Below are 50,862 nucleotides of genomic sequence, written 5' to 3'. Positions count from 1 at the left end.
AAAGATCAGGAAGTACAAAATGAAGGCGAAAAATTTAAATGTAATATTCCGGGATGGTGCTCTTCAGCAGCAGGATGGGCTTATGCACCTGGTACTGGAGCTCATTGGCAGGATGCCTGGTCAAAGACAGGCGATTGCGGAGGAGGAACAGGAGGCTCTCCTGTAGTAAATATCACATCACCTTCAAATGGAGCAACATATACCGCTGGTAGTTCTGTTGTTGTTAATGCTACAGCAACTGATGATGGAACTGTTACTAAAGTAGAATTCTTTGATGGAACTGCAAAACTAGGAGAAGATACTACTAACCCGTATTCTTTTACAATTTCCAACGCACAATCCGCAAGTTACTCTCTAACTGCTGTAGCAACTGATAATGAGAATAACCAAACCACATCAGAAGTTGTTACTGTAAGAAAAAGAGTAGATGGAGGAAATAATAACTTACCAGGAAAAATATTGGTAGGGTACTGGCATAATTTTGATAATGGATCGACCACTCCAAGATTGAGTGAAGTATCCAGAGACTGGGATGTGATTTGTATTGCATTTGCAGAGCCTAAAGGAGGAAGTAGTTCTGATATGCAATTTAGTCCATATAGTATTTATAATGGAAATACTCAAGCTTTTATAGATGATGTTGCTACTGTAAAGAGTAGAGGACAAAAAGTGCTAATTTCTATCGGAGGCGCTAATGCCAGAGTAGAATTAAATAATGATACTGAAAAGAATTTATTCATAAGTTCTATGACCAATATTATTAATACTTATGGTTTTAATGGATTGGATATAGATTTAGAAGGAAGTTCTCTTTCATTAGGTAGCGGGGATTCAGATTTCAGGAATCCAACTACAACAAAGATTAAGAATCTTATTGCTGCAACAAAAGCAATTAGAACCAATATTGGTGCAAATAGATTTATATTAAGTATGGCTCCCGAAACAGCATATGTACAAGGTGCCTATGGAAATTATTCTGGAATTTTTGGAGCATATTTACCTGTAATTCATGCATTACGTAATGAAATGGATTATATTCATGTACAGCACTATAATACAGGTTCTATGTTTGGGGGAGATGGAAAAATATACCAACCAGCTACTGCAGATTTTCATGTGGCAATGGCAGAAATGTTAATTACTGGTTTCCCAGTTGCTCAAACAGGGCTTACATTCCCTGGCCTTAGAGCAGATCAGGTTGCTATTGGGTTACCTGCTACGACACAAGCAGCAGGAAGCGGATATACTTCTGAAGCTGTTGTACAACAAGCACTGGATTATTTGATTAAGGGAACCTCTTATCCTGGAAGAACCTATACAACCAGTTCTACATATCCTAGTTTTAGAGGTTTAATGACCTGGTCTATAAATTGGGATTTGGTAAATAATTCTACCTTCTCTTCAAGTCATAGAGCATACTTGGATGGATTAGGAGCCAGAACTGCTGTAGCTAATACGCAAAGTAGTGTAGGAAAAGTATTTCCTAATCCTATTTCTGGAAATATAATTAATGTTGCCTTAGATGGTTCTATTTCTAAATCAGGTTCTGATTATTTCAGATTCCAGATATTTAATACTAATGGAGTTGAAGTTTATAATTTTCAAAATAACAAGCTTCAAAGAGGAGAAAGTGTTAAGAGTTTTGATATCGGTGAACTAGAATCGGGAATGTATTTTTATACGATTTCAGTTTCCAAAAACAAAACAACAGGCAAAATAATTAGAGAGTAATTTATTTTAATTTTCTAAGTGTACTACTTAAAATGGAGTCCAGATATCTGGACTCCATTATTTTTGATTTAATTTTCTTGAAAAGGATTTACTCAACTCTACTATAATTTTCGGCAAGTGTATATTGCCCGTTTTTATCGATATTAATTTGTTGATAAGAGTTAGAATCCATCATTAGTTCAAATCTAAAAACTTGAATAGTGTCTACGATTTTCATCATTGGCCCTGAAGCATATTCTAAGCGCTCTTCAAGGATACCATCCTTAATTGTATAGGTACCATAGCCAAACCATTCGTTTTTGTCTTTTGGATCAAACCGGGTCCACATCACTTTTTCTTTGCTGTACATCTTTACCTGGCGATATCCATTTTGATTTAAGATAGTATCGCTTATTTGATTCTCTTCATAAAGAAATTGATGTTTAAGTTCCCAAACACCTTCAAGGTTATAAGGCTCAGTAACGGTAGCTTTATTCTGATGCGTAACGGCAGAATAAAAGCACACCCCTAATAGAATCAGTACTAAGGTTTTCATGATTGAGAGGTTTTAAATCAGTATCTTATTAAGTTACAAAAAAATGGTGAGATAAAAAGAGCTGGATTAACTTTTGTGATGGTGTTAAGATATTGATTTTAAATAAATTATATGTGATGAGGTAGTTGGTTTTATTTCTGTCAATATTTTTGAGATGTATTGGTTTTCCAAAGAAATTGGCACTTCTATTTATAGAATAATGGTTCTGTAATTATTGTTTTTCTTACCTGTATGATATATTCGGTGTATTCAAATCTTTAATTTTTGAATAAGAATACGGATTCAAATTATTATTTTTAAAATCTGAATTGAATATTCTAAAGAAATATCAGGCTATGATTCGGCGTGGAGGAGCTGAGGTAAAACAAGTAAACAAATCCATTATGAAAGGATTTTAGATTCAACTCCAGCCAACGCCGAGATTATAGCCATATTTTAGTCTAATATCAATTCCATTTGGATATTACATCGCTCATATGGAGTTGAATGTCCCACCACTTTGTTAAACCCCAGTTTATGATACAGATTAATAGCAGGTTTTAGTACGGTATTACTTTCTAAATATATTTTTTGAGCATTTAATGTTTGCGCTTTTTTGATTATAGCTTTCCCTAATAACCAACCTATACCTTTACCTTTTGCCTGTGGAGAAACAGCCATTTTGGCAAGTTCAAAATCGTAGTGAGGATCTTCCATTTTTATTAAGGCACATACACCAACAGGTTCCTTCTCGTATAATGCAACTAATATCTCACCCCCTTTATCCAAAATGTATTCTTTTGGTTGATCCAGAGATTTACGATCCGTTTCTTCCATCTTAAAAAAGGTAGTAATCCATTCTTCATTAAGGTTCTTGAATGGGATTCTATATTTGTCCTCATAAGGAACAATTTCAACTTTTTTTATTTCTCTAAGTTTCTTTTCTTCTTTTACACGTTGAAACATTGATTTTTGATCCAAAAGAAATTCAAACTCTTCAATAGCGTGCCACATATTGTGCCTGCTTTGATTTAAGGTAATCTCTACAGCTTTTTGTACATCGGTATATTGATCTTTAATATGATTTGCTATCTGTAGGCCTTTGGGAGCCAGTTCGATATTATTTTTTCTCCCGTCATTTTTATCTTTCTTTTCGCATAAAATTTGTTCTTTAACCATCTCACGAACAATTTTGCTTACAGAGGGGTGAGAGTGACCAATTTCATTGGCTATCGCAGTAATAGATTTCTCGCTATTCTGAGATAGAACATAAAACACAGGAAACCATTTTGGCTTTAAATCCACATCATACATTTCATAAATTTTCGTAGCATCTTCTGTCATCTTTTCACTTAACATTCTAAGCCTGGTGCCAATTGCTATAATACCAATATTGTCAAAAAAATTCATTTGGATAATTAATTACGTAATCAGTTACGTAAATATAATGATTTACTTTCTTTTTTCAAAATGAATTCATTTTTCCGAAGATATTGTGATAGAGGTAAAGTACTACAAAGCAGTTTTAAAGCTTATATTTTATTTTACTAAAAAACCCGGTCGAATGGACCGGGTTTCTTTTATAAAAAATAGGAATATTTTTACTTTTTGGATCCGTTTTTCATGTTTTCTTTAACAAGTCCATAGAACTCATCAAATTTTGGATCAATTATAATTCTGGTAGCAGTTTCTATACTTTGCGAACCATATTCGCTTTTTCCCAGAACATCCATTCTTTTTGGATCCACTTTAAAATCATTTTGTAGAGTCCTTACTACCGATGCAGCTTGCTTTGTACTAAGATCCCAATTATCGCTAATACTTTTATCTTTAAAATTAATTGCATTGCTATTTCCTTCGACAATGATTTTTAAATCAGGTTTCGCATTTAAAGCATTTGCTATCTTTTCCAAGACACCTTTTGCTTTATCTTCGATAACACAATTATTATCATCTTCACCAAACAGTAATGTATTGGCCAAAGTAATTAACACAGCTCCATTTTGTACGGCAATATTAGCATCACTACCAAGTGCATTTTTTAAAACTGTTAACGTAGCCAGTTTGGTAGAATCTGTTTTACCAATGGCATCGTTTATCGTCTTAATCTGTTTATCTTTTTCCTGAAGACTTTCAAGAGAAGTTTCTAAGTTTTTAGCTTTCTGATTAGATAATTGGGTAAAACTACTCATATTGGTCAAAAGAGAAGCATTGGTCTCTTTTAGATCTTTTACTTGTATCTCCATTGTTTCAACCTGAGTTAATGTTGCTTTTTCTTTTTTACGAGAATCATTTAACTCAGCTTCGGTAGTTTTTAATTCCTTTCTTAGCTTATTTATTTCTTCAAGAAGGTCCTTTTTTTTCTGTGCATGAATAGACAAAGTCGAAATAAACAATACACAAACAAATAAAATAATTTTTTTCATCGATCTTTAATATGATTTGTTGCAATTGCTAAAGTAAAACATTTTTATAAATAACATGGCAACTGGTCGTTATGACTTTTCTAATAGTTGCTTTGCATTTTTAATACTAGAATTGATTTGATCCTTTAATGAATTCACTTTAATTTCTTCTTCCTTAAGTAGTTTTATTTGCGAAGATACTTTTTCAGGATCTGTTTTGCTGCCTTCTTCTTCATGAGGAAATTTATCACTAAAATCACTCATCCAGGTCATCATAAAATCATAGGCATCTTTTACTTCTTGTTGTGCTTTTGCATATGATTTTCCTTGGGCAGTGGTATCAATTTTAGTTTCTAGATCTTTTATAAGACTACTCATTTCACCCATTTTTGGCATAACTTCATCATGTACATCAATTACTTTTTGCATGAGAACGTCAAATTCTTGTTCTTCTTTAGAAAGTTGATTACAGGATGTGAATACTAATAGTAGTAGTGAAGTTGCGTATAAAAATGATAATTTCATAATTGTAATTTTTTAAGTTTTTGTTTTGTTGCTACTCTAAACGTTTCAAAGATATTGTTTTTCCTTTTTCTTATGAAGTTTAGCCGCTTTGTATTGCTGTCCGATTTTATTCATTTTATGCATTTGTATAATAATACAAAGCAGGCAAAATGAAATTGCTGTGATTAGAATAAAAGTTAACATATACATTAGATTAAGATTTCTTGATTTTTTTTGTTAGATATTCTGTACCAATGATCAAAAGAACACTTATTCCGAATAGTGGAAATACGATAGCTAAGATTCCTATTAGTGCGATGACTCCATATCCGATTTTGAAAGTCACAGGCACTTTTGGAACCCCCCAATCCTCTTTACGTTTTCGCATTATGTAAGAAACCAAAGCAGAGATGCTCATTATAGTTAATGCTATTGCAGTTAGTAACATCAACCACCAGCTCCAGGCTCCAAACTCTCCTTGATGAAATGCCATGACCCACATTCGACCACGCATTAAGACCCCTACATCGTTCCAATTATTAGATAATATTTGCCTACCAGAATATTGATCAAAGTGAATCTTTTTTTGAGTATCTAGGTTTGATGGGTTTAAATTAGATACGCTAAAAATACTTTTTGGTCCTTTTGGAAAGTGAACTAGTACTGTTCCAGGAAGGTGAAGTGTTTCTGCTTTGGCTACCATTTGATCTAATGTTAAGGCATCCCCTTTATCCTTTGATTGCAATTGATGTCCTTTCCATGTAGCAGGATAGCCTGTATTGGTTATTTTTTGGAGGTCTTTAAAATTTTTGCCAACCACATCTGTCCAGGGAAAACCACCGGCTAAAATGAGAAGTAATAATCCAGAAACCCAAAACCCTGTAATAGCATGTATATCTCTATAAAATGTTCTCTTTCCCTGATTTGTTCTGGGTATAAAAACACCTTTTATTTTCCGGCCACGTTCGGGCCACCAAACGTATAACCCGGTGAGTATGAGAACTACCATCCAACTAGCGATAAGCTCAACGATTTTGGTGCCAAACGTACCCATTAGTAATTCGCCGTGTAATTTTCGGATTTTAAACATATTTGTATCCTTAGTAATGATTTCTCCAGAAATATCACCTGAATATGGATTTACGTATACACTACTTTTTCCACCAAAACGCCCTGATATAAATTCGGTTGCCTGATTGGCAGAAGAAGTTAAAATCATTGTATTGGGTTTTTTAATAGCATTTTTGTTTGCGATTCCCCATTGTTCCTGGAGAGAAATAGGAGCTCCTTGTACAATAACCTCTTTAATATGCTTTTGCTTCGAGGCCTCGTAATCTGCTTTGAATAAATATATCCCGCCCGTTATAGAAAGTACAATTATAAACGGAAGCGATATTAATCCAGCAATAAAATGCCATTTCCAAAGCCATTGATTTAATTTTTTATTCTTTTTCATTTCTTATGTGAAATTAGCCCTCACAGGTTTTAAAAACCTGTGAGGGCTGGTTATTAGAAGTTATACTTCACTCCAAGATGGAAAGCCCTTGGATTACCAATTGTGAAACTATTTTCTCCTCTAAATCTATTAAATGAAGCTCTCGCTGCATACAACTCATCAAAAATGTTAAGTGCATGACCCCATACTTCAAAACCTTTATATTGAATGGTAGCTCTAAGATTAAAAACAGAGTGTCCATTATAGGTTGCAGTATCAAAAGTGCCATTTTCATTATCTATCTGATCTTCGAAACTTGTATTGTATTTACCTACCAATTCGTGTTCTGCGGTTAAGCTGAATCCAAAACTGTTTTCATATTTCTTACGATATGTAATTAAAGAAGTTCCCAATAGATTAGGAGCTGTTTCTCTGTCGGTATCAGAATAGTCAATTCCTCTATCAAAAAACTCTACATAGCGATGCTGCGCATAACTACCATTGTGAGTTATCGATAACCCTGCTATAGGGATCCAGGTTATACCATATTCGATACCATATGATCTTGTTTTACCAGCATTGGTACTAAAAAAGTTATCATCTGCATCTCGTAAGGTGATTAAGGTGTTTTGCCCTTCGAGAAGATAAATAGCAGCATCTAATTTTAATTTTGAAGGAATAGTAAAATAACCTCCAACTTCGTAATTATGATAACGACTTGGTTTTATGCCTAATAATTCATTTCGATTGCGATATAATGTAGAAACCTGTGGTGGTGCAAACCCTTGCGAATAGTTTGCATACATTCCGGTTTTTGTATTAAAATTATAATTGAGACCTAACTTAGGAGTTAGATTATTAAAATTATCGACAGCGTCATTTACGCCTGTAGTTTCAACTTGATTGTCATAATCATATTCAAAACCATCATAACGTAATGCTGCAGTAATTTTTAAGGCATCGATAGGCGATATCTCATATTGAAAAAAGCCAGCATAATTAAATATATTAGCTTTATAATTAAGGATAAAATCTCTGGAGTTAACAGTGTATCCCAGATTTCTTCCCGTTTCGGGATTAACAACAACTTGTATGGTCTCTGCTACATAATCTTGTGGGGAATAATCTGCTGTAGTGCCAATAATTAAAGAAGAATTAGCAAAGTTGAAATCTAACTTATGTTGGATTAATCCCACAAAGCTTTTAAACTGGTTCGAGTTTACTTCCCCCGAACCTAATCCTGTTAACTGCCCTTGATTTCTAAATTGCCGTATTCTATAAGAAGGAATTTGATCCATTCGATTGTTTCTAACCATAAAATTGAATGAAGTTTTATTGGTGTCGTCCCAAAATTTGTCTAGTGTAGTTCTGACTCTAAATGTAATTGCTTCTCTTTCGGTAAACGTTTGATCACTTTCATAATTTCCTTCAGTATAGTTGGATTCACTAAGAGAACCAGACATGTCAGATCGATAATCTATAAGATCGAAAACAGTTGTCCATCTTGCGGTTTCGGTAATATCATATACTGTTTTAAAAGTAACAGCTAACTTTTCATAATCACTATGTTCTATAGGACCATCTTCTCGCTGTACATGATGGCTTCCGAGATAAAAACCGAATTTTTCACTGGTTTGATCAGAAATTTCGAATTCATATCGAGTGAGTCCTAAGTCATTGATTTGAAATCCAACACTACCACCAAGTTTTTCTGTTGGGTTTTTGGTAATAAAATTAAAACTACCTCCGATAGCTTCGCTACCATAAATACTAGAAGCCGGACCTTTTAATACCTCAACACGACCAAAAGAGGTGTTGTTCATCTCTAATAATGCATTGTGATTAAATACTGATGTAGGTCGAATTTGAATACCGTCTTCCAGGTATAAGAATAACGCTTTTGTAGAAATAGGAGTACGAACAGCCATAAAATGTTGTTCATTACTTGCTGATCGGGAGGTAGACATAAATACTCCTGACACCTGATTTACCAATTGATCAATACCAAAAGCTTTGGTTTCTGCAATAGCTTGTGTATGTATTGAAGCAATAGATCCAGGTACCTCAGAACGTTTTTGAACCTCTCTACTGGCAGAGGTTACCAAAACTTCTTCTAAGGCTACATTATCTTCTGTTAATTTAATGGTATTAAAAGCATCTGTTAAACTTACTTTTTTGGAGATATATCCCAGAAAACTGATAGTGACTTCTGTAGAATTTTCTAATGTGATTTTAAAAACCCCTTCCGAGTCACTCATTACTCCATTAGTGGTACTATTAGATTCGATAATAGTTGCTCCCGATAATGGATGATTGGCACTGTCTACTATTTTTCCTTTATATGATTGTTGTGTATAACCGTATACTCCTAAACATAGAGTAACAGCATAAACTAATATGTTTTTCATTGTATATAATGAGTTGCAATGATGATTTCTTCCTATTATGTGGGATCACTTAGAACACTATAATTTAAAGTGCGGTAAGTCGAAAACAAATAATTTGAACTCAAAAACCTTTTCATACAAGACTTGACAAAGAGTTTGATTTTTTCTTTGCCCAAGTATTTGGGCTGATGATTTTTGAATCCTATTATGAGTATATTCAACTAAAAATCTAAGCGTCGATACCAGGAGATATCATCTTTTTGATATTAAAAAATGTTGAATTTTTTGTAATAGTAATTTTTGAATAAGAACCGATGATCTATTCAAAAATTAAATTCAAAATATGTTATGTAATTAAGAAAAGAGGTACTCAGGAGGGTGATCAATATCTTTAGAGATAGTTTTTAAACGGCAGTTTTTTAATTTCCAATTCTGAGTGCTTTCTGAAACGAACGGATTTGTATTTTTTATTTGTATTGTATTTTCTTGAAAAAATAAAGGAATAAAAGCTTCTGTAATGATGGTGGTATCAGAATTTTCTTTCGATGGTTGTGTCTTAGCCTTCATTTGACTCATTAAATAACACTTACCATTACAATTAAGACGAGGGCGTTCTTTATTTACACAATATTTTTCTACAATAGTATCAATATTAAGTTGGTAGTAGAGTACAGTACTGATTTCCATAGCAGGACGTATGGCAAAAGAAGCAAATAGTAGTATGGAGAATAGAATTCTCATCAGTATGCATAAATTTTGTGCAAAAATACAAATTTGGATTATTCTTTTATTCTAAAAAGCCAATAAGCTATTGTTAAAAAGGTTATTGTCTGATTTTTAAAGTTTTATAGTAATAGAATAACATCTGTATGAGCCACTTTAACGACATTTTATTATTGTTTAGAAGCTGTTTTGAGCTTTTGGGAGAGATATTTTTCGTTGATCGTATTTCTCCTGATTTTAAACTTATTTGGTTTATGAAATACTATTTATACCATTAAAAAAGATAAACGATCAAATTAAGGTTAATATTGAATCAGTTTTGGGTAATATACTATTGATATTCATTTTTTAAATCAACTAATTTTATGCTAACTAAGAAACACAAACTTTAAAACAATGAAAAACAATCAACTACGTTCAATTTTTTTTGAACTTAAGAACGAAATTATTTCTGCACTTCGAGGTATTTATGAAGATACTGGCCCAGCATAATTGTTGGCGTGATTTATTTTTTAAAAGAAACACACACTTTGGTTTTTACATACAATTAAGAAACAAAGAAACATCTGATAAACGCAAATAACATATTCGTTTATATAGATGTTAAATGACTATTTGATTTATAGTGTTGTATTATTTATGGACAACATTATAAAGGGCTTAGAATTTATTTTTTAGTATAAAGGATATCCTTTATGATCTCGAAATATACTTATTTATTTAAAACCTTAACTTATATATCTTGATCGTTAAACCTATAATAGATCGAGGGATATTTTATTTACACAAATCTTATGAAACCTTTACAGTATTCTCTATATGAGAAAAAAACAAAATGGCTATTTTTTGGCCTAATAATGATAATTCAATTATCATTTGCTCAAAATCAGAATCTCATACCAATGTCATCAGATCATTCATCAGATCATTGTTCAAGGGTTTCCCATCAAAATGATGGGATTATTCCTAGTGCTAAAGCCAAAGACAATACTTTTGGAATAGTTAAAAAAGCTGCATGTCAATATAGTACCAATGCACAATGGGGTAGTTTATCTACTTATGCATTAATTAGTGCTATGAGACAGACTGGGGATTATGATTGTTACAGGGATTTATTTAACTATAGTGCCTATTCACCAGGTATTTTTTCTAATGATAAAGTAAAAGCGGTAGCCAATGAAATAAGGGGTCTTGCATCTACATATAATGGCACCAACAGTACAGGGATGTATGGATTAACAATTTATTTGCACATCGCCATTTATCTGGATTTTAATCAAGCTTCAATTGATTTAACACCAGATACTTATAATACAATACAATTGGCGATCTCTAGTTTGGGGAATAACTCGTCACTTCTTAAGCATAACATATATGCTATGGGGGTATTAGAGGAATTACTTATAGTTGGAGGAGATATAAAATCACGTCATAACCCTGCTATTATCAACCTTTTTGAAAGAGTGATACGGGATTTTGCGGTCTACGAAACCTGGAAACCTATTACTGATCCTGTTATACAAAAAGCGTATGCAAAAGGGATGAATGCAGTTTATAATGCTTTTTATAATACTGTAAATACTGATTTTGTAAATGCACTGGTTAATGATAAACAATCTCTTGATTTGTTGGCAAAAGCAGCAACGAATAGTGCATTGATTAATAAAGGAGGAGATTTCCAGTATTTGTGGCAAAATGCAGCAGGAGCATTGGCTATATTAGCAGCATCAGATAAGCTTATTGGCAACATACAAGGGCATTTGGCTGCCATAACGAATTATTTTCCCAAGCTGTCTCCAAGTTGGGCAAAAGCAAAAATGGCTTTAAATAAATATGGAGATTGTAGTGCATATAATCTTTGCCAGCATCCATTGTCGATACGACAAGAAATAGAAGAGTATTTGTTTCCAAAGACAGTATCGTATGATGATGATAAAATGATCATTCGCACTCCTCTTAGTGATGAAAAAATACAAAACCTGTATCATGCTGCTAAACAAGTCCAAAGTCAGTTTTTTAGATTATTGCAGACAGATCAACCGGTTGCAGGAGATACTAATACTACTATTAATATGATAGTTTTTGGTTCTAAGCAGCAATATGATGATTATGCACCATTGTTATTTGGTATTCGTACTGATAATGGAGGAATGTATCTCGAAGGGATTGCGACTTTTTATACCTGGGACCGAACTGTTGGAGTAGAAAGCTCTTTATCTCTGGAATCGTTATTTAGACATGAATATTGTCATTATTTACAAGGAAGATATTTGGTGCCAGGTAATTGGGGATCATCAGAAATATATAACAATAGTAGATTAGTTTGGTATGAAGAAGGTATGGCTGATTTTTTTGCTGGATCTACAGATACTAATGGAGTACAAATGTTAGCGCAAAATACCAGAGCAATAATAAACCAAGGGTCAGGTTGGCCAACTCTTAATACGGTTTTTAATTCGAGCTATACAAGTGGAAATTTTTACCATTATACTTATGGAAACGCTGCCTGGTACAATTGGTATCTTAACAATTTTGACTATTTAAAACGCTTTTTTGATTATACCAGAAATAATGATATTACCGGATTTGATAATTTTGTAAGTGAACTTAGAAATAATGGGGAAACTTCGTATAATAATTTTTTACTTAAGGTCAAAAATGAACAAGTAATTGGATGGCAACCTACAACAAGTTGGTCTGATGATAACCAAATTAGTATAGGAAGCTCTTCTGCAATTCAAAATGAAATAGGAAACCTACCCAATACCAGTAATATTTTGGTTGCGATAGATGCCGTAAAATCCTATAGACGTTTTAAAATAGAAGGTAAAATAACGGGGTCTGGTGTAGGAACAGCTCCCAAAGATATTGCAAAACAGCTAGACAATGTTATATTGAAGCTTAGAGAAAATAAACTCGTAAATAATTTTAAATATACTGTAGGGTATTTTAAAAATTTAAATTCATCAGGTAGTCGTTCTGCCGATTTTATAATCACAGGGCCACTTAAGGATGCCGATATCAGTGATAATCCGGTAGCAGATTTTTTTGCTCCAAATAAAACAACTATTGCCGGAGGAAAAATAAAATTTGTAAATGAATCTACTGGTTATCTTACAGGTCTTGACTGGTCTTTTCCTTCTGGGTCTCCTTCTAGTGCAACCAATCAACAAACGCCGCAGATAACATATAACTCTCCAGGAGCGTATAATGTTACTTTAACAGCAAAAGGAATTGCAGGAAGCAGTGATATAAAAACGATTCAGAATTATATTACAGTATACCCTTCTAATGCAAATGTATATTGTAGTGCCACCAATAAAGAAGGAGCAGATGATGTACACATCACTAAAATTCAATTAGGAAATTTTGAGAATACTTCTGGATATACAACATCCTACGTAGATTATACTTCGCTGGCTGGAATAGTACGAATAAACGAAAGTACTCTATTGGATATTACAGTACAAAATGAACATTGGTCCTATAATGCATTAGGGGTATGGGTCGATTGGAATCAAGATGGGGATTTTATAGATCCTGGAGAAAAAGTTTTTCATAAATATGCTGCAGGACCATACAATCAACAAATCACCCCTCCGTCTGGTGCAAAACTAGGTACAACCCGAATGAGAGTACGATTGAGTTATGGTGCAGAAAGTAATATAACACCATGTGGAACGCAAAACAGTATTGGAGAAATTGAAGATTATTCAATAATAGTTACCAATGATCCAGTTCCGGTTAATACTCCTCCTACAATAACATTACTGAAACCTTCTAATGGACAGAATTTTGTTCAAAAAGAAAATATTGCTGTAGAAACAGTTATAAGGGATAATGAGAAAGTTGAAAAAGCAGAATTAAAAGTGGATGGACAGTTAATTTCTACTGATTATGCAGCACCTTACCAATGGACTCATATAAATAAGCTAAATTTTTTAAGTCCGGGGCAACATGAATTAACGATCACGGCTTATGATAATAATGGTGTGACAAGTTCTAAATCGGTAACGATACAGGTAGAAAAAGCTCCAATAACTTTTTGTGAAGGTTCTGGTGCTCTGAATGATGTACATATCACTCAGGTAGTTTTTGGAGATATTAACAATAGCAGTGGTCATATTCCTTATAAAAATTATACTAATTTGTCTACAATTGTTCAAAAAGGACAGCCAACAATATTGTCTATAAAGGCTCAAAATGAGTTATGGACATATAATGCACTTGGAGTTTGGATTGATTGGAACCAAGATGGAGATTTTATAGATACAAATGAAGAAGTGTTTTCTCTTTTTGGTCCAGGTCCCTACAGTACTTCGGTAACAGCACCTTCTTTTGCACCTACAGGAACCCCGCTGCGTATGAGAGTACGAATGGCATATGGAGATGTAAATTCAATAGTTCCTTGTGGTAAAGATATCTATATAGGAGAAGTGGAAGATTATACTATCTATGTTGGAAATAGCACAATACCAACCTGTAATGATGGTATCCAAAATGGTGATGAAACCGGAGTAGATTGTGGCGGCTCATGTACTCCTTGTCAGGTTACACCAACCTGTAGTGATGGTATCCAAAATGGAGATGAAACAGGAGTGGATTGTGGCGGTTCATGTGCTCCCTGTGCTACTTTGACATACTGTGCTGCAAATGGAAATAGTGTATCTGATGAGTATATTGGCAGAGTTCAATTAGGAACAATTGATAATACATCTGCAGCAGGAAGTGGAGGATATAATGACTTTACTTCTGTATCTACAGCTTTGTCTAAAGGAATTGCACATACGATTACTATAACCCCGACTTGGACAGGTACTAGTTATACAGAAGCCTATAGTGTATGGATAGATTATAATCAGGATGGAGATTTTGAAGATCCTAATGAACAAGTGTTGAGCAAAGCGGCATCAAAAGATACTTCTGTAAATGGAAACTTCACAATTCCTGATGGTGCAAAAAATGGAAATACCAGAATGAGAGTGTCTATGAGGTATAATACAATCCCATCACCATGTGGTTCTTTTGATTATGGTGAAGTAGAAGATTATACGATTACTGTAGGAGCAAATTCTACACCTACTTGTAGCGATGGTATCCAGAATGGAAATGAAACCGGAGTAGATTGTGGCGGTTCATGTACTCCTTGTAATACGGATACTGGAGTAGTTTATGTGGATATAAATGATATCACAGTAAATTCGTCTAATAGCTGGAAATTCTTTAGAATAGAAGTTGGAGACGATAAAGATTATGGTGCCTGGTATTCTAGTAATGCGGTAAGGTTAGTTACCTATAATAAAGATCTTGTTTGTGTAGACACTAGTAAAAATGTGACATTGATAGGAGAGGGGATAGGAATTGATAGTGCTAGTAATTTTAGAGCAGAATCTAATAGCTATATTGTAAGTTCTTCTGATTATACTGATTGGAAAGGGAAATCAGGCTTTGTAGGATTTACTTTTAAAATTAGCGGTAATACACATTACGGTTGGTTTCATATATCAGTAGCCAATGATGGCTTATCCTATACTATTTTGGATTATGCATATAATACGAATCCAAATCAAACCATTACGACAAAAGTACTGAAGTTAAAAAATCGTGATGATAATAGCTTAGACGATACAATTACTATTTTTCCTAATCCATTTACCGAGAACTTCGTAATCAATACATCAACATTGGATAAAAGGGACTTGGTAGTAAAAGTTTATGACATACAAGGAAAATTATTGATCCATAAAAAATATGGAAAAAACCCTGGGCAAATAACTTTAGGACAGCAGATTAAAATGTCTGGAAGCTATTTTGTGAAAATAATGACAGATACAAAAACAGAAACATTAAGAGTTTTTAAATATTAATAAAAGGTTATTAATAGGTAGTGTTATTGATAAAAAGGTTGCTTGAAAAAGCAACCTTTTTTTTATAAATTAAAAGACTCAATCTCAAAAATGAAGTTTCATACCTTCATGTGAGGCTATAAATCCTAATTTCTCATAAAATCGTATGGACTCGGGACGCTTTTTATCTGTAGTAAGTTGTAGTACATGTGCTTTTTTTTGTTTTGCCCGTTCTATGGCCCATTCAAACATTTTTTGCCCAATTCCTTTACCTCTTTGGTCCTCTTTAATTCTCACAGCCTCAATTTGTGCTCGTATTCCTCCCTGATATGTTAAGTATTGTATGAAAGATAGTTGTAAAGTGCCAATAATTTCAAAATCATTATTTTCTACTACAATTAATTCTTGGTTTGGATCAGTATTAATAGCTGTAAAGGCTTCAAAATATTCTCTGGGGAGAGGAATTTGATAGTTTTCCCTGGTTTTTCCTAAATTATCGTTAGCAATCATTTGTACGATTAAAGGAACATCTTGTTGAGTTGCTTTTCTAAAATTCATAGTATGTGTATATACAGAACACTCTGGCTCATATAATTATCCTTTTATAAAAGTAATACTATCTTATATTTTGGAAGTAAAACCTGTATTGTTTTTGAATATATGCTCTTGAAGATTTATAGTTTGCCCTTCGCCAAATTCTATAATTCTATCATCATTCCATTTATATAGTTCTTCAATTGGTTCCTTAAATAATGAGAATGATGTATGATGTACAGGTAAGATAACAGTTGGTCTGGTGATTGTTACGGTGTCTTTTAAAAGATCGGCTGTATATGAAAAAGGACCACCAAATTTGTCTAAACCACCTCCTCCCATATTGGGGATCAAAATATCTGCTTTACGTCCTTTAATGTGTTTTTTCATTTTAGAATGATTGATAGTATCTCCTGTTACATAAATCTCTAGTGATTGACCATCTTTCCTGATTTTTATCCAATAACCGTTAACTCCACCACATAATATAGCTGATATATAGTTAGACCCATGAACACAAGTTATTGCTTCAATTTCTATTTCATATCCATTACTATTTGTATGGATTTTATCTGTCCAGTTCATGAACGAAACATTTTCTAAAGATCTATTGGTAAACCAGGGTTTTAGGTTTTTATGCGAATATACTTTTGAGCTTGATGATATTTTAGACATTCCTAGCTCATCGATATGATCTGCATGATTATGAGTCAACAACCAAATATCAATAGTATCAAAATCCGAATTTACAAATTGAGGCTTTGTTCGTCTTTTAGCTTTAAAAAATTTCAGATCGATTATAGTGTTTATATCACAAAGAATAGGGTCACAAGCAATTTTAAGATCTCCAACTTTTAATATCCATGTCGAAGCACCGATCCATTTAAAATCTATGTTTAAATTTTTCATATATTTATACTTTAAGTTACTTTAAGTAACCGAAAATAATTCAAAATATTCTGATAAACAATAACTTACAAATTAGTAATTAAGTAACATTATGATAACTAATACTGATAAACAACAGGTTAGATTGAAGAAAAAAATTGAAAAATATTTTATTTCTACTGCTCCATACTTAAAAGAAGGGTTTTGCCCTACAAAAAACCTGCTAGCAACTACCTTGGATAAGTGGAGTTTGTTATGTGTTTTTAATTTGGGGTATTATGAAGTTCTTAGATTTAATGAATTAAAAAAAAATATAGATGGAATTTCCTCAAGGATGTTAGCTGTTACTTTGAAGAAGTTAGAAGGATATGATATTGTAGAACGTAAGGTTTATCCAGAAATCCCTCCCAAAGTGGAATATTCTCTCACGAAATTTGGTTTTGAATTATCAGATAAAATTATTGACTTAAGTAATTGGTTTATGGATAATTCTAAATCTTTACGATAATGTAAACGTTTCATTAAAAGTAATCTTTTCCTAATCAAAAAGCTCCTTCTATGATTAGATAACCCTACTATTCCTACATTTATAGCGGCAAATAATTCTATGGATTGAGTGATACTCATTATACCATTTATTAGTTTTTTTGAGCACAAACAATCAAGGTTTCCACTTTCATTGTTTTTCCATCAATTTCTTGTCCTGGTTCCTCTTTTTCAATATGTTCTGTAACCATGAAGTTATTTCTGTGTAATAATTGGATAACTTCTGATTTGTTAAACATATCAAACCCATATTTTACAAAGGGATATGTTGCCATACTTGATTTTGGCCTTAAAGAAATGATCAGTTTTCCTTTAGGCTTTAAAACCCTTCTAATCTCTTTTAAAACACGTTTAGGGTCCTCCCAAAAATAAATAGTGTTAATAGTGAAAACTGTGTTAAACTCTGCATCTTCACAAGGGATTTTGTCAGCATCGGCAATGAAAAAATCAACCTTTCCTTCTTTTATTAGTTTTTCATTCAATGCAGTTGCCTTGCTCACCATTTCCTTAGAATAATCACAACCTTTATATTGAATTGTATTTTCTAGTTTAAAAATATCTTTTACAAAAAAACCATTTCCCATACCGATTTCTAATATAACATCGTTTGCCTTTGGGTTCAATACATCAATAGTATGAAGGTTGATCAATTTATTACCGGCATTCATCTTTTTACCCATCTCTATTCCCCAATCACCTTCGGGTTTTCGCAGTTGTAGGGCTATTTCTTTAAGTTGTTCTTCTGTCATTATATATTTAAAAAAAGTTATATAATAATTTAGGTCTATTTTTTACCAGTACTACTACTTTTCTGATCACTACTGTTTTTGAGTTCAATTAATGTTAGTTGTGCAGCAGCACATAGCTTTTCATTTCCGTTTTTAATAATAAATATTTCGGATTTACAAATGGTTAATGTTCTTCCATTTTTTAATACACTTGATTTTCCTATTAGCAGTTCTCCATCTCCGGGTGCCATCAAATTGATCTTAAACTCTACTGTTAAAACAGAGGAGTTTTCTTCCATCAATGAAAATCCGGCATATCCAGCTGCATTATCAGCAATAGTACTAATTATGCCTGCATGAAAAAAGCCATGTTGTTGTGTTAAACTCGAATGATAAGGTACATGAATCTCACAATACCCTGGCTGAACGTCTATTAATTGTGCATTGATTAACTTCATGAACTGTTGACGTTCAAAGCTTTCTTTAACTTTTTTCTTATATGTAGCTGATTTAGGTTTGAATTTCATTCTATGTGAAAAATAACAAAATTGAGCCTAATAAGATACTAATTATTTAGAAAAATCAATTAGTAAGATCTTTGTTTGCTGTAGTGAATAATGGCAATGATACTTTATATTTTACTACTAGTAATCGAATTAGAATGATTAACAGGGCAGTAGAGATATATGTGATGTTCTGATCCAAATCAAATGAATATAAAACCATAAAACATATTCCACCAGCTATAGAGGCTGTGGCATATATTTCTTTTCTGAAGAGTACAGGGATTTCATTACATAAAATATCACGAATTACTCCACCAAAACAACCGGTTGTAGTTCCCAGAGCAATAGAAACAATAGGTGCTAACCCTGCATTAATTCCTGTTTCGACTCCTATAATAGTAAAAACCCCCAATCCAATGGTATCGAATAAAAAAATTGATCCTTTAAGATAATCGAGTTTGTTTCTAAAAATGATAGAAAACACTGTAACCCCGCCTATCAAATACATAGTGGTTGTATTTTGCATCCAGGAAACCGGAGTATTACCAATGAGTATATCCCGAATAGTACCTCCTCCTATTGAAGTAACAAATGCAATGATAAAAATACCAAATAAGTCTAATTTTCGGTTCATTGCACTTAGTGAACCCGATATTACGAATGCAATGGTCCCTAGAATATCTAAGATATTAAAAATTGTCATTTCGCTTATTTTGTGGTTAAATGTAATATAACTTATCTAATTTTAAAACATTAAAGTTTCATGTTGTTTATGTAATATGGAGAAACGTATTTTTAGAGAAGCGATTAATTATCCGAACACTTCACAAACTCAAATTACTCTTCACAAATCGTTTTGCTGGTCTGAAGTATTAACTATTATTTTTATTAAACGAAACTTAAAACACGATAAAAATGAAAGAAAAATTACTTGCACTAGGTTTATTTTTTATAGCAGTAAACAGTTACAGTCAGAGTATCAATTTTCCTGACCCTAACTTTAAAAATGATTTGATACATCATTCTCCTTCAATAGATTTGAATAATGACGGAGAAATAGATGTTTCAGAAGCACAAAATTATAGTGGCCTTCTATCCGTTGGGCAGACTCCATTCATACATGATTTAACAGGAATAGAATTTTTTATAAACATAAGACAACTTGTTGTTGCAAGTGGTTTGTTAATAAAGCTAGATCTAAGTAATAACACAAAATTAATAACTGTACAAGTAGACGGAAATAAAATTAATAAAGTAAATTTAGGTAACAATCCTAATCTAATTGTACTTACCTGTTCAGATAATGAGTTAGTCGATTTAGATGTAAGTGCATATTCATCTTTGCAATCGGTATATTGTTATGATAATCCAAATCTCAAAACATTAGATGTGGCAAATGGAAATAATCACCATCCTAATTTTACTTTATTTGCAGATAATAACCCTAAGTTAACTTGCATTAATATAGACTCGGGGTTTACGCCTACTACTAATGGGCATTGGAGAAAAGATGCAATGGCTGGTTATAGCGACATATGCGTCCAAGGTAGTACAGGAGGATTGATAGATTTAGGGCCTCTTTCTGATGAGGTGCCAGAATCAGGTAAAAAAGTAAGTAATGATATCATCGTATATCCAAATCCAGCAAATAACTTTGTTAATATTCGATCTAAAGAAATAGTAAAGAAACTTACTTTGTATACGTTTGTTGGGGAGCAAGTTTTACAGAAACAAAACACTCCTGAATTAGATATTTCTGAGGTGAATAGAGGAGTATATTGGCTTGTAATAGATACAAAAAGCAAAACATTAAGAAAAAAAATCATAAAAGAATAACATACTTTATAGCCTATTTAAACCGCGTATTATGAAAATGAAAAACTACTTACAAATACTAGTTTTAGTACTAAACCTTTCTTTTTTTAATCAGCTCTTTGCGCAAGATCAAATGGTTCATTTATTAGAACCCTCACGAGACGGAAAAAAGCAACAGATTTTACAAATTGGCGAAAATAATGGTGTAAAATTATTGGCAATGGCTTCTTGTAAACAATGTATGCCGGCTGTTTACACTTATAATCCAGAAGTTAGTAAAGCATCGGGGAAATCTATTTATGGCACCTCGGGCATCTATGTGATACCTTATGATGAAAATAGTTATGTGTCTGTAGCTCCTAAATCACCAGCAGTGGCTATAGGAGAAGGTATTTGGGAGACTTTTTTATATGTTAATTTTTTTAGTGCAGATAAAGCTAAGGTTGCTGGTATGACTAAAAAGAAAGTAGAAGATTGGGCGATAAACTTTTCAAAACAGATTATGACAGGAGGAGTTGGTGCACAAGCTGTTGATAGTGAAAGTAACCTTTATTATCCAGCAGCAAAAAAACTACACAATGGAGAGTCATTTAATTCTGTTACTATAGACATTACAAAAGGAAAAGAGATACGTCTTAATTTTCCTAATGGCCATGGTGAGCGTTATAGTTTTATGGCAGAGTTGAGCAAGATTTTAGAAGTCGATATTTATGACGTTGGAGGTAATAGGAGAGAGTATATGCTTGTAGAAAGTCCGCTTTCGGTTATATGGGCAAAATACAGTTCGGGAAATGATTTAGGAAAATCAGTATGGGGTCCGTACGAAACCTTTAACTATTTCCATAAAGATCAAAAAGCAATAAGAAATTTACTGGTTAGTAAAGAAACTCAGGATAAAATAGATGCAAAATTGGCAGATTGGTCGTTAAAGGCAAAGGAACACACAGAAAAGGCATATGCAACAAAAGAAGCAGAAGCCATAAAAAACAGACGTTTACCTGCAAAAGGGTTTAGTAACTCAGAATTAGAAAAACAAGCGACACTAGCAGCAAAATCTTGGGCAAATCAATATGGTTGGGAAGAAACTATTTCCAAAGCATACTTTGCTGGTAGCGACTGGAGTATTTACAGAAATACGCTAACCGGTGTACAGCTTGGCAGGCGAATTTCTGGTGTTATTGTTATGAAACGTAAGGACGGTACATGCAGTTTTCATTACGCAACATTTGCTCAACAATACAATGGCGGTGGTTATCAAAAAGTATTTACAGAAGGGATTGTTCCAGGGCAAAACGTTTTAGAATGTACCTATGTTAACTGAAACCAGATAAGACTCATAAACTCAAATTACGATTCACAAACTGCTTTATGATTACTAATTCTAAACTACCTATTTTTGTTACATGAATGCAATTAAAGCAATACTGGTAGATGATGAGCAAAGAGCTAGAAACGTTTTATCAAATTTGATAAAACGTTGTGATTTAAATATAGATGTTCTTGCGCAATGTTCCTGTCTTGAAGATGCTGTGGAAGAGATTAAAGAATTACAACCCGATGTCGTTTTTTTAGATGTTCAGATGCCAAATTATGCAGGATATGAGATCGCAAATTTCTTTGAAGAAATGAATTTTGATATCATTTTTGTAACTGCTTTTGATGAGTATGCTATAAAAGCTTTTGAATTATCGGCTATAGATTACCTGGTAAAACCTATAGATAGAAGGCGGTTAATAGCAGCCGTAGAAAAATTGCAAAGCAAAATAGAAAAACAAAAAAAAATCCAAGACTATCAGGTTTTACTAAACACAATAAAAGAAAAAGAGTTTAAACAGATCATACTTCCCGAATTAGGCAATAGGCGGATGTATCATGTATCCCATCTATATCCACAGTCAGCAATCCTGAGTGCTCGATAAGGGCATTATTATTGCGTTTTGTAAAAGTTCCTGAAAAGGTTACATAATCAAAATAGTTCTTCTTATATTCTTTTTGTTGCCTCTCTGAACTGAATCCCCGAAGCGTTTTTGTTTTGTATTCCCTGATGGTAGCTGTGATCATAGCATAGGTTTCTAATATCCCAACAGTTGCAGAAGGATATAGATGATACAAGTTCGTACTAAAATAACTGAATTTTGGATTCCATTGGGTTTCTGGGATCTCTTCCAGAGCTTTATTAATCCGTTGAAGGTTACTCTGGTAATCAGGGATATTATTTACCAGTCCTAAGTGAAGCGTATCATTGATTTTGATAAGTAATTCATCTTCAGTATCCATTTGAAAATACAATTGGGCAAAATCAAAAACAGTTCCTTTACACTCTTTATCATGTATATCCTTGTAAACCCCCTGATTGTTTACAATCTCAATAGACAGACTATGGCGTTGCTCTGGTGTAAATGGATTAATGACAGGTTTACATGTATTTCCGTTTACATACAATATGGTTTGTTCAGGATAAAACTGCCGGAGGATATAACTGTAAATCTTTAGCCCATAATGGGTTTTGGATAGTATTGTTTTTCTGGTGATCATAACGTATTTTTTTACTGATCTGTGCGATCAATTGTTTCTGGTGTATTAAAAAAAATAGGGTACACACTTTTACTATAGTGATAGTGTAGCTGCAAGAAGTATGGGTACTATAGTGACACTGCTTTAAAATTTGTATCAGTGTACCTATAGCACGCTTACCTCTTAAATGTCGAAGCCTTTTCATTTCTTTGAGGACTTCCGTTTCAAGCAAAGAATTTTCGGACTCTCCAACGATATGGTATCAGTCGGATTACTCCTTTGTCTTTGATACATTTTCATTTCCTTGTTTTTAAATAATCCTCTGCCATTTGATCAATAACATGGGGTTTGCCCTGATGTATCCATTCTATAATTGCTTTTTTAGAGAAGGTGAGGGGTTTCCCTCTGGAGAGTACAGGAATCTGGTATCTGCTGATCTTGGAGTATACAGTAGGTTTGGTATATCCGGTAAGCCTGCAAACTTCTTCCATAAAGATAATGTCCTGTTCTTCTTTTTCTAAAAGTGAAGGTTCATTGTTACCATTTTTTAGAAACTGATCAGAGTGCTCTTGTAATAGCTGCTGCTGTAATTCTTTATACTCTCCAACAGTTAAGGAGTACAATGGTTTTGATAAATCGCTCATGTGATATATTTTTTTAATTAAAAATGAGCATTACGTAATGCCTGTGTTTCTTTAGATATCTGGCACTAAATAACAAAGGATTTCAAAGTGCTTTTCAGATAAATCGTAGAGCGTAGAGAATAGAGCGTGTTTACAACCCGTATTTTTTGATACAGCTTGTAGCTCCTAGGGTGTTGTATGGATACATTATGCAAAAAAAATCGTAGAGTGTAGAGAATAGAGTGTGTTTACTGTTTGTAAACTAGGAGAAAACAAAAAAGAGAGAAGTTACAATACGTCTTCTAATTGGTCAACGATACTATATAATAATTTTACCTTTTCATCTTTGCCTCCATTAGCATATTGAAGTTGAGTAGTTTTAAATTCATTTCCGTTTTTATCCAAAAAACATTTCACTGTAGTTCTCCAGTTCTCATTGCCCATAGGTTCTATTTTTTTGGTTTGTAACAAATAACGTACAAAAAGTTTCAGATAGATATTGTTTTCTGACCAGATGATTCTTTTAGATTTGGAAACCCCTCGACCAGAGAATATCTTTTTAAACCTTTCAAAATCAAAATCGGGGTCAGCTTTAATAAAATCATGTTTTATCAGTAAATGAAAAACATCATAGAAGTCAGTACTATGACTATTCAAATAAGCAGGCTCTTTTTGAAGAATCATTAGACGATAGGAATTGAATTCCTCTCTGGATTTTGGGCGTTTTCCAATACTCTTTTCATTTTTCACTTCAGGTTCATCCTTTGCAATTTGATTTTTTAATGAGACAAACAGTGTGTCTACATACTCCTTAACGGTATCACTGACCCTATCGGAGAAGAAAATATTGTGATATTGCCGAAGGACTTGTACATTAAGAAAATCTATATATGAAATTTCATAATCGTCAAAAGAATACGATAGGTGATGTTTTAAAAATTCAGGAATATACCGAACCCCTAATTCATATTGTCTAAGTTTTAATGAAAACCAATAGGCAAAATCTTCCTCTTTAGACAAAATTTCATAATTTACCCGATAGGAATATCCATCATTACGACTAAAAAAAAATTCCAAACCAATGTAATCCGAAAAATCACAAGCCCTGTTAAGCTGGTTTACTTTACTCTCATAATAGTGTTTTGTGTCTTTACTCCCTTCCAAATATCCATCATAAGTAGTAAAAGGACTGGTTTTTGAAATAGAAATATCCCTTACTTTTTCAATAAGTGTTTCCATAATCCTTTGTTGAGAAAAGTTCTTAAACTCAATACCAGGATTAAAAAAACAATCTCTCTCAAAATCCCATATATCAAGGGTATTAATTTGGAAATGTGTGAAAAGTGGTTCTTGCATATATATTTATAGGGAAAGGTTAGGAATATTATTTACAGCATCTACTTTTTTCTGGTCAATGATTTGGGCATAAATTTGGGTAGTCTTTAATATTTTATGTCCTAATAACTTTGATACCGTATAAATATCAGTGCCTATGGTTAATTGTAAAGTGGCAAAGGTATGTCTTGCACAATGAAAGGTAATTTTTTTTGTGATTCCGGATGCTAACATCCATACCTGAAGTTTAAGAGATGTGGTAGTATCAAATTTAAAACCTTTGAAAACAAGAGCTTCTTTATCATCAGGTTCTCCTAATAAATCCCTTGCCTGTTCAGAGATGGGAAGCGTCTCTGTTTTTTTAGTCTTCTGTTGAGTAAAACGTAAGTACCACCCTTGCTCCTTAGAATATTGTAACTCGCTCCATCTCATCTTTTGAATATCAGATTTTCGTAAACCTGTTAACGCACTAAAGATAAACGCTTTTTTTAAGTGTGGGTACTGGCATGCTGTCTTTACCACTGTTTTTAATTCTTCCAGGGTTAAAAACTCTCTTTCGGTTTCTTCCTGCACAATATGGGCTACATCATTACAAGGATTATGATCCAGCAATTTATCTTTACAGGCCTGACGTATGACAGTCCTGAATTTACTAAAGTAGATATGAGCCGTATTGACCGATAAAGGGATATGATTATCAGGAGTGTTTTCTGACTGTAAATACTTTTTAAAACCTTCTACCCAATCCTTATCAATATCTTCAAGGGTTACATGATCAGTACCTACATATTTTATAATGTATTGTAATACACTTTTCCATATTCCATACGAGCTACCAGTTCTCTTTTGTGTTTGTTCTTTAAAATAGGCGACAATACTTCTTTTAGGAGTTACTTCCTTATCTTTAATCAAATGAGAAAAATCATGCTCATCATGTTGTAATTTTAACAACTGTTTAGAACGGATACCTTCTGCCAGAATAAGTGTCTTTTTATTGTGTTCCTTTTCTATCTTTGTTCTGGGACTGGGATGAAGATATAGTTTTAAGGATTCTTTTTTTCTGGTTTGCCTGGCTTTTGGAAGATAATAGTCTAAGAACAAACTTATCCTACCATCTTTCAGGGTTTTTTGTCGTAAAGAGATATTCATGATGCATTTTTTTTGTGCCTTTAGAATCAAAAGGCACAATTACAGCACAATAATAAGCAAAAAAGCACATAAAACAGATGATTTTGGTAATTTTATTTTATTCAATAACTTTTGTAAACTACTGATAATTATGATTTAATATGTTTTTTTGATAGTTCGTTATGATGTTTGAATTTTTTGGAAAAGAAAATCAATTATTTTCGGATATATCAGCAATTTTTATCATCTTCTTCAATTAATTTCTTAATGAAATATGAGGGGTTCATGCCAACGGTTTTTTTGAAAATTTTTGAGAAAGAAGAAGCACTAGAATATCCAAAATCTTTTGCAATTGCATCTAAAGAATGTTTTCGTAATTCTGGATTTTCTGTAAGGCTTTTTGTAATGTATTGAATACGAAGATTGTTGGTGTGCTCTGTAAAAGAAACTCCTGTATGAGAGTTAATAATTTTTGATATGTAAGAGGTGTTACTGTCTAGTTTACTTGCTACATATTTCAAGCTAAATTCAGGGTTTAAAAAGGCTTTTTGTAACTCTAGCTCATCTAAACCCGAAATAATTTTATTAATAATATCTTCTCGAATAGCAATTTTTGGAGCACTATTATTTTCTGTAGATTGCGGAGTAGGTATTTTTTTTTCTGCTTCAAGAGAAATAAGAGCTTGATATTTTTTATCTGTTTTTGTTCGTAAAATATAAGAGCGAATTAGTACAACTAGTAAAAAAATAGATAAAAGAATGAAAAATATTTTATAAATAAACCATCTGTTTTTCTTCTGGTTTAAAAGTACTTGATTGGTATTGTTTATTTTTTTTAAAGCAATAAAACTTAACTGTTCGATTCCGTTAATTTTAAGAGTATCTAACTTTTTAATTTCAGATAATGCTAAGGTAGAGTATTTGTAAGCTTTTTCTAATTGTTTCGTTTTATTATAAGAATTGGCCAATATAGTATACCCTTTTAATCGTAGATTATTGTTTCTTGGATGTAATATGTTTTTTTCTAGAAATAGGTTTCCATAATACAAACAAGAGTCTTGACGATTTAGATTATAAAATGCTTTAGCTAGATAAAGATATGTTTCTTGATTTGTAAAATGTTTTTCCTCAGTAAGTTTTATTTTTTTTGCTTTTCTTAAAAGAGATAATGCATGCTCGTATTTTTGTTGATGTAATGCAATAACCCCCATTTTTATATCAAATAATTTCTGAGTGTGATTCGTTTGCTGTTCTATTTGGATAGCCGATTTATAATGTTTTTTATAATATGTTTTGGCAGAATCCAGAAAATTTGGTTTAAGAAATTTCTCATAAGATTTTAAATAGGAATCTCCTAATGCAACATTTATACTAGGAAGAGTTAATTTGTTTTCATTTACAGTCGAGATATTTTTTAGCGGGCTTAATAATTTAATCGCAGATTCGTATTTTTCAAGTTCTATATAAATTAAAGCAGTTTGATATTGTAATGCTAGTTTATATTTTTCAGAATAGAAATTATTCTTTTTACATAAATTTTCATTTTGCTCTATGTATTTTAGAGCTTTAGAGTAATCTCCTAAACATTTTTCTATATAAGAAAGACGCCCAAGCACATGAGATTTAATATAAAAAAAACAACTTTTATACAAGGTAGAATCTTCAGTATTTAATTTTTTTAGAATTTTTAAGGATACCTCTTTAGATTTACTACAATCTCTTTTAAAATAAATAGCATTCGCTTCAAACATCAATCCATTTAGATAATCACAAGGAGAATCAGCATACAATTGCATTTTTTTAGCATAAAATAGTGTACTGTCATTATGTATTCTGTAAAAATCATTTGTTTTATTTAACCAAAAAGAGTATGGTTTAGATGGAGTTTGTGAGTAAGCAGAAAAAATCAAAAAGAATACAAGGTAAAGTAATTTCATATAAGGTAAAATTCAGGACAAAATTAATAGAATTAGGAAAGAATACAACAAGAAATTTTCATGTTTTTTATAATTTATTTATGGTAATAATTTATAATTATAAAACTCTAAATCACATAAATATTTTGATTTTTACATCTTTTTAGATGTTTATTCATAAATAGACATGCCATGCTTTTTTTTTAAGAAATGACTTCATGATTTTGTGGTTTGTTTTAATGTTTGATTCTTAAACTCTTTGTGTAACAAAGGGTTCTGATAGTAACAGGAAGCTGAGTTTATAAGTTGAGATTTAGTAATATATAGGGTAATATTTATAAATCTTAACTACTTGCGATTTTAATACCATATATACCAAAGTATATTCGCTTTTGGAAAAAGAGTAAGAATCCTTTAGTTTATCGAGAAACGAAGTTACAAGCACTTCTTTATATAATATATTTTATAAGGTATTGTGGTTGGATAGTATAGTGTTTTCCAAAAAAATAAGAACGAATAAATATTTAAGGTTTATAAGATTTTATAAGAACCATTATGATTCAAAAAATTAGAGAAAGCAAAACATCAAAAATTCTGGCAACTTATTTGGCAATACAACTTGTAGTTACTATAATTCAGCCTACGTTTCTATATGCTTTAACCAGTGGTCCTTCACAGCCAGAGTTTAATTCTTTTACTCCTATTGGTACATCAGATATGGTAGATTTAACCAGCGGAGATTTTAACTATAATATCCCAATTATGGATGTAGGAGGTTACCCTTTAAATCTTGCTTATGATTCAGGAGTAATGATGGATCAAGAAGCCAGTTGGGTAGGTTTGGGATGGAATCTTAATGTAGGACAAATTAAAAGGCAGGTACGAGGAATTCCTGATGACTTTAAAGGAGATACACTGCATTATGAAAAAAATCTAAAAAAACATGTAACCGTAGGGCTTAATGTTGGCGTAGAACCACAAGTGTTCGGATTAGAAACAGGGGATTATGTAAATGCTTCACTAGGATTAGGTATCCAGTATAGTAATTATCATGGGATTACTTTCAAACCTTCTTATGGATTATCTTTTGCAGTATCAGATAATGTAAGCGTGGGGATGAATGTACAAACCTCTGTCTTAGATGGGGCAACGATTTCACCAAATATAAGTGCTAAAAAAGGTGTAGGATATGTAGATGGACAGGCTTTATATGGGAAATTGAATGCAGGAATATCTTTTAATTCTAATAAAGGATTGTCATCATTTAACTTAGGAGCGTCCTACGGACATCAAGAAGATAAGAGAGCACTTAAATTTGATAAAGCATATGGAGGGACATCAGGAAGTCTTTCTTTTTCTGATATAACTGTAACTCCCAGAAAACGAACCGCTTTTCAGGATTATAATGTTAATTTTTCGGTTTCTGTAGGAGTAGATGCATGGGGGTTGGATGGAGAAGTCGAGTTAAATGCTTCCGCTTCAGTTCAAAAAATAAAAGATAAGCAAAAAGTAGAAAAAGCATATGGATATGAACATACAGGACAAGCAAGTTCTCATGATGTATTAGATTATAATAGAGAAAATGATCGGGAAATTAGTAAGAGTTTACTAGCATTACCATATACCAACTATACGTATGATCTGTATAGCGTTAATGCACAAGGAATAGGGGGTATGTTTCGTCCGCACAGAACACAGATTGGTCAAATTTATGACGAATATGTTAAAGATGAGAGTTTAGGGTTTAGTTTAGGTGGTGAAATAGAAGCAGGTACAGGGTTTCATTTAGGAGGTAATTATGTAATCTCACCCTCTAAAAGTCATACAGGTGTATGGAAAACTAATGCTTCAAAATATTTAAAAAATGAAAACGAAAATGCTCCAAATCAAGCAGTAGATAACGAACCCGTATATTTTAAATATGTAGGAACTTCTAAAGTAGATCAGGAAGCAGAATTCTATAAAGAACGTTTAGGAGCAGATTCACCAATTGCTTTAAAAATTGGTGGAGGTGGATTTAATAGCTATGCAGATACTAAATTTAGAATAAAAACCTATGATCCAGTATCTCAAAAACCAAAATATGATAAAGAATTAGGTTTCCAAAACAATTTTAAAAGAACAAAAAGAGATGTTCGTAATCAAGCTGTTCAAAAATTAACAAAAAAAGAAGTTAAAGCTCTCTATAAAGACTCCTACTATAAAGATCGGATTAGTACATATGCAAAAGATCATCATACAGCACAACTTCGAGTACTAAAACCTGATGGAGCTACGTATGTTTTTGGAGAAACGGCTTACAATATTAAAAAGCAAGAAGTAACTTTTGCTACCAATTCTACTCAATATGATTGTGTAAAGGGAATTGTTAAATATAATACTAATAACACTAACGAAAATACGGTTAACAATACCAGTGGGATAGATCATTTTTATGATAAGGTAGAAACCCCAGCGTATGCGCATACCTATTTATTGTCTTCGGTTTTATCTGCAGATTATGAAGATAGATCAGGAGATGGTCCTACAGAGGACGATTTAGGAAGTTATACCTTGTTTGAGTATGAGGCAAAAGAAAAAGATCCTTATCGATGGAGAATTCCTTATGGTCATAAAGAAGCTTCTTATAATGCAGGACTCAATTCGCATAGATTAGATCAAAAAGGAAGTTATATCTATGGCGAGAAGGAAATCAAATACATTCGTAAAATCACAACCAAAACTCATGTAGCAGTTTTTGATTTATCCAAACGTAAGGATGCCAGAGGAGTAAAAGATCATAATGGAGGAGAACCAGTTGCAGGACAGTATATGTACAAAATTGATCAAATTAGATTATATGCTAAACCTGAATACGAAAAATATAAGAAAGATTTAGAAGATGATGACGATTCAAATGATCCAACAATACAACAATTAACTCCTATAAAAACTGCGCATTTTGTGTATGATTACTCTCAATGCCAGAAAGTTGAAAATAATTTTGAAGGTACTCTCGATGATAATGAATTAGATTATTTTGATGAGAAAGGAGAGAAAAAAAATAAAGGAAAACTAACCCTTAAAAAAGTGTATTTTACATATAGAGGGTCTAAAATGGGAAAATACACTCCTTATACTTTTGAATATAATGAAGCCAACCCCGATTATAACCTTAAATCATATGATGTTTGGGGTAATTATAAACCTAATAAAGGGAGTTGTACCCCAACAGATACTACGCTAACCGCACCAGAATTTCCTTTTGTAAATCAAACCGATAAGGCACTACAAGATCAATACACCGCAGCTTGGTCATTGACCGATATTGGTTTACCATCTGGAGGAACTTTGTCATTAAGTTATGAAAGTGATGATTATCAATATGTACAGGATAAAGATCCTATGCAGATGTTTAAAGTAGTGGGGGTAGGTAATAAAGATAATTCAACAACATCAAATCCTAAAGCCAATCAAATTTTGTATAAAGGAGCTATAGGAGAAGCCAAATATTTATATGTAGAATTACCCAATGAAAATGATGTTAATGTAGATTTTAGATCAAAATATCTAAAGGGGCAGGAACAAAAGCCAATATACTTTAGGTTTTTGGTAAATATGACTAAGGCAGGTGCCATAGGGGCTAGTCAAACAGATTTTGATTATGTAACAGGTTATCTTGAAAGAGAAGGAGAGCCAAAGGTGTTTAAAGCAGCTAATGGAAAAATATATGCTTCAATCCCCATGAAACATAGTGAGATGGAAGGAGGAGTAGATGGCGGAATGAAAGTTAACCCAATTTCTAAAGCAGGATGGTATTTTGGTCGAAAATATTTAAACCGCGTAGTCTATGATGAACTTGGAGCAGATTATGGGGCACAAGAAAGTGCAGGGAGTATTGCTAAAAAACTAATTTCTAGTATTGGTGCTATTGGACAAATATTTTCAGGCCCTAACGGAAAATTAAGAAGTAATTCTCATTTATGTGCTCAACGTTTTGTCCCTCAAAAATCTTGGATTCGATTATCTGTACCAAATAAAAGAAAATTAGGAGGAGGAGTAAGAGTGAAACAACTAGTTATGACCGACCAATGGGATAAAATGGGTGGAAATGAATCCCAAACCTATGGTCAAACCTATGACTATACCTTAGAAGATGGAACTACTAGTGGGGTTGCAACTTTTGAACCTAATGATAGTGCAGAAAATCCTTTTGTACAGCCATTTTATGACCAAGGAAAACGATTGATAGCACCTCGTGAAGTTAGCTATGTAGAAAAACCTTTTGGGAAAGCATTTTTTCCTCATGCAAAAGTAACTTATGCTAGAGTAACTGTAAAAAACTTAAAACATAAAGATATAACTAGACATGCTACAGGTAAGGTAGTTACAGAACATTACACCTCCAGAGATTTTCCTACCAAGGTAGATTATACCGATATGGATAAACGATTCCCTAGTAATCAGAATAATATATTAAAACAATTGATAGGGGGACTTTTTGGAGCGCCAATAATTGTTAAAAATGAATTTACGATGACCCAAGGGTATGCAGTACATACCAATGATATGGACGGTAAACAAAAGGGGCAATATGTATATCAGGAAGGTATGGATAAACCTATATCTTCTGTAATATATAAATATCACACAGATGCATTAGACGACAGTAAATTAAATAATACCGTTCCTATAATTTATAAAGATGGGACTATACAAAATAATCAACAGATTGGGATAGATTATGATGTTATTAATGATTTCAGAGAGAGTTATTCAAATTCTAAATCTGCAGGAGTAAATGTAAATGGAGTTGCTATTTTCATTCCCATATTTGTACTTTATGTTTTTACTGTTTTCCCTACTTATAATGAACATGAAAATATAGCACATAGTGCTATAACGACTAAAGTAGTGCATCAAACAGGAATTCTAAAAGAAAAGATTGCAACCGATTTAGGTTCTAAAGTTTCGACAACTAATGAAGCCTGGGATGCAGAAACAGGAGAAGTGTTGCTGACCAAAACAGTAAATGAGTTTGATGATAGTTATTACAATTTTGATTTCCCTGCGTATTGGAGTCATGATAGAATGGGGCAAGCCACCAAAAATTTGGGAAATAAAGGAGTGTTAACTCCATCTGGAGATTATTTTACATTACCTAATGTGAAAAAACACTTTACGTTGGGAGATGAAATTTTAGCATCTTACGGTAAAGATACAGAAGAACGATTGTGGGTGGTAGGTTTTAACGATACCCAAACAGCAGTATTACTAATGGATGATAAAGGGTTAGTAGTTAACAAAAGTGCTAAAACCATACCAGAAAAAGTGAAATTCAAAGTAGTGCGTTCGGGATACAGAAACCTACAGCAAGCAAAGATGAGCTCGATAACGATGATGAAAAACCCATTAAAAGGTAAAAATGGAAACAGGATAAATCAAATTACAGATCAGAGTTTTTACCAACCTGGGGATAGCAGTCCAACAGATCAGTTAAAGATTATAAATGGTAGCGCTGTAGCGTATGATGATTTCTGGAACTGCCAGTGTGAAAATGGATTAGAAAGTATTCCTTTTGCCACTCCGGATTCAGACCAGTTGGCAGATTTAAATATAGAAGAGTATGGGTTTAATCCATATTTATATAATGTAAAAGGAGATTGGAAAGCAAAACAATCCTATGCGTATCTTACAGAAAGGATTGGAGTAGCGCAAGGAGGAGAAAACAAAAAAAATACCAGAAAAGAAGGATATTTTAAAGATTTTACTCCTTACTATACACTAATAGATAATAAATGGGTATCGCATGAGCAGGCTCAGGATAACTGGACCTTTGCTAGTGAAATAACGCAATACAGCCCTTTTGGAGTAGAAATAGAAAATAAAGATGCGCTGAATCGCTACTCATCTGCACAATATGGATATAATTTTACTTTACCAGTAGCGGTAGCTTCCAATAGTAAATATCGCTATATGGGGGCAGATAATTTTGAGGATTATAGTTTTCTAAATACAGATGACGGGCACTATAGTTTTAAAGAACAGGTGACAGGCGATGGAGATAAAGGCATAGCTATTTCTACTACCCATGCGCATACTGGAAATACTAGTTTATGGATTCCTAAAAATAATGGAGCCAGTATGACCACTCAATTACAAGGGGATCTAGTACCAGATAACGACTATGATGATGATGGATGGAAGGACGATGAAGATAATTGCCCATATACCTATAATCGTTCTCAAACCGATTATGATAATGATGGGATTGGAGATTCATGCGATGATAATGCAGTACCGCTTATTACAGATATAAAGAAATCGGGACAATTTTATGGGTGGAGAGAACAAGCAACCTTTACCATTCAAGGAACTCCAAATACCGAAGTAGTTTGCAGGGTTATACCCCAAAGTTATGGGAATAGAGGAGCATGGATATCGGTAAATGGAGATAAATTCTGGATAGCTACAAGAACATTTTCAATACCTATAGGCCCCACAGGGCGAGGATTTATTCAGTTTGAAGTAAGAGCACAAAGAAAAAGTTATTGGAAAAGCCCTAATCGCGTTGCTGTTGATTTTAGAGTATTTAATCAAGATGGTATTACTCCAGTATATAATAGTCCAGTTATTAGATTAGACCCCGTAGGGTATAGAAATTTAAGAAGTGGGGGAGAGCATGGAGCTAAATCTTTATTTCCATCAAGTTTATAACAGTATAAAACTACTCAATAATCCAAAAGGACTATTAAAAAATATATAGATGAAAACAGTATTTAAGTATATCATACTCCTATTTCTTTTTGTAACTAAAATGTATGGGCACACCTCTGGAGATACATCAAACAATCTGTATCAAATCTCTTGTGAAGTTTCCGAAATAGAAAAACAAGCTTTATGGGATTTATATAATACAACAGATGGCCCTAACTGGAAAAATACTAAGGAAAATAATAAACCTTGGGATGTTAATACTCCTGTGTGTGATTGGTTTGGGGTAACCGTGAGTAATGGGAGAGTCAATAGTTTGAATTTGGCAGCTAATGAATTAACAAGGTCTATCCCTAAAGAAATAGGTAATTTAACTTCTTTAGAAACCTTGCAATTGTCACACAACAAATTAACAGGGTCTATCCCTAAAGAAATAAGTAATTTAACTTCTTTAGAAACCTTGCGATTGAATCATAATGAATTAACTGGGGCTATTCCTAAAGAAATAGGTAGTTTAATTTCTTTAGATTACTTGAATTTGGGAGCTAATGAATTAACAGGATCTATCCCTAAAAAAATAGATAAATTAACTTCTTTAGGTTACTTGTATTTGAATGATAATAATTTAACTGGATCTATTCCTGAAGAAATAGGTAATTTAATTTCTTTAAATGTTTTGAATTTGCAGTTCAATGAATTAACTGGATCTATTCCTAAAGAAATAGGTAAATTAACTTCTTTAGTAGGATTGTATTTGTATAATAATAAATTAACTGGATCTATCCCTAAAGAAATAGATAAATTAACTTCTTTAGATTACTTGGATTTGGGAGCTAATGAATTAACAGGACCTATCCCTAAAGAAATAGGCAAATTAACTTCTTTAGATTTCTTGCGTTTGTCATATAATAAATTAACAGGATCTATCCCTAAAGAAATAGGCAAATTAACTTCTTTAGAAACCTTGCATTTGCCTATTAATGAATTAACTGGATCTATCCCTAAAGAAATAGGTAATTTAACTTCTTTAGTAGGATTGTATTTGTATAGTAATAAATTAACAGGATCTATTCCTAAAGAAATCGCAAGTATAAAAACACTAGATGATCTTACTTTTTCATCAAATAATTTTGTTTTTTCAGATTTTGAAAAAGAACATGGTGTCTATGAAATGAAAGCATATTATCTTTATTTACAACAAGCCAAAGTAGATCAGGTAGAAACAAAAAATGTTATTACAGGGCAATCCATTACTTTAAGTACTACTTCATTGACCAGCCCCAATAACAGCTATCAATGGTATAAAGATGGAGTAGCAATAACTGGAGCAACTAATAAAAACCTGATAATTACTAATACTACAGCAGCAGATACCGGAGTATATCATTTTAGAGCAACCAATTCAGTGATAGATAAGCTTACTCTGGAGCGCCACCCTATTACTCTTACTGTTACAGGAAATGATTGCGGAGTATCTGAAAATGAGAAACAAGCGTTATGGGCATTATATACTGCTACAGATGGCCCAAATTGGAAAAATTCAATAGAGAATAATAAGACCTGGAATCTTAGCACTCCAGTATGTGATTGGTATGGGGTAACTGTATCGAATGGAAAAGTGGTTACAGTTAGACTTTCGAATAATAACTTGGCAGGCCATATCCCTTCAGAGATTGAGGGAATATCTTATCTGCAAAACCTTACAATTTCTGGTAATGAGAATTTATCAGGTGAAATACCGATATCTATAGGTAAATTGATAAATCTGAAACAACTTGCAATATATGGCAACCCCAAACTATCTGGTAGTATCCCTAAAGAAATAGGTAATTTGACGAACCTAACTCGATTAACATTAAATCAAAACAATCTAACAGGTACACTTCCTGTAGAACTAGGTAATTTAACAAAAATGAGTTCTATGTTAATTCGTTCTAATCAATTAACAGGAGCTATCCCAAGAGAATTGGCACAGATTGATGAATTATGGGAATTATTTTTAGATGGAAATCAGCTAACTGGAGGACTACCCCCAGAAATAGGAAGACTTTCTAATCTGCGACATCTTTCTTTATCCAATAACAAACTCACAGGAACAATTCCTGTTGAATATAAAGGGTTAATAAAGCTAACTTATTTAGCTTTATCTAATAACGAATTATCTGGTGTAATCCCATCAGAATTATTTAGCCTTCAACTTTTGGAGAAAGTTTTTTTGGATAGAAATAACTTTGAAGGAAGTATTCCTTCAGGAATTTCAGAACTCTCAAATCTAGAAAGGCTAATTATAAATAATAATCATTTCAAAGGAAAACTTCCTATTATTAATTCGTTAGCACTTGAGTATTTATCTATACACTATAATGAATTTGTGTTTTCTGATATAGAAGAAGATCACTCATCCTATAAAGCTAAGGCCCAAAACAAATACAGATACTCGCCTCAAGCCAAAGTCGACCAACCTGAAACAAAAAGTATTAATACAGGGCAATCCATCACTTTAACTACTACCGCATTAACAAGTACAAATAATAGTTACCAATGGTATAAAGATGGGGTTGCAATAACGGGGGCTACAAGCAAAGATTTCATCATTTCTAATGCTGCCGATACCGATGCAGGAGTATACCACTTTAGGGCAACTAACACAGTAGTAAATGGGCTTGCTTTAGAACGTCGTCCGATTACTCTTACCATAACTACCGAGGACACATGTGGGGTCTCTGCGGCAGAAAAACAAGCATTGTTAGATTTGTATAATGCAACAAATGGTGCTAACTGGAAAAATACGATAGTTAATAATAAGCCTTGGGACGCCAATACTCCAGTTTGTGATTGGTATGGAGTTACAGTTGCTAATGGTAATGTAATAAGATTAAAGCTAGAGAATAACGAGTTAAAAGGTTTAATTCCAAAATCATTACAGAACTTAACGAAGCTAAATTATTTTAATTTAAATAAAAATAAACTAACAGGATCGATTCCTGGTGAGTTAGGTAAATTATCAAGTTTAACACATATACAACTTAAATATAATCAATTAAATGGAAATATCCCTATAGAATTAACGAATTTACAAAACTTAATAGTACTTCATTTATCGAATAATCAATTAAGAGGTTATATTCCTAAAGAGTTGAGTTATTTGAAGAACCTAAAACAACTTGTTCTAGAGCATAATATGTTAAATGGTAGTATTCCTAAGGAGTTGAGTAATTTATCAAATTTAGAACATTTAAGCTTAAATTCTAATCAATTATCAGGAGTAATACCTGCGGAGTTTAGTGGTTTGATAAAATTAAGAAATCTAGCTATAGCTAATAATCAATTTGTTTTTTCTGATTTTGAAAAAGAACACTTAACCTATAAAAAGATAGAATCATATTTGTATTCCCCCCAAGCCAAAGTAGATCAACCCGAAACCAAAAGTGTTATTACAGGGCAATCCATCACTTTAAGTACCACCGCATTAACAAGTACAAATAATAGGTATCAATGGTATAAAACGATAAATGGGGTAACCACAGCTATACCAGATGCAACTAGTAAAGAGTATGTAATTTCTAGTGCAACTGCTGCAGATCAAGGAATATACCACTTTTTGGCTACGAACTCAGTAATTACAGATCTAACTTTAGAACGACACCCGATTACGATTACGATAAAAAATCAGAACAATTGTAGTAGTATAACTTGTGAAGAAGCAGTGATTCAGGCATTGAATTTCTTAAAAGAAAATGATATTATCTCCTTTCCGCAAGTTGAGTATACCCTTACAGATAACCCTGCATTTTTTGAAACTTGCGTAGATGAGGTTTTCAATATTAACAATCAGGATACCTTAGTATGGAAAAATATAAGTGCTTCACTTGGTTATGCATTACAATTAAATGGGGTTAGTATTTTTGAAGTATTTAGGTCTGCTCCGGGACTTAGTGATCTTAGTATTGCATCGTTCTCTAGTATTGATATAACTAATGTTCATAATGCAATCACATACTTAGGTACGGATGGTTCATTAAAAGTGATGTCAACTACAGGGTTTTTACTGAATTGTACTCCCAAAGATTGTGTAGACTGTCCTGTAGATACAAACTTTTGTTTAAGTGGGGTATCAGAAGAGTATCCTCTGGTAGAATATCTGGTTCCACAAGGAGAACATATTGTATGGTATCTTACAGAAACAGGAGGTACTGCTATTAAAAAAGAAGAATTTATAACTACCGAAGCAGAAAAGCCAGCAGGGATAACATATTGGTGGGATGATACTAGTGATGCTGTAAACACGAGAACCCCATTAATTGTTAAGATTAGTGATAATGTACCAGTAGTAGAAGAGTTTCAAAGCTTCTCAAAAGGTATGCAAGCAACAATAGGTGATTTAAAGGTAGAAGGCGATAATGTACAATGGTATACCGTACCAGTAGGAGGAACACCACTTAGCACAGATACAATATTAGAAAATGAAAAAACATATTTTGCTGAGGGATCAGGAACTCCTTGTAGAGCACCCGTAATTGTTTCTATAGGAACTCTCCCTCCAGAAGGAGATGGCTATCAAGTGGTATGTGAAGGAACCACTTTAGCCGAACTGGAACAAAAATTAAAAATAATAGAAGGATCTACTATCAAATGGTATGATCAGCAAGAAAACGGTAGCGAATTATCCGCAACAATTCAAGTAGAGAACGGGGTCACATATTATGCTTCTCAGGTCGATATCTATGGAGATATAAGTGAATTCAGAAAAGAGATTGCTGTTAACGTAGTTATCGTTTCTCCTCCTTTTGTCCCAGAAACTCTACAAACTTTTTATAATAATAAATCTCATACGATTGCAGATTTATTAGCAATTGGATATGAAATTCGATGGTATGATCGTAAAATTGGAGGAACTGTATATGCAGATTCAGAAGAATTGATAGATGGGCAAGTATACTATGCAGAGCAGAGGTCAGAAAATGATTGCCCCGGGATACGACAAGGAGTACAAGTACGAATTTTAGAAGAAGAAACCCCTGAGCTGTTTGGGTGTGAGAAATTTAAGCCCAAAGCAGGAGATCGTTATGTGGTTAATGGATGGGTTAGAGAACAAGGCATAAATCGAGTAAATCCAGATGTCAGACTATTTAATGATAGTAAAGAAAGCAAGATGTTTGTAGAATTATTAAATCATTTAAAAAATAGAATTATAGATACCGATCCAGATATATATTATATACCAGAAATATATATTCCACAAAGTGCAACTCAAAATCTGGATTTTGACCCACTACTAGCCTATGTAAACGATACACAAATAGAGGAAAGAAAACTTACTGTATATGGGTTAACATTAGAAAACGATACTTATGGACATACCATTGGATTTTCTTTTGCCTTAAATAAAAACCGTACTAGCACATTTACTTATCTGTCACCTAAAGTTAGAAGAAAAGATTCAGGAAATGGAACTAGCCCTACGTTAACTTATCGATATCCAATTAGAGATAATAAAGATAATATGACGCTTACTTTTACCGATGTAAGAGTAGAAAACGGGCAGTTCTATATGATTTCAAATTTTAGTATGTTAAATGCAGGATCAGACACCGTAACATTAACTAATGTAAAAGATAGCGATTCTAAGGAATCTGGAATAAACCCAGAAGTCACCTTTTATCAAGATGAAGAAATATCAGGATATCAGCCAATCACTTACCTCAATACTTTAGTAAAAATCACATACAAAGATGCAGATGAGGGGGTTATGGATACCCATGGCTTACAATTTAAACCTCAAGGTCTGGTAATCGAAGGATGGCAACAAGTATCAGGATCTTTTACCATACCTGTAGATGCTCACCAGATGACATTATCTCTAGAAAATACATCCTCAGAGGTCAATGTATATTTTGATGATATTCGTTTTCATCCTTATGATGGTAATATGAAAACCTTTGTGTATGATCCAGCAACACAACGGTTGATGTCTGAGTTGGACGAAAATAATTTTGCAACTTTCTATGAATACGATGCAGAAGGAGGTTTGGTTAGAATTAAAAAGGAAACAGAAAGAGGAGTATTCACTATTCAAGAAAGCCGATCCGGAAATACCAAAGCAACCAAATAGATTGGGATTACCTAGTAAATAAAGAACAGTATACAAAAAATCAAAAGATTAAGAATATGGCGATTATAGTCCGATATGGGATCATTATAGCTTTAGTGCTAATAGCAGGAACTAATAACGGTAAGGCACAAACACAAGAAGCTATTGCTGTTTTAGAAAAACTTCAGAGAGCTTATACTAAGGAATCAGGTTATGATATAAAGATGACTTACACTATGTATAGAGGATATACAGGAAGTAAGGTTACCGAAAAATATAATGGAACACTATATAAGAAGGGGAACACTTTTATAATGAAAGCTTTGGATATGGAAGCCTTACAGTTTCCAGAAGGACAATTAAGAATAGACCATAAGTCCAAAAATATATACTATGTAAAACAATCAGGAAAAATAGAGAACCCTACAGATATATCTAAGATATTACAGTTTTATAAACCAGTTTCTCTAGTAAATAGACAAGGAATAGATATTATTGAAATGAATGTAAAAAGTCGTCAATTACAGATACCATTTCAAAAAGTAATTTTACATATACTTAAAGAAAAGAACACTCTATTAAAACAAGAGTTATACTTCGCTCAGAAAATGCCTTTTATTACAAATGAAGGGAAAGAAGAATATGATACAGCAAGGGTAGAGATCGAATTAGAAGATAATACAGACACAAAATCCATAAGGCAAAAAAAGCTTTCGGATTATGTAATTCGACAAGGAAACCAACTCATGCTTACCGATATCTATAGTACTTACACATTAATCGATCAAACTAATCCATAAGACTTACGCTATGTACAATTTAAAAAAACACATTTATAGGTATATTTTTGGGATAGCTATGATCATGCTTTCCTATAATGTCTATGCACAAGAAGAGCAAGTATTTGATGGTACAGTACTAGAGCAGGCACAACAAGTAGGAAATATACTAACGTATCAATCTTCTTTCCTAACAACGGCTACGGCAATAGACAAAGGACCATTTGCTTATGTTAACTTAAGCATATTACCAGATACAGCTCCATTTACCACCTATAAATTCTCTGTAACTATAGAGGTTACACCTATAAAGGCAGATGGTATCCCAGCTAGCACCAGTCATACGCAAGAATTGCATGTAGAGCAAAATAGGGCATTAGGAGCAGGTAGTTACATCGATAAGCAACAGTACAACTTAAAGGGAGCTTATGGAGCACAGGTAAAAATATTAAAATATAGCTATGAGGATATAGAAAATAATATAGCTACAGTAGAAAACGGAACAATCCCATCTAATATACGGTTAGTCATTGGGCATCAAAAAGAGCGTTTTGAAGCATTAGATAGTACAGCTCCTATTTTGAATGTTACTCCTAAAGGAAAAGAGGTAGAGTTTTATTGGAAACATGTAGATGGAGCAAAAGAATATGATCTGGAATGGACTTGGGTAGATAATTATGGAGAAAATACAATTCCGTTACGAGTAGATGAAGTGTATTTTACAGAAAAAAACTTTAGACAAAATAGTACTCGGGTTCGTGTAAAACAAAATAATTACCAAATACCATTGGTGTATTCGCAAGGGTACTTGATTTATAGAGTGCGGGCAGTTGGACATTTTTTAGAAGATATATCCCGAGAAAAATTAGGAGAATGGACTAGTGGTGCATCGGTTAAAAATACTATTGCAGACTGGCCTCATGTATTTGAGATAACAAAGGAGTTGGAGCATGAGTCTGACAAAAATTGGCAATTTCAGGCCTCGTATGCAGAAAACGGAAAAAAGAAAGAAGTAGTTAGTTACTTTGATGGAGGTCTTCGTAACCGACAAACAGTTACTACTATTAATACCGATCAGCATGCTATTATTGGTGAGGTAATTTATGATGCGCAGGGGCGTCCTGCGGTAGAAGTACTTCCTGTACCAACCAATGATGCAGAATTAAAATATTACCTTAATTTTAATACTGATACCGAAGGGCATTTTTATAGCTATCAAGATTTTGACGAAAACCTTCAAAACATAATAGATCAGCCTTCTGCTGATAAACTTATGGGGGTGCAATCGGGAGCATCAAACTATTATTCTACAGCAAATACCATTACGGGATCTTTAAAGAATAGAATACCTGATGCACAAGGACTTCCTATGTCTCAAATCGAATATACTCCAGATAATACAGGACGTATTCGCAGAAAAAGTGGAGTAGGACCAACACATCAATTAGGATCTGGACATGAAATGGAATATTACTACGGTACACCAGAGCAAAAAGAGTTAAATCGTTTGTTTGGTTACTCGGTAGGAAATGCAGTCCATTACAAAAAAAATATGGTGTTAGATCCTAACCGTCAACTAAGTATTAGTTATCTGGATCCGCAAGGACGTACCATTGCAACTGCTCTTGCAGGATACAAACCAGATCATCTAATTGGATTAGACGAAGAAAATGATGACACAGGATTACATAAACAAATCCGTACCGATCTTTTGGGAAAAATTAAACGTAGTGATACCGATAACAACGAAGATCATAATGCTATAAGAAGTACAGGGATATTAGGAAATTTGCAAGATCAATTATCCTATACCTCAGTCAAAACAGCCATACATCATGAAACCAGGAAATTTGTATACGATCTGATTCATGAACAACCCAATTTTGTTTTTAAAACTAAAATCACCGAAACAGAGGAATGCGAAGTTACTTATCCTTTAGCGTATAATTTAACCATAGATATTGTAAACGATGCAGCACAAAGTTTGATGACGAATCCAGTGCAACAAACTTCTGTGGTTTTAGGAGGAACTAACGGAAATACTTTTGCTCTGGATGAAATGGAAATTCCGATTAAAAGAGGAACTTTTAATATCAATAAAGATCTGGAGATTGATTCAGAAAAGTTAAAAGAATATGCAGACGATTATATCGCCAGATTGCAAGATCCTAACGATCCTTGTTATATAAAACAAGAAGATGTATCTCCTTCACCTTTACTCCTAGATGGATGTTTTACTAGTTGTGAAGAATGTGCTCAAAGTTTAAGAGGAGATTTTACAACCAACGAAGAAGCAAGACAAACTTATGTAGACGATCAAATAGAAACCTATGACTCTACACAATTAGATTTATTGACAACCATAGAAATTCAACAACTAAAAAATGCATTAGCAGCCCAATGGGATCAGGCATTAGAAGCTTGTATGGCACCATGTTCTGATGGCAGTGTAGGAGCTAATGAAGATACCGCAGATTCAATTAGTTGTCAGTCCAAAAAAGAACAACTACTGCAAGATATAAGTCCTTTAGGGCAATATGGAGCAGGAGTATCAGGGACTACACTGTTAAATATATTCAATACAGAAAACCGTTTATTAAGTACACAGGTAAGTGATGCGGTACATAATAGTTGGAGAAACCCCAGGCATGAAACCTATGATCCACAACCATCCTCACAGATAGAACTATATGCAAAAGGGCATTATTATGAAAAAGATGGAACAATTAGTTATATAACTATTCAAAAAAAGACTGACATTGATGAGGATGGGGTAGAAACCATTACATATACCCCTTCTATCATTGCAGATAGTCCTGTTCAGGAGGATACAGAAAACCCAGAGCAAGTATTTGTAGAACCACAGTACTTAGAGTATGTTTCTGATTTAATACATCCAGATACCTGGCAGAATAGTTGGGCAGCTTCGCTGATAACATACCACCCAGAGTATGGTTATTTAGCATACAGTACAGCAGTATGCCAATTAAAAATGCTTCGCTCAGGAACTACAAACAGTTATTTTAATCCTGATGGGTATGATAATTATCTAAAATCCATAACAACATTTAAAGATGCAGTAGAAGCAGGGGTTTTATCTAGTAATGGAACAATTATAGCCGATAAGGACCCTTATTTTACAAAAGCATTACCAAATAACTTTGAGACCAGTGCATTATATACTGCCAAAAAATCTATTATAAAAGAAGCTCTAACAACAAATTATGATGGCTCTAAAGCATCTTTAATGGCTTCGGTATATAAAACTGCGATTTGTAACACCTTACAAGAGTGTAGTGTGCCAGCAGGAGTATCAGCAGTGTATTCTGCAATTCAGAGATTGTCGATAGATAAACAAGATCAATTCTGGAACTCCTATAAGACCAATTATATGGGGCTTAAGCAACGTATCCTTTCTGCTTTTATGGATGCTTATGCCCTTAAAAGAGGATTTTACAATGGTTGTATTGGAGTATCAGAAGCGCCAGTTAGTTTGATCGCTCGTTTAGATACCTATAACAGAAGTGCAATAACCTCTTTGCAAACATACATAAGTAATACCACAGATAGACTTTGCCAATATGAAAAGTCCTCGGCCTATCAAAATAAACAAAAACGTTTTCAGCCTACCGACATGTACCACAATGCTGGAGCAACTCCAGAAGAGGTATTGAATGATATTGCCGAGCAGGTAAACTACGAATATTTTATTAATACAGGTATTTGTCCGTTGGCAAGAGATTTAGAATTATACTGGGGTGGTTTTTTTAATGATCTCAATCAAAAAGGAGGAACGCCAAAAACACCTCTTGCATATACAGGGCAGTATTTTACGATGGCATTATTTAACGAGCTAGGAGGTAGTTTCCCAGCAACACAGGATGTTATTATTTCAGGAACTGTAAATGAAAAAAAATATACTCAGCAAATAGGAGTAGGTGCACCATTAGATAAGGGAGAGCAAACGCTTAGTTTACCGTATACCTTTTCACAAAGTTGGAGTACCTATGGACAACAATGGAGCATAACAAATATTAGTAAGATACATGCTACCTATAATACAACGGCAAAGGTATTTGAATACCAGTTATTGGCGCAGATAGAAGAAAACGGAGTTCTAAAAGAGATTGTTTTTAATGGAACTACCAAAGCTCGTATTGCCGAATGTAGTGTAGGAACCCCCAACGGAGTAGGACAATATTTGGGAACAGGAAATACCTGGGACGAATCCGGAGATTGTAACATAGAGAGTTATTTCTCTAAGTCTATGGTGAAATTATTGAACAAGCTAATAGAATTAGGAAAAATTAATGCAATGTCCTATGATGTCGTACAATTACCAGAATATACCAATAGTTACTTAGCACAGTATTTTGGAGGAGGAACCAGTGTGCTATGGAATAGCCTAGGAGGTGGTGTGTATACCTTGACTGTAGATGGAGTAAAAAAAATGCAATGGAGTCTGGATACGATGCTTCCCGATCAGGGAACTATTAGTGCAGTAAGCTTTGGGTTAACAGAAGGGGTGTCTAATACCATTACTGCGCAAACCGTACAGGTCACTTGGTTAAATACCATAGAAACAGGAATCACAAAAGTGAGTACCGTAGGTACTGCAGCCGAAAATGAAGAACGAATCCTTAATTTTTTATGTTGTGGGGATATTAATGATCACCTAACAACTGGAGACATAGTTTGTATTGATGATTCTCTAGAGCAACGATTTGGGGAGGATATGACCAATTTAATGAATGCTTTAATTGATAAAGGAAAAGCAACTACGGATAATCTTTTTCAATCTATTTCCTTGAAAGAATATCCAGAGTATACAACTTTATTACAAGATTTCTTCACATCAAATAGTGGATGTTATCCTATTGGTCCTAGTTATGTTAATGTTTCTTGTAATTCTCCTAAGCTTGATTATTCTAATCTGGATCATGTGTATGCTACTTTTGGAGATCAGAACGGAGGATATAACTGTCAGTTTGAAATACGTTTTTCAGATATACAAGTTATTAGATTTGATATCACTACAGATATTAAGAACTTACATAAGGGGAATATCGTTGGAATTAAAAATAATTTTGGTGGTTATAATTACCCTAGACTTGCAAAGTTTATAATTTCTCATAAAGATGAAAATAATACTATTGTAGAAAGTGATACAAAAATTGTTGAGTATCAAAAAGATAACATTAGACGAATTAATCCCTCTAATTTATGGTTTGGTTGTGATTTATTAGATAAAGCAGAAAATTTACCATTACTACCAGATCCAGACGAATTAAAAAATGAAGATGTATCTGCTTGCCAAGCAAATCCAGATCTAGAAAATCAATTTGAAGAACTAATTAGAGGAATATTTAATGCACAATTAGAGGCAAAAAGAACAGGTACACAAATCCCTAAAGCAGTATATGATGATCTGTTCTTCGGTTCTTTTCAGCTTGGAGAAAGAATTAGAATAGGACTTGCGCCACAATACGAGGCTCATAATCCACCATTAACATATTCTGATGATTTTGTTAGGTATTCTAGCAGGATATATGGTGATCCTTCTAGAATAGGCTTGATTCATAATAATACAAGACATTGGATGTTATTTGATGCAGCTTATAACTCTAATACTTGGCCAACCGGATACCCATATAATGGTTATACCTATTTTAGGCTTGATTTTGAAGAGGACTTTTATAACGTAGAAGAGATTTTGGATATAATGATCTTGGATTCGTCCAAATTCTCTTACTCCACAACTTCTGGGGGGGTGAGTGCTTCGATACGATATAGAAATACAAGCGGTGAAATTATTTTAGCTAAAAATGTTATTTTATCAATTAGTCGGCAAGAACAAATTGAAGGAAAATCATATGGAGTAGATTTTTCCCTTTGCGACCTATTAGCAGTAAATTTAAATCCAACAGCGACCAGAAGTACTAATAATAATAGTAATACTTCTCCTGTTAGTAGTACTCAAACAACTACGTTTGATAAAAACACAAATCTATTAACTAGTAGACAAGCTACCAGGTTTACAGAAGTATCACAAATCACTTTTGCTGCTCGATTAAACGAACCTTGTGCAGAGCCTTGTTTACCACAACCTTTACCACCAGTAAGTTGTACAGATGCTTATGAGGTTTATAAAAACATTCTAATAAGAATAGGAGATACAGAGGAGAATTATAGTTCAGATGATTTCTGTAAATACCACTTGGGGTACTTGGTGGCAGACTATGATCAGTACTTAAAAACTATGGGAGTTAGCAATACTCAATCTCTTTTCTATATGACCATAGCCGATTTTGGGGCAACCGATTTTAACTATGGATATAGGGATATGGTTAACGTGATCAATGCTTATAAGGCGCATACCAATACTACTCCAGTAGATAAACGAGATTCATGGCGTACTTTTACTGCCAATCACTTAGTACAATTACAACAAGGAGGTACATGTATTCCTATCCCGAGTCCTTTTCCAGTAGATACGAGTGGGATTGAAGTACCACAATCAGATCAGAATACTTGTGAGGAACTTACACGAAGCATTCATGCCAGTTATTCTTTGGATACCTATCAAGCATATTTAGAGGGGCAACGTCAGATGTTTATTAATGCCTACGTAAAGCATGCTATAGAAGGAGTAGTAGAGCATTTTGATATGCAATATTTTGATAAAGAATATCAGTATACACTATACTATTACGATCAGGCGGGAAATCTAATTCAGACCGTGCCACCAGAAGGAGTAAAACGTTTTACAGATGACCAGTTAGAAACCGATAGCGGTTCAGGAACCCTTAATGATCGTATCAATACCTATAGAGAGGCCAATACCGAGTTAGAGGAAGATGCATTGCTACCAGATCATAGCTTACAAACACGTTATAAATATAATGCCCTTAACCAATTGGTATGGCAATATACTCCAGATGGGGGGATTACTCGTTTTGCCTATGATAAACTGGGTAGAATTATAGCTTCGCAAAACGCAAAGCAATTAAAAAATAATACTTTTAGTTATACCCGATATGATGGTTTAGGACGTATTATCGAAGCAGGCGAATTAATTCCTAATATCCCCATTGCTATAGAAGCATCTACAGGAATACTAATTGATAGTACCACCAAAACTCGAGTAGATATGGATACCTATCCGCATTCGATATCCAAGGAGCAACGCGAAGTAACCCGTACACAATATACCAAACCAGTAAGTTATGCAGCAGATATTTTTAATGCCATAGGGGTATTAGACGCTACTGTAGAAGCACGCTCGCGTAACCGGGTAACCGCTATCTATTATTATGATACGGTTAAAGAAGGTATACAAACCCGGGATTATGAAAATGCGATCTACTATCACTACGATGTTCATGGCAATGTAAAAGAACTGGTACAGCATAATCGTATCCTGTCTCATTCTCAAGATATCCCTTTTTCAGGAACCAAAAATATAGAATACGAATATGATTTGATTAGTGGTAATGTAAATAAAGTATACTACCAAAAGGGGCAACAAGATCAATTTATACACCGATATGCATATGATGCAGATAACCGTATTGTAAAGGTAGAAACCTCTGCAGATGGATATATATGGGAGCAGGATGCACAATATGAATATTTTGCTCATGGACCATTGGCTAGAACAGTGCTAGGAGATCAACAAGTACAAGGGCAGGATTATACCTATACCCTACATGGGTGGTTAAAGGGAGTAAATTCTGATAGTCTGGATCCTAAAGATGACCCAGGAGCAGATGGTACAGAAAAAACAGCAAAAGATGCCTATGGATATACATTAGGGTATTATAAAAACGATTACCAGTCAGTAGGATCTATCAATGCCTTTGTACATACCAATGCAGCTGCCCAAAACCCAAAAGATCTGTATAATGGTAATATAAAGCAGATGACTACCAGTCTGGTAAATACCAATGGGGCACCACAAGGGATACAGATGAATCATTACCAGTACGATCAGCTTAATCGTATTAAAGATATGAAAGGCTATGATATCTCAAAAACAACAACTCCGCAAAACTATACAAGTGCATATAGCTATGATCGTAACGGGAATTTAAAAAAGCTAAATAGAGTAACCGTTAATAAAAATGGCAATCAAGTAGATATGGATGATCTTACCTATCACTACCTGCCAAATAGTAATCAGTTGGATCATGTGGATGATACTGTAAAAGGGAGTAAGTTTAATGATCTAAAAGACCAGAAAGAAGGAAACTACCAATACGATGCTATAGGGCAGTTACTAAGTGATGAAAAAGATAATATAGCTAATATCGACTGGCGCGTAGATGGTAAAGTACGAGAGATTACTAAAAAAGATGGCGTGCGTATACGTTTTGTATATGATGGACTAGGTAATCGTATTGCCAAAGTGATGGCTATACCCGGGCAACCAGAAGAGGTTACGGTATATGTACGTGATGCGCAGGGTAATGTAATGGCAGTGTATGAGACTAATGAGTCCAACCCACAGGATATTACAAATCAAAAACAAATAACCTTAACCGAACATCAAATATATGGGAGTAGCAGACTAGGAGTAGAGAAAAAACATCTGGAATTGTTAGCAATGCAAACAGAGACAACCAGTTTAGTAACCAAAACGGTTGGCGACAAACGTTACGAATTGTCTAATCATTTGGGTAATGTATTAAGTGTAATTAGCGACCGTAAATTACTACAAACAAGTATTAGTACTACACAGGTTGTTAATCAATATGATTTTGAAGGATGGATATCTATAGATGATGATTATAATTGGTTTAAAAATGGTAGAGCGCAAGTAACAACAAATACCAACCAGTTAGTAGCATCTGTAGCCGATCGTAACGACGGGATTGCACATTCTATGCTTACCGAGCCAGGCAAAGAGTATACGATCACGTATGATCTCGAATTAACTTCTTCTCCTAATATTAAGATTAAAGCATCTAATTTTGGAGAAGATCTACGTGAAAAAATAGAGACTACCAACGGTAAAAAAACATTTACGTTTACAGCAACAGGGGTAGTAACTATGATACAGTGGGTACGAACCAAAGATAAAGATGATATCACACAGGTATTTGCAATAGATAATGTAGCGATATCTACAGAAGTAGCAGATGCTAATCCAACAGTTGTTACTACCTTTGTGCCAGACGTTCTTACATTTAATGATTATTACCCGTTTGGTATGCTCCTGC

The 50,862-nt window shown here is 33.5% G+C and carries 27 protein-coding genes (1 of these 27 cut by a window edge); 10 read left to right on the top strand and 17 right to left on the bottom strand.

All coding sequences use genetic code 11. The features are described 5' to 3' along the window. The coding region (locus tag Z054_RS28405; RefSeq protein ID WP_024770306.1) for an Ig-like domain-containing protein at positions 1-1,731 on the top strand (1,731 nt) is incomplete at its 5' end. Between the two features lie 88 nt (positions 1,732-1,819). Here Z054_RS28405 and Z054_RS0111970 read toward each other — a convergent pair. From Z054_RS0111970 to Z054_RS0111940, 7 genes are all read right to left on the bottom strand, one after another. Next, positions 1,820-2,266, bottom strand: a complete 447-nt coding sequence (locus Z054_RS0111970; protein WP_024770305.1) for a hypothetical protein — start codon at positions 2,264-2,266, stop codon at positions 1,820-1,822. 435 nt (positions 2,267-2,701) lie between these two features. After that, positions 2,702-3,655, bottom strand: coding sequence for a bifunctional helix-turn-helix transcriptional regulator/GNAT family N-acetyltransferase (locus Z054_RS0111965; RefSeq protein WP_024770304.1), 954 nt, complete (start codon positions 3,653-3,655; stop codon positions 2,702-2,704). A gap of 191 nt (positions 3,656-3,846) precedes the next feature. Then, a complete protein-coding gene (locus Z054_RS0111960; RefSeq protein WP_024770303.1) occupies positions 3,847-4,671 on the bottom strand; it encodes an OmpA family protein in 825 nt (274 codons plus the stop codon). A gap of 69 nt (positions 4,672-4,740) precedes the next feature. Then, positions 4,741-5,175: a hypothetical protein gene (locus Z054_RS28400; protein WP_035091618.1), complete on the bottom strand. Its 435-nt coding sequence runs from the start codon at positions 5,173-5,175 to the stop codon at positions 4,741-4,743. Between the two features lie 193 nt (positions 5,176-5,368). Continuing rightward, positions 5,369-6,610: a PepSY-associated TM helix domain-containing protein gene (locus Z054_RS0111950; protein ID WP_024770301.1), complete on the bottom strand. Its 1,242-nt coding sequence runs from the start codon at positions 6,608-6,610 to the stop codon at positions 5,369-5,371. Positions 6,611-6,663: 53 nt separating this feature from the next. Then, entirely contained in the window at positions 6,664-8,997 is a 2,334-nt protein-coding gene (locus Z054_RS0111945; protein WP_024770300.1) for a TonB-dependent receptor, read from the bottom strand. A 333-nt stretch (positions 8,998-9,330) separates the two neighbouring features. Further along, the gene (locus Z054_RS0111940; RefSeq protein ID WP_024770299.1) at positions 9,331-9,717 is read right to left on the bottom strand and encodes a hypothetical protein; all 387 of its coding nucleotides are present in this window, start codon (positions 9,715-9,717) and stop codon (positions 9,331-9,333) included. 884 nt (positions 9,718-10,601) lie between these two features. On the opposite strand from Z054_RS0111940, the gene Z054_RS0111930 reads away from it, so the two are divergent. After that, a complete protein-coding gene (locus Z054_RS0111930; protein ID WP_161635284.1) occupies positions 10,602-15,566 on the top strand; it encodes a GEVED domain-containing protein in 4,965 nt (1,654 codons plus the stop codon). A gap of 84 nt (positions 15,567-15,650) precedes the next feature. Here the strand turns inward: Z054_RS0111930 and Z054_RS0111925 are convergent, their stop codons facing one another. Next, positions 15,651-16,103 carry a GNAT family N-acetyltransferase gene (locus Z054_RS0111925; protein WP_024770297.1) on the bottom strand — a complete coding sequence of 151 codons (453 nt, stop codon included), beginning with the start codon at positions 16,101-16,103 and terminating at the stop codon, positions 15,651-15,653. 63 nt (positions 16,104-16,166) lie between these two features. Beyond that, positions 16,167-16,988: an MBL fold metallo-hydrolase gene (locus Z054_RS30180; protein WP_024770296.1), complete on the bottom strand. Its 822-nt coding sequence runs from the start codon at positions 16,986-16,988 to the stop codon at positions 16,167-16,169. A gap of 91 nt (positions 16,989-17,079) precedes the next feature. Between Z054_RS30180 and Z054_RS28390 the strand changes: the two genes are divergently transcribed. Further along, positions 17,080-17,475: a winged helix-turn-helix transcriptional regulator gene (locus Z054_RS28390; RefSeq protein WP_035091615.1), complete on the top strand. Its 396-nt coding sequence runs from the start codon at positions 17,080-17,082 to the stop codon at positions 17,473-17,475. 130 nt (positions 17,476-17,605) lie between these two features. Here Z054_RS28390 and Z054_RS0111910 read toward each other — a convergent pair whose 3' ends face one another. From Z054_RS0111910 to Z054_RS0111900, 3 genes are read right to left on the bottom strand one after another with little or no spacing between them, the layout of a single operon-like run. Then, positions 17,606-18,262 carry a class I SAM-dependent methyltransferase gene (locus Z054_RS0111910; protein ID WP_024770295.1) on the bottom strand — a complete coding sequence of 219 codons (657 nt, stop codon included), beginning with the start codon at positions 18,260-18,262 and terminating at the stop codon, positions 17,606-17,608. 35 nt (positions 18,263-18,297) lie between these two features. Beyond that, the gene (locus Z054_RS0111905) at positions 18,298-18,768 is read right to left on the bottom strand and encodes a PaaI family thioesterase (protein ID WP_024770294.1); all 471 of its coding nucleotides are present in this window, start codon (positions 18,766-18,768) and stop codon (positions 18,298-18,300) included. Positions 18,769-18,823: 55 nt separating this feature from the next. Continuing rightward, positions 18,824-19,450, bottom strand: coding sequence for a trimeric intracellular cation channel family protein (locus Z054_RS0111900; RefSeq protein WP_084050300.1), 627 nt, complete (start codon positions 19,448-19,450; stop codon positions 18,824-18,826). 212 nt (positions 19,451-19,662) lie between these two features. Between Z054_RS0111900 and Z054_RS0111895 the strand changes: the two genes are divergently transcribed. From Z054_RS0111895 to Z054_RS28385, 3 genes are all read left to right on the top strand, one after another. After that, positions 19,663-20,583 carry a T9SS type A sorting domain-containing protein gene (locus tag Z054_RS0111895; protein ID WP_024770292.1) on the top strand — a complete coding sequence of 307 codons (921 nt, stop codon included), beginning with the start codon at positions 19,663-19,665 and terminating at the stop codon, positions 20,581-20,583. Between the two features lie 31 nt (positions 20,584-20,614). Further along, positions 20,615-21,883 carry a hypothetical protein gene (locus tag Z054_RS0111890; protein WP_024770291.1) on the top strand — a complete coding sequence of 423 codons (1,269 nt, stop codon included), beginning with the start codon at positions 20,615-20,617 and terminating at the stop codon, positions 21,881-21,883. A gap of 82 nt (positions 21,884-21,965) precedes the next feature. After that, the gene (locus Z054_RS28385) at positions 21,966-22,481 is read left to right on the top strand and encodes a LytR/AlgR family response regulator transcription factor (protein WP_051473728.1); all 516 of its coding nucleotides are present in this window, start codon (positions 21,966-21,968) and stop codon (positions 22,479-22,481) included. Here the strand turns inward: Z054_RS28385 and Z054_RS31005 are convergent. The 5 genes from Z054_RS31005 to Z054_RS0111860 form a co-directional block, all read right to left on the bottom strand. Further along, positions 22,399-23,097 (bottom strand): hypothetical protein, encoded by a 699-nt coding sequence (locus tag Z054_RS31005; RefSeq protein WP_024770289.1) that lies wholly within the window; start codon positions 23,095-23,097, stop codon positions 22,399-22,401. The two genes, Z054_RS28385 and Z054_RS31005, sit on opposite strands and share 83 nt — an antisense overlap. A gap of 275 nt (positions 23,098-23,372) precedes the next feature. Beyond that, a complete protein-coding gene (locus Z054_RS0111875) occupies positions 23,373-23,720 on the bottom strand; it encodes a helix-turn-helix domain-containing protein (RefSeq protein WP_024770288.1) in 348 nt (115 codons plus the stop codon). 267 nt (positions 23,721-23,987) lie between these two features. After that, positions 23,988-24,938 (bottom strand): hypothetical protein, encoded by a 951-nt coding sequence (locus Z054_RS0111870; protein ID WP_152538532.1) that lies wholly within the window; start codon positions 24,936-24,938, stop codon positions 23,988-23,990. 123 nt (positions 24,939-25,061) lie between these two features. Then, on the bottom strand, positions 25,062-26,183 hold the full coding sequence (locus Z054_RS0111865; protein ID WP_024770286.1) for a site-specific integrase: 1,122 nt from the start codon (positions 26,181-26,183) through the stop codon (positions 25,062-25,064). A 209-nt stretch (positions 26,184-26,392) separates the two neighbouring features. Next, positions 26,393-28,099 carry a helix-turn-helix domain-containing protein gene (locus tag Z054_RS0111860; RefSeq protein ID WP_024770285.1) on the bottom strand — a complete coding sequence of 569 codons (1,707 nt, stop codon included), beginning with the start codon at positions 28,097-28,099 and terminating at the stop codon, positions 26,393-26,395. 534 nt (positions 28,100-28,633) lie between these two features. Here Z054_RS0111860 and Z054_RS0111855 point away from each other — a divergent pair. The 4 genes in view from Z054_RS0111855 to Z054_RS0111840 are tightly spaced (at most 56 nt apart) and all read left to right on the top strand, a layout consistent with a single transcriptional unit that may run on beyond the window. Next, a complete protein-coding gene (locus Z054_RS0111855) occupies positions 28,634-34,774 on the top strand; it encodes a hypothetical protein (protein WP_024770284.1) in 6,141 nt (2,046 codons plus the stop codon). 49 nt (positions 34,775-34,823) lie between these two features. Next, positions 34,824-40,883, top strand: coding sequence for a leucine-rich repeat domain-containing protein (locus Z054_RS30175; RefSeq protein WP_084050298.1), 6,060 nt, complete (start codon positions 34,824-34,826; stop codon positions 40,881-40,883). A gap of 56 nt (positions 40,884-40,939) precedes the next feature. Beyond that, entirely contained in the window at positions 40,940-41,662 is a 723-nt protein-coding gene (locus tag Z054_RS0111845; protein ID WP_024770282.1) for a hypothetical protein, read from the top strand. Positions 41,663-41,672: 10 nt separating this feature from the next. Continuing rightward, positions 41,673-50,862: the 5' portion of an RHS repeat-associated core domain-containing protein gene (locus Z054_RS0111840; protein WP_152538531.1), read on the top strand. Its footprint extends 1,085 nt past the window's final position; 9,190 of the gene's 10,275 nt are visible here — the first part of the coding sequence; the start codon lies at positions 41,673-41,675; its stop codon lies off the right edge, out of view.

Source organism: Aquimarina macrocephali JAMB N27 (assembly GCF_000520995.1).
GTDB classification, from domain to species: domain Bacteria; phylum Bacteroidota; class Bacteroidia; order Flavobacteriales; family Flavobacteriaceae; genus Aquimarina; species Aquimarina macrocephali.
The sequence above is the reverse complement of the archived record's forward strand: the minus strand, read 5'-3'. Positions and strand labels throughout refer to the sequence as shown.

What these genes read in the sequence shown, in the direction of transcription:
- Z054_RS0111900 (WP_084050300.1), bottom strand. Translation starts at nt 19,450, where the DNA reads ATGACAATTTTTAATATCTTAGATATTCTAGGGACCATTGCATTCGTA.
- Z054_RS0111950 (WP_024770301.1), bottom strand. Translation starts at nt 6,610, where the DNA reads ATGAAAAAGAATAAAAAATTAAATCAATGGCTTTGGAAATGGCATTTT.
- Z054_RS0111945 (WP_024770300.1), bottom strand. Translation starts at nt 8,997, where the DNA reads ATGAAAAACATATTAGTTTATGCTGTTACTCTATGTTTAGGAGTATAC.
- Z054_RS0111970 (WP_024770305.1), bottom strand. Translation starts at nt 2,266, where the DNA reads ATGAAAACCTTAGTACTGATTCTATTAGGGGTGTGCTTTTATTCTGCC.
- Z054_RS0111905 (WP_024770294.1), bottom strand. Translation starts at nt 18,768, where the DNA reads ATGAAATTCAAACCTAAATCAGCTACATATAAGAAAAAAGTTAAAGAA.
- Z054_RS30175 (WP_084050298.1), top strand. Translation starts at nt 34,824, where the DNA reads ATGAAAACAGTATTTAAGTATATCATACTCCTATTTCTTTTTGTAACT.
- Z054_RS30180 (WP_024770296.1), bottom strand. Translation starts at nt 16,988, where the DNA reads ATGAAAAATTTAAACATAGATTTTAAATGGATCGGTGCTTCGACATGG.
- Z054_RS0111965 (WP_024770304.1), bottom strand. Translation starts at nt 3,655, where the DNA reads ATGAATTTTTTTGACAATATTGGTATTATAGCAATTGGCACCAGGCTT.
- Z054_RS31005 (WP_024770289.1), bottom strand. Translation starts at nt 23,097, where the DNA reads ATGATCACCAGAAAAACAATACTATCCAAAACCCATTATGGGCTAAAG.
- Z054_RS0111865 (WP_024770286.1), bottom strand. Translation starts at nt 26,183, where the DNA reads ATGAATATCTCTTTACGACAAAAAACCCTGAAAGATGGTAGGATAAGT.
- Z054_RS0111910 (WP_024770295.1), bottom strand. Translation starts at nt 18,262, where the DNA reads ATGACAGAAGAACAACTTAAAGAAATAGCCCTACAACTGCGAAAACCC.
- Z054_RS0111860 (WP_024770285.1), bottom strand. Translation starts at nt 28,099, where the DNA reads ATGAAATTACTTTACCTTGTATTCTTTTTGATTTTTTCTGCTTACTCA.
- Z054_RS0111890 (WP_024770291.1), top strand. Translation starts at nt 20,615, where the DNA reads ATGAAAATGAAAAACTACTTACAAATACTAGTTTTAGTACTAAACCTT.
- Z054_RS28385 (WP_051473728.1), top strand. Translation starts at nt 21,966, where the DNA reads ATGAATGCAATTAAAGCAATACTGGTAGATGATGAGCAAAGAGCTAGA.
- Z054_RS0111870 (WP_152538532.1), bottom strand. Translation starts at nt 24,938, where the DNA reads ATGGAAACACTTATTGAAAAAGTAAGGGATATTTCTATTTCAAAAACC.
- Z054_RS0111940 (WP_024770299.1), bottom strand. Translation starts at nt 9,717, where the DNA reads ATGAGAATTCTATTCTCCATACTACTATTTGCTTCTTTTGCCATACGT.
- Z054_RS0111855 (WP_024770284.1), top strand. Translation starts at nt 28,634, where the DNA reads ATGATTCAAAAAATTAGAGAAAGCAAAACATCAAAAATTCTGGCAACT.
- Z054_RS0111925 (WP_024770297.1), bottom strand. Translation starts at nt 16,103, where the DNA reads ATGAATTTTAGAAAAGCAACTCAACAAGATGTTCCTTTAATCGTACAA.
- Z054_RS0111875 (WP_024770288.1), bottom strand. Translation starts at nt 23,720, where the DNA reads ATGAGCGATTTATCAAAACCATTGTACTCCTTAACTGTTGGAGAGTAT.
- Z054_RS0111845 (WP_024770282.1), top strand. Translation starts at nt 40,940, where the DNA reads ATGGCGATTATAGTCCGATATGGGATCATTATAGCTTTAGTGCTAATA.
- Z054_RS0111895 (WP_024770292.1), top strand. Translation starts at nt 19,663, where the DNA reads ATGAAAGAAAAATTACTTGCACTAGGTTTATTTTTTATAGCAGTAAAC.
- Z054_RS28390 (WP_035091615.1), top strand. Translation starts at nt 17,080, where the DNA reads ATGATAACTAATACTGATAAACAACAGGTTAGATTGAAGAAAAAAATT.
- Z054_RS0111930 (WP_161635284.1), top strand. Translation starts at nt 10,602, where the DNA reads ATGTCATCAGATCATTCATCAGATCATTGTTCAAGGGTTTCCCATCAA.
- Z054_RS0111960 (WP_024770303.1), bottom strand. Translation starts at nt 4,671, where the DNA reads ATGAAAAAAATTATTTTATTTGTTTGTGTATTGTTTATTTCGACTTTG.
- Z054_RS28400 (WP_035091618.1), bottom strand. Translation starts at nt 5,175, where the DNA reads ATGAAATTATCATTTTTATACGCAACTTCACTACTACTATTAGTATTC.